This window comes from Phosphitispora fastidiosa, from assembly GCF_019008365.1.
Taxonomy (GTDB): domain Bacteria; phylum Bacillota; class Thermincolia; order Thermincolales; family UBA2595; genus Phosphitispora; species Phosphitispora fastidiosa.
This window is the reverse complement of sequence record NZ_JAHHUL010000017.1, coordinates 57,672-102,672: the sequence shown is the minus strand read 5'-3', so window position 1 is coordinate 102,672 and position 45,001 is coordinate 57,672. Positions and strand designations below refer to the sequence as shown.

General features: G+C 46.1%; 37 protein-coding genes and 1 pseudogene (1 of these 38 running past the window's edge). 31 read left to right on the top strand and 7 right to left on the bottom strand.

The features are described 5' to 3' along the window. Window positions 1–144 precede the first annotated feature (144 nt). From Ga0451573_RS14755 to Ga0451573_RS14655, 19 genes are all read left to right on the top strand, one after another. Entirely contained in the window at window positions 145–807 is a 663-nt protein-coding gene (locus Ga0451573_RS14755; RefSeq protein WP_231684899.1) for a tetratricopeptide repeat protein, read from the top strand. Window positions 808–825: 18 nt separating this feature from the next. Continuing rightward, window positions 826–1,767, top strand: a complete 942-nt coding sequence (locus Ga0451573_RS14750) for a 6-bladed beta-propeller (RefSeq protein WP_231684898.1) — start codon at window positions 826–828, stop codon at window positions 1,765–1,767. 441 nt (window positions 1,768–2,208) lie between these two features. Further along, window positions 2,209–3,405 carry a cytochrome c3 family protein gene (locus tag Ga0451573_RS14745; RefSeq protein WP_231684897.1) on the top strand — a complete coding sequence of 399 codons (1,197 nt, stop codon included), beginning with the start codon at window positions 2,209–2,211 and terminating at the stop codon, window positions 3,403–3,405. A 12-nt stretch (window positions 3,406–3,417) separates the two neighbouring features. Further along, window positions 3,418–4,428 (top strand): 6-bladed beta-propeller, encoded by a 1,011-nt coding sequence (locus Ga0451573_RS14740; protein WP_231684896.1) that lies wholly within the window; start codon window positions 3,418–3,420, stop codon window positions 4,426–4,428. A 51-nt stretch (window positions 4,429–4,479) separates the two neighbouring features. Further along, entirely contained in the window at window positions 4,480–6,900 is a 2,421-nt protein-coding gene (locus tag Ga0451573_RS14735; RefSeq protein WP_231684895.1) for a fibronectin type III domain-containing protein, read from the top strand. A 49-nt stretch (window positions 6,901–6,949) separates the two neighbouring features. Then, window positions 6,950–16,132 carry a cytochrome c3 family protein gene (locus Ga0451573_RS19875; RefSeq protein WP_269438308.1) on the top strand — a complete coding sequence of 3,061 codons (9,183 nt, stop codon included), beginning with the start codon at window positions 6,950–6,952 and terminating at the stop codon, window positions 16,130–16,132. A gap of 92 nt (window positions 16,133–16,224) precedes the next feature. Further along, the gene (locus Ga0451573_RS14715; RefSeq protein WP_231684894.1) at window positions 16,225–17,523 is read left to right on the top strand and encodes a cytochrome c biogenesis ResB family protein; all 1,299 of its coding nucleotides are present in this window, start codon (window positions 16,225–16,227) and stop codon (window positions 17,521–17,523) included. Continuing rightward, entirely contained in the window at window positions 17,523–18,371 is an 849-nt protein-coding gene (locus tag Ga0451573_RS14710) for a cytochrome c biogenesis protein (RefSeq protein WP_231684893.1), read from the top strand. The genes Ga0451573_RS14715 and Ga0451573_RS14710 overlap by 1 nt, the downstream gene beginning before the upstream one ends. Window positions 18,372–18,390: 19 nt before the next feature. Next, window positions 18,391–19,338 carry an NHL repeat-containing protein gene (locus Ga0451573_RS20095; RefSeq protein WP_231684892.1) on the top strand — a complete coding sequence of 316 codons (948 nt, stop codon included), beginning with the start codon at window positions 18,391–18,393 and terminating at the stop codon, window positions 19,336–19,338. Between the two features lie 85 nt (window positions 19,339–19,423). Then, window positions 19,424–20,893: a B12-binding domain-containing radical SAM protein gene (locus tag Ga0451573_RS14700; protein WP_231684891.1), complete on the top strand. Its 1,470-nt coding sequence runs from the start codon at window positions 19,424–19,426 to the stop codon at window positions 20,891–20,893. Window positions 20,894–21,242: 349 nt separating this feature from the next. After that, entirely contained in the window at window positions 21,243–21,917 is a 675-nt protein-coding gene (locus Ga0451573_RS14695) for a sigma-70 family RNA polymerase sigma factor (protein WP_231684890.1), read from the top strand. Window positions 21,918–22,026: 109 nt separating this feature from the next. Next, entirely contained in the window at window positions 22,027–22,395 is a 369-nt protein-coding gene (locus tag Ga0451573_RS14690) for a hypothetical protein (protein WP_231684889.1), read from the top strand. Beyond that, window positions 22,385–23,131, top strand: a complete 747-nt coding sequence (locus tag Ga0451573_RS14685; RefSeq protein ID WP_231684888.1) for a heparan-alpha-glucosaminide N-acetyltransferase — start codon at window positions 22,385–22,387, stop codon at window positions 23,129–23,131. The genes Ga0451573_RS14690 and Ga0451573_RS14685 overlap by 11 nt, the downstream gene beginning before the upstream one ends. Before the next feature lie 31 nt (window positions 23,132–23,162). Then, window positions 23,163–24,305, top strand: a complete 1,143-nt coding sequence (locus Ga0451573_RS14680) for a THUMP domain-containing class I SAM-dependent RNA methyltransferase (RefSeq protein WP_231684887.1) — start codon at window positions 23,163–23,165, stop codon at window positions 24,303–24,305. A gap of 248 nt (window positions 24,306–24,553) precedes the next feature. Beyond that, the gene (locus tag Ga0451573_RS14675) at window positions 24,554–24,841 is read left to right on the top strand and encodes a hypothetical protein (RefSeq protein WP_231684886.1); all 288 of its coding nucleotides are present in this window, start codon (window positions 24,554–24,556) and stop codon (window positions 24,839–24,841) included. 160 nt (window positions 24,842–25,001) lie between these two features. Further along, window positions 25,002–25,205, top strand: a complete 204-nt coding sequence (locus Ga0451573_RS14670) for a hypothetical protein (RefSeq protein ID WP_231684885.1) — start codon at window positions 25,002–25,004, stop codon at window positions 25,203–25,205. A gap of 280 nt (window positions 25,206–25,485) precedes the next feature. Continuing rightward, window positions 25,486–26,337 (top strand): sce7726 family protein, encoded by an 852-nt coding sequence (locus tag Ga0451573_RS14665; RefSeq protein ID WP_231684884.1) that lies wholly within the window; start codon window positions 25,486–25,488, stop codon window positions 26,335–26,337. Between the two features lie 3 nt (window positions 26,338–26,340). Next, window positions 26,341–27,279, top strand: coding sequence for a sce7725 family protein (locus Ga0451573_RS14660; protein WP_231684883.1), 939 nt, complete (start codon window positions 26,341–26,343; stop codon window positions 27,277–27,279). Continuing rightward, on the top strand, window positions 27,279–28,373 hold the full coding sequence (locus Ga0451573_RS14655; RefSeq protein ID WP_231684905.1) for an RES family NAD+ phosphorylase: 1,095 nt from the start codon (window positions 27,279–27,281) through the stop codon (window positions 28,371–28,373). Before Ga0451573_RS14660 ends, Ga0451573_RS14655 begins: the two co-directional genes overlap by 1 nt. A gap of 253 nt (window positions 28,374–28,626) precedes the next feature. Here the strand turns inward: Ga0451573_RS14655 and Ga0451573_RS14650 are convergent, their stop codons facing one another. The 4 genes and pseudogenes from Ga0451573_RS14650 to Ga0451573_RS14640 all read right to left on the bottom strand — a co-directional run bounded on the left by Ga0451573_RS14650 (window position 28,627) and on the right by Ga0451573_RS14640 (window position 29,963). After that, window positions 28,627–28,905 (bottom strand): hypothetical protein, encoded by a 279-nt coding sequence (locus Ga0451573_RS14650; protein WP_231684882.1) that lies wholly within the window; start codon window positions 28,903–28,905, stop codon window positions 28,627–28,629. Next, a pseudogene (locus Ga0451573_RS14645) lies at window positions 28,880–29,506 on the bottom strand (UPF0182 family protein); the annotation flags it as partial. The pseudogene Ga0451573_RS14645 and the gene Ga0451573_RS14650, both read right to left, overlap by 26 nt. Continuing rightward, entirely contained in the window at window positions 29,479–29,604 is a 126-nt protein-coding gene (locus Ga0451573_RS20315; RefSeq protein ID WP_353740077.1) for a hypothetical protein, read from the bottom strand. The pseudogene Ga0451573_RS14645 and the gene Ga0451573_RS20315, both read right to left, overlap by 28 nt. A gap of 11 nt (window positions 29,605–29,615) precedes the next feature. Then, window positions 29,616–29,963 carry a UPF0182 family protein gene (locus Ga0451573_RS14640; protein ID WP_331459432.1) on the bottom strand — a complete coding sequence of 116 codons (348 nt, stop codon included), beginning with the start codon at window positions 29,961–29,963 and terminating at the stop codon, window positions 29,616–29,618. Window positions 29,964–30,249: 286 nt separating this feature from the next. Between Ga0451573_RS14640 and Ga0451573_RS14635 the strand changes: the two genes are divergently transcribed. Further along, window positions 30,250–31,569: an FAD-dependent oxidoreductase gene (locus tag Ga0451573_RS14635; RefSeq protein ID WP_231684880.1), complete on the top strand. Its 1,320-nt coding sequence runs from the start codon at window positions 30,250–30,252 to the stop codon at window positions 31,567–31,569. A gap of 87 nt (window positions 31,570–31,656) precedes the next feature. Here the strand turns inward: Ga0451573_RS14635 and Ga0451573_RS14630 are convergent, their stop codons facing one another. The 3 genes from Ga0451573_RS14630 to Ga0451573_RS14620 form a co-directional block, all read right to left on the bottom strand. Beyond that, window positions 31,657–31,986, bottom strand: coding sequence for a DUF6951 family protein (locus tag Ga0451573_RS14630; RefSeq protein ID WP_231684879.1), 330 nt, complete (start codon window positions 31,984–31,986; stop codon window positions 31,657–31,659). A 121-nt stretch (window positions 31,987–32,107) separates the two neighbouring features. After that, a complete protein-coding gene (locus tag Ga0451573_RS14625) occupies window positions 32,108–32,785 on the bottom strand; it encodes a corrinoid protein (protein ID WP_231684878.1) in 678 nt (225 codons plus the stop codon). Window positions 32,786–32,836: 51 nt separating this feature from the next. Further along, window positions 32,837–33,610, bottom strand: coding sequence for a helix-turn-helix domain-containing protein (locus Ga0451573_RS14620; protein ID WP_231684877.1), 774 nt, complete (start codon window positions 33,608–33,610; stop codon window positions 32,837–32,839). Between the two features lie 701 nt (window positions 33,611–34,311). Between Ga0451573_RS14620 and Ga0451573_RS14615 the strand changes: the two genes are divergently transcribed. The 11 genes from Ga0451573_RS14615 to Ga0451573_RS14565 all read left to right on the top strand — a co-directional run. Then, window positions 34,312–34,974: a cobalamin B12-binding domain-containing protein gene (locus Ga0451573_RS14615; protein WP_231683892.1), complete on the top strand. Its 663-nt coding sequence runs from the start codon at window positions 34,312–34,314 to the stop codon at window positions 34,972–34,974. A 35-nt stretch (window positions 34,975–35,009) separates the two neighbouring features. Continuing rightward, complete coding sequence (locus tag Ga0451573_RS14610; RefSeq protein WP_231684876.1) at window positions 35,010–36,962, top strand: ASKHA domain-containing protein; 1,953 nt, start codon at window positions 35,010–35,012, stop codon at window positions 36,960–36,962. A 53-nt stretch (window positions 36,963–37,015) separates the two neighbouring features. Further along, window positions 37,016–38,062 (top strand): uroporphyrinogen decarboxylase family protein, encoded by a 1,047-nt coding sequence (locus Ga0451573_RS14605; RefSeq protein ID WP_231684875.1) that lies wholly within the window; start codon window positions 37,016–37,018, stop codon window positions 38,060–38,062. Between the two features lie 154 nt (window positions 38,063–38,216). After that, complete coding sequence (locus Ga0451573_RS14600; protein WP_231684874.1) at window positions 38,217–39,188, top strand: tetrahydromethanopterin S-methyltransferase subunit H family protein; 972 nt, start codon at window positions 38,217–38,219, stop codon at window positions 39,186–39,188. A 53-nt stretch (window positions 39,189–39,241) separates the two neighbouring features. Then, window positions 39,242–40,291, top strand: a complete 1,050-nt coding sequence (locus Ga0451573_RS14595) for an MtaA/CmuA family methyltransferase (protein ID WP_231684873.1) — start codon at window positions 39,242–39,244, stop codon at window positions 40,289–40,291. Between the two features lie 135 nt (window positions 40,292–40,426). After that, entirely contained in the window at window positions 40,427–41,491 is a 1,065-nt protein-coding gene (locus Ga0451573_RS14590) for an ABC transporter substrate-binding protein (protein ID WP_231684872.1), read from the top strand. Window positions 41,492–41,536: 45 nt separating this feature from the next. After that, complete coding sequence (locus tag Ga0451573_RS14585) at window positions 41,537–42,373, top strand: ABC transporter permease (protein ID WP_231684871.1); 837 nt, start codon at window positions 41,537–41,539, stop codon at window positions 42,371–42,373. Continuing rightward, complete coding sequence (locus tag Ga0451573_RS14580) at window positions 42,364–43,092, top strand: ABC transporter ATP-binding protein (RefSeq protein WP_231684870.1); 729 nt, start codon at window positions 42,364–42,366, stop codon at window positions 43,090–43,092. Before Ga0451573_RS14585 ends, Ga0451573_RS14580 begins: the two co-directional genes overlap by 10 nt. A gap of 136 nt (window positions 43,093–43,228) precedes the next feature. Next, on the top strand, window positions 43,229–43,675 hold the full coding sequence (locus tag Ga0451573_RS14575) for a carboxymuconolactone decarboxylase family protein (RefSeq protein ID WP_231684869.1): 447 nt from the start codon (window positions 43,229–43,231) through the stop codon (window positions 43,673–43,675). Window positions 43,676–43,803: 128 nt separating this feature from the next. Further along, entirely contained in the window at window positions 43,804–44,538 is a 735-nt protein-coding gene (locus Ga0451573_RS14570) for a 4Fe-4S double cluster binding domain-containing protein (protein ID WP_231684868.1), read from the top strand. Between the two features lie 73 nt (window positions 44,539–44,611). Then, a protein-coding gene (locus tag Ga0451573_RS14565; protein WP_231684867.1) for a CobW family GTP-binding protein crosses the window boundary here: on the top strand, window positions 44,612–45,001 show its 5' portion. It continues 486 nt past the right edge of the window; only the first 390 of its 876 coding nucleotides appear in the window; its start codon is at window positions 44,612–44,614; its stop codon lies off the right edge, out of view.

The following is a 45,001-nucleotide window of genomic DNA, read 5'->3' as shown; positions in this document are numbered from 1 at the left end:
TTTCTTTTTACTTAAAAAAGTATTTTTTCGACACTTTCAGAAGGAAATAAAAGGCTTTATGTCGAAAAGATAACAGGGTATTAATGTTAAAAAATGAAGATATTACCTACAGTAGTATTACAAAAATTAGTAGGAGTACTACGTTTGTGTAGTAAAGATGGGGTGGTTGCGATGGCGGAAGGGGAAAAAGACATCGAATTTAAGAAGGCTGCCATAATATTTGTTATTGCCGCACTCATAATATTTGCCGCCGGAATTGGTATCGGCGAGGCCTTTATCTGGGACCGCTACGATACTTCAGACCCTGCAGCCAGGGATATTAAATATCTTGAGCAAGTCCTTGAGCAGGATCCTGATAGTGATCAACTGCTGGTGGAACTGGGCTGGCTTTATTACCGGACAGGCGACTACCAGAAAGCCAATCAGGCGCTGGCAAGGGCTATTTCTGTTAATAAACTGAACCCTGCGGCACATTTTAACCTGGGACTGGTTTACCGAGAAACGGGGCTCTTGGAGAAGGCGGTACAGGAGTTTCAGAGAACACTGGAGCTTGATCCTGATTCCAAGTATGCCTATTTTGAACTTGGGAAGGTTTATTTCACCCAGGAGAAATGGGATCAGGCAGCCGGGCAGTTTAGATATGCGGCCGAGAAAGACCCGGCCGGGGCCGATAACTATTACTGGCTGGGACAGGCATATGAGAGAATGGGCCAAAATGAGGAAGCCAGGGCCGCCTATCTGAGGGTTCTCGAAATGATACCGGACCATCCGGAAGCCGCAAAGGCTGATCAGCGTCTCAAAAAGTAAAGCGGAGGATAGTATGATATGCTGCTGAAGATGAAAAAGTGGTTCCGGAAGTATTGCCTGTGGCTGGCTTTGCTTGGATTACCGGCTTTGGCGGGCATAGGATTTCTAATTAATTCGGTGGAAGAGCCGGAGTTCATAAAATATACCCAAATAAAACCGTATAATGTAATCACAGGTCCTCCGGGGCAGCGGCTGAAACGCCCTACCGCTTTAGCGGTAGGACTGCGCGGGGAAGTATATATTGCGGATTCGGGCAATCACAGAATTACGGTAATTGAAGAAGATGGCCGGTATGCCCTTAACTTTGGCGGGCCGGGGAGCGGCATTGCAGAACTGCAGGAGCCGGTAAGTATTGATATTGCGCCCAATGGTAATGTCTATGTTGCTGACAGAAGCAGAAAAGAAGTTATCGTATACAATTCCGGAGGAGGGTATCTTTTCACCATTTCCGGTGATGAGGGAAAGCGGTTTCTGCCCCTGAGCGTAAACATTGACAGTAAATCCAATGCCTATGTGTTTGATGCCGGTTCTCAAAAATTCAAAATTTACAATTCTGGGGGCAAAAAGACCAGTGATTATACGGCTAAACAGCTGAAAAGCTTTGCCGGAATTTCGGCAGCAGATATTGATTTCGAAAATAAATCGATTTATGGTGTAGCTTCAGAAACCCCGGGTTTCCTGAGGTTTAGCGAGAATTCCGCTAAAACCCTCAGACATGGGGTTCTGGTTAATCCACGGGGGATTGCTTACAACAGGTCACGGAAAATTGTGTATATAAGTGACAGCTCAAATGATAAATTGTATTCGTTTACCGTTAACGGTGATTATCTGGGTGAGTTCGGCGGGTCAGGTGACGGGTTTGGCGAATTCAGTTACCCTGCCGGACTGGCTTACGATGAACGCGGGAAACTGTATGTTGCCGACAGGGATAATAACAGAGTAGTTATTTACTCTTATTAGTTTTTGTTCACTTCCATTTCTGGAAATAACCAAACCAAATATGGTGAGGCATTGTACCGATTTTCCGTACTGCTACAGGAGAAATCTAACCTTGTTTCTGGCGAAGCCACAGACTAAACCGCCAATTCGGCTCTACCCGCAAGGGGCACGCCGGAATCCGTAAGCCGCTAAAGCGGCAACGGCTCCGCTGCTGCCTCAGTGGCGGCTCCGCCTTCTACCCGCAAGGGGTACGCCGCATCCGTAAACCGCTTAAGCGGTAACGGCTGCGCAGCGTGGCTTCGGTCTGTGGCTTCGCTTAGCGGAACTGCGGTAATATTTCTCACTGCGCCAGTACAGGAAAATCTTGTACAATACCTCACCAAATTCTAAGGTCATTTCCAGATTTAAAGGTAGAACAAAAACTAAAGAACAAAAAACTTTTTTTTAGTTGGAGGTGGGAACATGAAAATACTTATAAAATTACTTGCGGCTGCGGTAATTTTGGGGCTTTTTTCAGTTCCCGTTTCTGCCGGCGTAAAGATTGACGGTGTAATTATTGACCCCGGAGAGGGCGCAACCAGCGCCGCTACCGTATACTACCAGGGCAGCCCCCCATTCAATATTTATCGCAGTCTTGACGGAACCCAGTGGAGTACGTGCGCTGCCGGCAATTCTGAAAGTTCTTATACAGATAACGGCCTGGATAATTACTACAACTATTATTTTAAGGTTACCGACAGTACCGGGAGCTATGCCATCACTGCAGCTTATCCGCCAAACAATAATGTGCATGGTTCATTTAGGCTTAATTCCAGTCTGTGTGCGGCTTGTCATGTTACTCACAGCGCCAGCGGGGGTTATCTCCTGGTTCAGCCAACCAGTGTTGCCTTGTGCACTACCTGTCACGATGGTACCCAGAGCAAATACGATGTCCGGAACGGCAAGGTAAGGCTGGATGACACATATGCCGATACCTCAGGCGGTCCCTTTGGGCCTTTGGCATCTTCCGGTCAGCCGGTCGAGATAGTCGTTTATGAAGCTTACAGTTCCCTGAGCACTGAGCCTATTTCCTTACTGCCTACTTCCATTCACAATCTGGGAACAATTATTTCCGGCGCTCCCGGGGGTGTCAGTGACCGTGACATAGGTCTTGGATGTGTTGATTGTCATGACCCACATGGTAACACCAGTAACTTCAGAAACCTGAAGACAGTAATCGAAGTTACCTATGATGTTTCTGTGAACCTTGATTTCCAGGCCTATGCCAGGACCGACCCGGACCTGACCGGCGGTTACGGTGAGGACATTTACTATAATACAGGCAGTATTTATTTCTGCTCAGCCTGTCACAGTGATTATGCCCAGGCATCGGGCAGTGGCGCTATTGGGGCTACAACTACCCAGATTGCGGGGCTGACCGTTTCGGCGCAGTCAATGAACAAGTTTATGCATGCCGTAAATACACCCCTTATTTTTCGCGGTGAATACTATTCTTCGGCGCTGCCCCTGGAATCAGGAACAGGTGTAAATGTGGTTGTTTGTCTTACCTGCCACCAGGCTCATGGTACGTTCAAGACAGGAGAAAACAAGATAACCGGTTCAACAGCTCTGCTTCGTATGGATCGCCAGGGTGTTTGTGAAGAGTGTCATAAGAAGTAAAACGGGGGTGTTATGATGGAATTATCACAGCTAGGTGCCAGGTTGATACCAAAAAGGGTAAAACAAAAAGACCTTATTATTGCTATTCTTGTCCTGATTATCATTGCCCTGCTGTTTTTTGGCTGGCATTATCTGAAGACGAAACGCAATCCTATCGCTCCGGCTGTTTCTCTTCCAGGAACCAGATATGAGTACCTTTTTTCTATTTACGACTCACAGCGGTTACAACGGCCTCTTGCTGTGGCCGTCAGCTCGTGGGGCGAAATAGTGGCAGCTGATAGTGTAAATCATAGGATTGCTGTTTTTGATAGGAATGGAAATTATGTCAAAGCTCTGGGCGGCCCGGGTTCCGGAGCCGGACAGTTCAATTATCCCACGGGTGTGGCTGTCAGCGGCAGGAAGATTTATGTTGCCGACTTTTATAACCAAAGGGTCCAGGTAATTGATTTTGAAGGGAAACAGCTGGGAGTAATCCCGTCAGCCCGGGAAAGACAGCAAACCGGTGCTGTAGTGATGCCGGTTGCGGTTGCCGCAGACAGCCGGGGTAATATATATGTTTCTGATGTGAGCCAACAGCGAATTCTGGTTTTTGACGACAGTGGAAAATTCGTCAGGGAGTTTGGCAAGGCCGGAGCAGCCCATGGGGAATTGTCCTATGTAAACGGCATAGCTGTTGATGATGATGCAGATGGCAGTATCTACTTGTCCAATTCAAATAATGGCAGGATTGATGTTTATTCAATGGAGGGTAAATTTACCAAAACCCTGGTGGACGCCAATATTCTGACCAATCCCAAGGGCATAGCTTTTGACAGTGAAAACAACCGTATCTATACAGCAGACACCTTTGCCCATAGGGTTTACGGTATCATGGAAGATGGCAAGGTCTTTGAAGAGATTGGGAACAGAGGCATGGCCGGCGGGAGTTTTAATTTCCCCACCGGTGTAACTATTGACAGTGATGGCAGACTCTATGTTGCTGACCGTGAAAACAACCGTATTGAAGTATACGGCAGAAATTAGAAATATAAATGCGCTGAAGCAGGAATGAAATGCGCCGGAAGGGGGGAAGGCATGAACCACAGGCTGCGAAAATATTATCTTGCAATTGCCCTGATAGCAGCAGTAGCTGTAGCGGGTATAGTGTGTCATACTCCCCCGGCACAGTCTCAGCTGGGAACCTATTTCTATGATCAGTTTAACCTGGGTGGTTATGACTGGACCCCGGTAAGGGGGAGTTGGACTGTTGCCAACGGTGAATATACAGAAATTATTGACCCGTCTTCTGATGAGGCGTGGTCGGTTGCCGGTTCTTCCAGTTGGTTTGATTATGCTGTTGAGGCCAAGGTATATTCAACTGATTCTGATGGCACCATTTCCCTTGCGGGACGCTGGGCCAATGAGAATAACTACTATGCTATGGAGTACAGCGATACAGGTACTGAAGCTTCTGCAAAACTTATGCTTTATAAGAAAGTCAACGGCCTCAGAGTTGACCTGGCGGAATGGAGACGGGTTAATGGCGCTGTTTATAATTATGACATCCCATTTATCGGGGAGGATGCTGCCGAAGTCAGCCAGAACCCCTATCCGGTAGTCCTGAAGCTCAAGTTTGCGGGGGCAAATATCGATGCCTATGTAAACGATATACGTATCGGATATACCTCGGATTCATCTTTGTATTACGGCAAAATTGCCCTTGGTGAATATAACCGGAAAGCCTATTTTGATGAAATCTATGTCTGGGATGTGACCCCGCCAAGGCTGATTACAAATGCGGTCCAGGAGGTTGTCGGGAATGCGGCGGCAGTTTCCTTTTCCACTGATGAATATAGTTCTTATGCGGTCAACTACAAGGTATATACTTCCCCGACATGGGACTTCAGCAAGGTAAGCACAGTCAGAGCCTTAAGCCACAGTGTTGATCTGACAGGGCTGACCACAGACACTACTTATTTTTATATGATAACTGTTAAAGATGCTGCGGGTAACGAAAAATCAAGTGAGATTGGCGAGTTTACTACACCTGTGGACCTCGATTCTACTCCTCCGGTTATTTCGAATGTTGTTTACAGTGATGTGACGGCCAATTCGGCGGTGATATCATGGTCCACTGATGATCCGGCTAATTCCACCGTGGAATACGGTATTAGCCCAGGTTCCTATAAATGGGCAATTTCCTATGACGACAAGGTAACCAGTCATAGTATCAGTCTGAAAAAACTATCCGGTCAGACCACGTACTATGTCCGGGTAAAGTCCAGGGACCTGTCCAACAACATGGCTGTTTCCGGTGAGCACAGTTTCAAGACCCTTAAAGATCTCAAACCAAGGATAACCAAGGTGGCAACAGGTTCCAGCCCCAGTGTCAATGTTGCTGTGTACTGGGAACAGGTTCCGGTTGCCGTAAGGTATCATGTTTATGTATCAACAAGTAACCAGTGGGGGGCAGTACCGGACTATACGGTGGCAGAGACAGGCGCCGGCAGATATTCATATATGAAGCCCGGACTGACTTCTTATCTCAATTACTTTATTAAAGTAGTTGCTGAAGACGGTGTTGATGCTGCTTATACCGTTGCCAGGGCCTTTCCGCCTGATGTCAACCCTCACGGCTACTATTGGGACAACCCTGACCTGTGCCAGAACTGCCACGCTACCCACAGCGCTCTGGGGCCGCGGCTGATAACTGAAGTAAATACCGATAGGCTGTGCGTTACGTGCCATGACGGGACCCAGAGCAAATATGATGTCTTGCGGGGGAAATACAGGGGACCGGAAAGCCTTGATGTGTCTGAAGATCCCAGCAGGTCAACCTGGTATGAATCCATTGGCGGGCCCTATGGCTCTTTTGAAACCCAGACGGTTATAGACGAGGCTTATGTACCGACCTCAAGACATGATCTGAACATTTACCATTATGCGGCAACAGGAAACAATATCGAGGTTTTTGATACTGCAGAGTCGCGCCTGTCATGCGCCTCGTGCCATGACCCCCATGGTTCGGAGAATTACCGCAGCCTGCGGGAAAATATGCGGGTCAGCAATGACCCCTCAGAACCGCTGATTAAAACAGAGGCCTATGCGGTAACTTATGCCGTCTATGAAAAAACCACTTATGTCAGTGGAGCTGTCGAGTTTTGCGGGGCATGCCACAGTGACTTTAACCAGGGAGCCGGTTCCAGCAGAACTGCTCTTACAGCAACACAGCAGCCCGGGATGAAATTATCGACTTCTTCAATGCATATGTTCATGCACCCGGTTAATATTGAAGCAAAGTACGTGACCGATGCCGATGTGGCTATCCCGGCCTCTGTGTATTTACCTTACGAGAACGGGAAAATCATTTGCCAGACCTGTCACTTTTCCCATGGTACCACCATGGAAGGGACTCATATCCGCCGTGACGGCTTCCCTTCAACGGTTCTGAAAAGGTTTAATGAAGACGACGGTTGTGAGGACTGCCATGACAAAACCAGGTATCCTGATGAGTAGCAGGGTGAGCAGCACGGCGATGTCATGGTGAGTAACAGGATGATGTTATATGAGTAGTGGGATGATGAAGATGATGCTGAAGCTGAAAGAAGCAATAAAATATTACAAAAAGCTGCTGGGTCTGATACTAATATTGGCCGGGCTGTTACTCATGCCTGCAATTGCTCTCAGCTGGCCTACCAACCATCTTGACAGCTCCCAAACAGGGAACAAGCCTTACTGTATTTCCTGCCACGGTTATGAGACAGGATACCTTGCCATAGAAAAAATCAATGGGATTACGCCACGGACCTCAAGTGTTACTGTCAACCGTGACAGCAGCTTTACCGTAGATTTTAAGACCGTTGGTCTGGGGTATGGCCGTTTTACGGTTGCCGGCGCTATCCAGGTGCCGGATACATCCAAATGGCTGGTGGATAAGAAGGACCTGTCAGCTGATGTTCCTTGGTTTGTTGCCACACAGGACACCTCCTGGAATGCGCCCATCAACAGCCCTTACGTATGGGCAACGGCTTTTCCCGATACCGGCAACCCCAATGCCCAAAAGGGTGTTACCCTTGATGACGGGACGGTCGCCGGGGCTTTTACCGACAGGAACCAGACCGCACATGATGAGCAGTTCACTGCCAAGGTAACGGTAGACGGTTCTGTCCCCTATGGGAGCTATAACATCAAGCTGTGGGGTATCGGTACGTCCAGCAACGGGATGTGGGGTTATAATGAAAAGACGGTGACGGTAAATGTCTATGATGACAACACCAGCCCTGTCCTGCCAGGTTCGGAAAACCTCTCAACATCAGGCATTACCGGTTCTGCTATAACCATAAGCTGGAATGCCGCCACTGACAGCCAGGCCGGTGACAGCGGTATGAACGGGTACGAGATCTATCGCTCTGAGGATTCGGGCGCCACTTTCAGGTATATTGGGTATTCCTATATAAACAGCTACAGTGATGCCGAACTGAATGCGGCAGTAAACTATGAGTATAAAATCAATGCTGTTGATAATGCCGGAAACAGTACGTTTTACACAACGACGGCGGCAGCTGAAACCCTGAGCTCCAGGACGGATGCGAAGACACCGGCCACACCCACAGGACTTAGTGCATTCCTGAATACAAATCCCGAAGACCCCAATGGGAAAATCGTTAAACTCACCTGGAATGCCAATACCGAGGGGGATATCCAGGGCTATAGGGTTTACCGGGCAACTGCAGCGGCGGGACCTTATGCTCTTTTGAGTGAAGCCCTGATAACCGAGTTGGAAAAGTATACTATAGATGCAACCAACAGTATTGAGGCATGGTCTTTTTATTACACTGACACTGAAATCCGTTACGGAACCACCTATTTCTACAAGGTCAGTGCAGTGGATATTGCCGGGAAGGAATCTACCCTGACCATATATACCTCGGCAACGCCGGCAGTGGACATCGGCGATCCGGACAACCCCAATGGTCCCCATGGCAATTATAAGAATAAAGAGGGCATGTGCCAGAACTGTCATTCCATGCATTCCGCCAGAGGTCAGGAATTGATTTACTACAGCACTATTACTGACTCCTGCTACACTTGTCATGACGGGTCCCAGAGCAAATATAACACCAAGGCTTCCTTTGATCCGGTATATAACCCGTCTCACCACAAAATTCCTGAGGGGCGCTATTCCTGTGATGCCTGTCATAACCCGCATTACAGCCCTGAATTCGAACCTGAGGTGGATAATACGGTTTATGCGCCGCGTTTGCTGGCAACGATATCAAAGGAAGATGGCGAAATAAAAAGAGGCGGTAATGAATTCTGCTGGGCTTGTCATGGGGTTAATTCAGACCTGCCCAACCCCTTTGGGAGGGATCATCAAACCGCATTTATGGAGTCGAAACATAATTCAGAGCTTCCCAGTTCCCAGGTAACACATATTACCTGCAGGAACTGCCATGTTCCGCACGGGTCCAAGGATTATCCCCTGATGATTTCCTCCAATTCGGCTAATTTATGTATTTCCTGTCACGAGGATAATGGATTTACCCAGACCCAGCCAAGGCTGGATAATCCTGATTATCCTGATGTACCGGATACTGTAATCAGCGGGGTATACCTGAACAACCAGTCAAATGATTATCTGGGTACAGTCCATGAAAAAAACTTTTATGGGCGCAATACCTGTACCATGTGCCATGAACCTCACGGCAACCTCAACAACAGGTATATGCTGCGTGAGCGGTATAATGATTTCTTCAGTATTACGGAAACGGTTTATGGTATTGACTATGGGCCGGTAGATTGGATCACTGACTGGTCCCAGGAAGATGATACCATATGCTTCCGCTGCCATGACAGCCGGTATTATGTCGCTTTTAACGGTGATAATGAACCCATTGAACCGGTAATAGGCAGCAGATTTGGGGCAGGTAATGCCAAAAACTATCACAGCCATGCTGCTGAACTAAAGGTCAGCTGCCGGGCTTGCCATGACCCCCACAGTGGTGAGAGTAAGTTTCAGGATACAAGTAACGCGGATGATACATATGACTGGAACCTGAACAACAGCCACTATATCAATTTTGACTGGGCTATACAGGTAGATGTTGCTACCTACAGCAGCAACAAAGACAGACTCGCCTTCATTACCAGTTACGGTTCTGCCGGTGAGGAGGTCGGTTTTTCCTGTGCCATATCCTGCCACCAGTATGACCACTGGATAACAGGAGATACGTATAAATCCTATGTTCGTACCAAGGATATGCCGCCACTGAAATGTGCTGCCTGCCATGATTATGATGATTTTGACACTAATTCAAGGCATCCGGTTCTTGAAGCCGGTCCGGAGTCGGGTTACAAGGTGAATTGTGAGCAGTGCCACTTTGAAGACCATACTATGCATACCCTGAAAAACCCCTATGGCTTAAAGAGTACCATAGTATCCCTTGATGACTGGACCGGTGAGCCTGAGGAGACCTCATTGCCGCTGGTAATCAACCCCAATACAGGGGAAGAAGTGCCTGCATATAAGGAGTTCTGCTGGCAGTGTCATGGCGCTGACACTGAACTGCCCGGCATACCTGTTACCAGAAAGATTGTGTCTGATCAAAGGACATATTTCATCAATAAGCCTCATTCACTGCTGGAGAGGGAGGGGACTGACAACCCCTATGGCCCTGACATGGATATCGCGTGTCTGAAGTGCCATGAAAACCATGCCTCCTCAAATGTCAGGCTGCTCAGAAATAACATTGACGGGGTGGCTATTGATGCCGCAGCAGATATCGGTAAAATCAATGCCTGTATGGCGTGTCATGACGGTTCCCCGGCAGAAGCGGACATTTCTGCCAAGTATAATGCAGCTACTTCAGGAGGCCACTTTATTAAGGCAAATCCTAACAAGAAGCTGCTGTGTACCGAATGCCATGAAGCCCACGGTACTACAAGCAAGAAATACCTTTTGGATACTGATAATAAATACAATACGGGAATAACCTTTCCACAGGATTATATTGACCCGGGGGCATCCCGTGAGTTCTGTCTGGCATGCCACCCGCCCGGTGAGGAGGGGCAAACGGCCAGAGTTTATAATACTGTTTATACACTTAAGGTCGGGGAAGTGCTGATTGCCCCGCTGCCGTACCCGGAACGGATAACAGACCACCAGGCGGAAGGCAGGGAATGCATTATCTGTCATGACCCGCATAAGCCCTGGCCGGCCACCGGTGGGGAGGACGGGTGTTATGACTGCCACAGCAGGCCCAATGGTGAGGCTACTGATATTAAATCACTGGCCGGTCTGGTATCGCAGCCGGGCTCTGGCAAGGTCTCACATCACAATATTACAGACGGGACCACTGCAGACAACACATGTATGCAGAGATGCCACCTGGCACACCCCCATGATGCCAGGTCAGATCACCTGAAGCTGCCTGAAAAGCTGCTCTGCCTGAACTGTCATGACCACGATTCGGTTTCTACGGATAAATCGCCATATACCATTGACAGCCACCTGTTTGACGGCAAGCCTCATGATTATGAGTACCTTATCAGGACTTATCCTGCTGATAACAGTGACCTCCTGGGGAACTGCGACAAGTGCCATGTGCCCCACGGGTCTGATTACAAGCCTCTGTTAAGGCTGCCCAAGGATGACCTGTGTGTCAGCTGTCACAATGGGGTTACCACCAACAGTATGGGGGATCCTATTGAGGATATCAAGACACTGTATGAAAAAACGGGACATAAGTACACCGGTTCCCTGACGGCAAAGATGTACTGTGATGAGTGTCATGTACCGCACGGCTCAACCAATGACTTTTACCTGAGGGATGATAACAACTATGCCCCTCAGCAGACCTTAACATATGTGGGTGAAACGGTCTACCAGGTGGAATTTCCCCAAAATATGAAGAGCATTACCTTCAGTTATGAACCGCGTAAGTTTTGTACCACCTGCCACCGTGAATATGTCGGTGATTCTGTAGATTCCTGGGTTTACTATACCAGTGAGACGACTCCCGGCGGTCAGGTAAATATTCCGAGTATACCTTTGATAGGTGATAACGGTGTCACCATTAATGAACATAAGGCCGGTGAGACCAAGAGCTGTACCGATTGCCACAACCCTCATGACCCGGAACCGGTGGGCAGTGACAAGGATTGCTTCATCTGCCACGGAGATAATGGCTATGCATATAACATTGAAGAACTGACAGGGCTTGAGATTTCAGGAGAGCAGACCTGGCCTGAAGGAAAAACTGCCAAAACTTCATTCCACCCCATTACTGACCCGAATACCCAGTATGACGAGGGTGGTGACACCGGCAATGACTGTATGGTGATGTGCCATACAGAACACGTTCACAATCCCAGGGCCAATGTCCTCAAGGATAAGCGTTCCACTGCCGGTGATGTGACTGCACCGGAAATGCCGACTGATTTTGAGGCGGCAGGATCCAGCTCAATTCAGGTTGACCTGAGCTGGACGGCCTCAGCCAGTCCTGATGTCTTTGGCTATTATATTTACCGGAAAGCCGGGACAGGTGACTGGTCCAGATACGGAGTTGTTAACAGCAGGGTCTATGCCCCTGCAAAGGTTTGGTTTTATGATGGCGGCCTTAAGCCAAATACGACATACTCATATAAGGTTTCCGCTCATGACCGCACCGGGAATGAGTCAGGCCAGACCACTGAGCAGACGGTTTCTCCTGTGATCTCTGACGACAAACAGGTGCCGTCTATTCCGACCAACCTGAAAGTTAGTGTGCCCGGTGAGGGGACAACCAGGCTTACCCTGAGCTGGACCGCTTCTATTGACAACTGCAAGATTGTCCAGTACCGGGTGTACCGGGCAGACAGTCTTAGCGGGGAGTATACCCTGGTTGGCAGTACCGGGAACACTGCCTTTACAGACAGCGGCCTCAAACCTGAATCCCGATATTATTACCGTGTGTCTGCAGAAGATTTTAATGATAACCTGTCAGAATGGTGTGCCCCTGTAAGTGGGATCACACAAGCGGCTTATGCCGCTGTCGGGGCCGGCAATTACGTAGAAGCAGATACCAGCACCACCTGGATGAAACTTTATGACCAGACCAAGACAGCTATTACTTCCAGCTTCCCATTGGGAAAAACAGTGTATGTTCAGGTATATTGTGATGAAACAGGCCTTCCTGATGCGCCGGATACAGCGGTAGTCAGGATCAGGAACCACCTGAACACAATATTGGCGGAATATACTTCGTATAGCCACCCTGACGGTAAAGCAGACCTCTTTGAATGGCCTGTACTGATAAAGTCAGAATGGTACAGCGGGGTTTATGTCCTTGAAGTGGAATTGAGACACGGAGGGACAACATATGTCAATACCCATGAGGCAATAATTGCAGGGGCATCGGGTAAGGGCTTTAAGTTCTATCGAGACTCCGCCTACACGGAACAGGCATATGTATTTGCTCCCGGAGATACGGTTTATGTGAAGGCAACCTCTGATTCCATTGATGCCGCCTTTAGTTCGTTTAATGTCTGGGTAAAGGATTTCAAGGGAAATATCAAAGTGGGTCCTTTCAATCCGGCCGATGAGCAGTATAGTTTCGGAAGCCTCAGGTTTTCCTTTGTCCTGGACGACCAGTGGAACCTGAGGGATAACTGGTGGTATACAGTAGACATCTATGCTGAATATTTGCTGGGCAGAGCCAGGCCCAAGCTTACCAAAATAGCTGACTATGGGGCCATGTTCCTGGTCAGGAGTAAAGACGAAGCAGCGCCAGGCGCGCCTTCTTCCCTGACGGCAGCTAATGCAGCGGCGCCATATACCCATGAAAAAATGCAGCTTTCGTGGAATGCATCAACAGGTGAACCTATTTCCTATAGCGTTTTCCGTTGGTCAACCCGTGACAGCAGGTTCCTGATTGCCGGCTCAAACCTAGCTCCTCAAACAACATTTACCGATACCGGGTTGAAGCCGGAGACTGCTTATTCCTACCAGGTGAAAGCAGTTGACAGGTATGGCAACATATCGGCAGCCACAGATTCAAGTCCGGCATGGGTAACAACAGGAGCGGAACCGGCAGATGCCACCCGGCCCAATGCACCGACCAGTTTCCGGGCGCAGAGGGAAAGTTCCTCACAGGTAACCAGCTATTGGAAGAATATTTATGACACTACCGATGGGGTTGTGGGGTACGCCGTTTACCGCAGCCGCAACGGTTCTGACTGGCTGCGGGCCGGGGTAACCTATACTAAACAGTACACAGATACCGGCCTTAGGGGAAATACACTTTATTACTACTACGCGACTGCATTTGATAAGGCCGGAAACCACTCAGAGCCATCTACAGAATTTGCGGTAACCACACTGCGGTCCGGGGAGGATTCCAAGGAAGGCGCTCTCTGCATGTCCTGCCATGAGTCAGGTTCGTCGAACCCGATTTATGCGGTCACCCATACCATAGGTTCAGCCTATGTCTACAGCAAGCACAATGTGGATTATGCTGTTATGACCTTTAAGGATGGCAGTATCTATGAGGGGAACTGTACCAAGTGTCACGTGCCCCATGGTTCAGCATATGAACACCTGCTGAAGGGGTCTGATGACAATAACCTGTGCTATAGCTGCCATACAGCAGCTTCCAATACCGGCAAGTTTTCCGGGAGGGCATATTTTGACCCCTCTGCCCATGGGCAGACAACTGCGGCAGGGGCTAACTCCAACACACCCGGGTACTGGCCTGGGGGTGACGGAGTCCCTGCGCGGACAACTGCTGATGCGGGTAAGTGTTATAACTGCCATGCCCCGCACGGCAGGTTTGACCCGGAAACGGGGCAGTATATCAAGAGTTCGGCCTGGAGAGGAACGGGGGAGAATCTTAATGATCTCTGCTATACCTGCCATGAAGTTGATCCCTACGGCGAATATGGTGGAAAGACCGTGTATGAGGAAACCTCCCATGGTGATACCGGTGTAAATGCCAAAATGAAATTTGACGGGTATGGCCCCGGCGAGTGTACCAACTGTCATGAACCACACGGCAGCCAGTACCCCGGGATGCTGAGATTCCCGGTTAATGATGTCACCAAACCCAACCAGCTATGCCTGGAGTGTCATGATAGAGATGATATACTTGTTGATACCGGATTGTTTGACGGCTCTGCAGTTTATGTCAACTCATCCCATGGCTTAAAGGCCCAATGGTTTGAGGAACTGAATACAGCGGCGGGAGTAGTATATAACAAGACTTCCTTCCTTCCGGGGATATGCCTGAACTGCCATAACTCCCACGGCAGGGAGGATGCCGCCGGCGAAACAATTCCCAAAATGCTGGTAGTGGATGATGGGTCTAATAATGAAATCTGCAATAAATGCCATGAATACCCCACCATCTCTTCAGTGACCGTAGGATATCCGGGAATTGACAAGTTCAGCTCCGGAGTCCATAAAGATAAGGCCTTATGGCCGGGCGGTGAACACTATACTGAGGCAACACCGGCTGAAAGGCAGGGCAAGTGCATCAACTGCCATGACCCCCATGGAACGGCTGAAATTGATGCCTGGGGCCGGGTTACTAATATAACCGGGAATACCTTTGACTGGGAAGAGGACTTGTGCTACGAATGTCATGACGGGACAACCACAGGGGCAGATATGAAGTTCTGGCCCGAGCAGGGCATCGGCCACCTGCCGGGATATACCCTGGGTAAACACTCCTTTAATGAAGTTATGGATGATTCCCTGGTAACCCGGACCCGGCACGTGGAATGCCTGGACTGCCACAATGTGCATACAGTTCTGGATATTGCCGGAACTGACGCCCTTACTACCAGATTGTCATATGCCTTTAAGGGGGTGTCAGGGGTGGAACTGACCGGCATGCCGGCTGTCCCCAACCCGAACACAAATCCGGAATACTGGACAGACCCGGCCAAAAACCCGTACGTAGTTGCCGGCTATGGTTGGAACGAGATACCTGATGTCTCTGTTAAAGACTCAAGATTACAGGAATATATGGTGTGTTTCAAGTGCCATTCTGATTATACTGTTGCCAGCACCGGCGGAAGAAGGGTCATCGGTTATTTTAATGCTAATAATCCCTCGAACCATGGATTCTCAATAACAGTAAAAAACAGTTTTGCCAATGCCAGGATTGAAGCAAACGGGGCCACCACCCTGTCCGGTTCCGGTACCCCGGGTTGGGCATTTAATCCCAGTAACCCCGCCCACAGGCACAATATCACCTGTTCCGACTGCCATGGCAACAGCCAGCAGCTCGGCGGTCCGCGCGGGCCTCACGGTTCTAATTATGATTTTATGCTGCGGGCAGACCCCAGGAGTACCACTTTCTGTACTCAGTGTCATGCCCAGTCGGTCTATGGCAGTGACTCTTCCGCGGGGTCAGGGACAGGAACCGGGTCCAGTGGGTCACACAGCAGGAGTAACCATTATACTGCTAACCCAGTATCAGGTCAAAGCTTTACCCTGTCAGACGAAGCGGTTGATGCCTTTGGCGCCCTTTATGGCAACAACTGGTGCCGTTACTGCCACTTCGGAGGAATTACCCAGAGCAGCAACAGGTATATGTCGGTCCATGGCGCCAACGGAAAGTTTACCGACAACAGGGGGGATTACAGAACTTATAAGGGAATGAACGGATTCTTTATCTCTTATACTAGTCCAAGTACCTGTTATACCACAGGCAATACAACGACAGAACCTTTTGCCTGTGCACATACTACCGGTAAAGGTTACTAAGAAATCCAATAAGGTGACAGGTTATCAATTTCAAGCCTGTCACCTGTTTTTTAGCAGATATGAAAGGAAGCTGAGTCTTTTTGGCGGGAGAGATGAAAAACAGGGTAATTAAAATGCTGATTTCTTCCCGGACGTCCCTTGGCCTGATGTCCGGAATACTGTGCTATATTATTGCTGCTGTCTATCTTTCTCAGGTGACGGGTGACGGGCAGTCACTTTACGGGCACTGGTGGTTTGCTGCTGCCCTGTCCGGGCTGGCCCTGAGCATTGTAGTGTGTTCTTTAACAAGGGCAGTACGGCTGTACCGTGGCAGCGGAAAAGAGCAGGAGACCGGCTACGGCCGGCGCCTGCCCCAGACTAAGGAAACATTGACAAGCAGCGGGCCTGGAGAAATTGAAGCCAGGATGAGGCGGAAGGGTTTTAAACTGCACCCTGTTAGTGAACGCATACCGGGTGATGGTGAATGGCTGCAGGCAGTGAAAAATCCTTTTTCCCCATGGGGGTCGGTGGTGTTTCACCTAGGCCTGACCGTTATTCTGGCCGGCTTCGGAGTTTCATCGATATTTGGCATGAGCGGAGATGTTATGATCCCCGAAGGGGTTGCCGTACGCTTTCCGGATGACCTCAGCATCACTGCACAGGGGCCGTTTTATTCTGCTGCGGAGCCTTATCTGGTCGGCTTGCGTGAATTCACCGTCAGTAAAGTTGATGGTGAGATAAGTCAGGTAAGGGGTATCCTTGATTTTATGTTGGGTGACTACCGTAATCCTTATCCAACTGAGATCAACAAACCTGCCAGGCATGATGGACATTACTGGCGCATTAAGGATTACGGTTATTCGGCTCACCTGGTTATCAGGGATAAATCGGGGAACACAGTTATTGATGATTATGCCAATATAGGTAAGACCGGCGGCAGGCATCATGACGAGTTCCCCCTGCCTGATGGCTCAAAGTTCACTATTGATTTTCTGGAACCGGATCCCGCAGGTAGAGCCGGACAGGCCGATAGGCAAGCAGGGCCTGCCCGGGCGGCATTGCGGATTGTCTTTGCCCAGCCGGGTGAGGCTGGGGTTCTTGCAGCAGGGACAGTTCACCGGGGGGCAGAAGGAGATATTGGTGACTATCGGGTTAGCTTTCCAGAATACCGTTACTGGAGTCTTTTTGATGTTTCCAAAGATTCCGGGGAACCGCTGGTTTATCTCGGGGGACTGATGGCAGCTGCCGGTCTGGCCTGGCGCGGATGCTTTATCAGGAAAAGAGTCTGGCTGAGGTTTGCGGCTGAAAGCGGAGACACTTTGGTTTATTGGTCAGCCAGGGCGGATTACTTCAGCAGGCTGTTTGAAAATGAGGTCAGGGAACTGTTGGATAACAAAGGGGGAAGCGCATAATGTCACAGCCGGAGATGTATTTTTTTTGGATTACTGTATCCTGCTACGTTGCGGCATCTTTTTCTTACCTGTACCGGTTTTTATCGGGCAGCGCTAAGGCTGATAAGGTCGGGACATGGCTAGCTGCAACTGGCGCTGCGGTGAATTTCCTGGCGCTTACAGCCCGCACCGTTGCGACAGGGCATCTACCGGTGCGCACCCTTTATGAGCTGAATATTGTAGTGGCTTTCCTCGCAGTAGTTGTGTTTTTGCTGGCCCGCAGGTATTTCCCCTGGGTCAGCCTTCTTGGTATTATATCAGTTTCTTTTGCTTTTCTTGTGATGGGCTGGGGTTATGCCGATTCCACAGAGGCCTTACCCCTTACCCCTGCATATAAGAGCAGGTGGCTGGCAGTACATGTTTTGTTTGCCCTGACTTCCACCGGATGTTATGTGCTGGGTGCAGCGGCAGGAATTTTTTATCTCCTCAAGGGCAGGTTTGTTCCCGGCGCTGAACCCGAGAGATACCACATGCTCCCGGATAAAGAAACTCTGGAAGAGTCAGGCGTCAAATTCATCCTGCTCGGCTTTATCGCCGGAACAATCATGATTATCAGCGGCTCCATCTGGGCTAAATTGCTCTGGGGAAAGTACTGGGGATGGGATCCCGTGGAAACCTGGTCTCTGGTAAGCTGGCTGATATACGGAATATTCCTGCACCTTCGCTTCACCCGTGGCTGGAAGGGCAGTAAACTTGTGTGGCTCGGGCTGGGCTGCCTGGTGACCAATATCATCAGTTTCTGGGCCGTGGGACTGGTTACCCCCGACACATATCATACCCTGGACCAGATAACAAGACCAATAGAATAGCAGTAAGGGGCGGTTTTCGGTGGAACATGGTTTTCCAAAAAATGAATTTTACAAGAAAGCGGCAGCGGCCGGAATCCTGATTATTGTGATAACATTATTAGGCTGGTCTATGTATAGTGGTCCTAAAAGAACTGTCAACCTGAAACACAGGCAGCGGGGACCGGATGAGAAACCGGTCTATCTTGGCAGTATTGATTTAACCGGGCCATCAGGGCAAGGCCGGGAACCGGTTTGGGTATATGTTTATGATGACCTGATATATGTAAGTTACTTTGGCGAAGAACGGATTGAGGTGCTGACTCCGGAAGGCGAAAAGGTCAGGGACTTTCGCGCCAAGATAACCAAGGCTGATGGCAGGCCGGAGGGTATGGTGCAAACAGGAGACCGCCTGCTGGCAGCAGATTACCATAATGGCGGAGTCGGACTTTATGCTGAGAGTGGCAGACTGCTGGATGCATATTATGAGACCCCTGATAAACGGCGCATTAAGCCTGTCGGGGTAACCGCGCGGGACCGGGTATTCTATATTACCGATGTCAATATCAATGGATGGTTTACCGCGGGCGAAGACGGGGTTTTCCTTACAGAAATAAAGGGTGACACCGAAGAGGACGGGCTGCAGTTCCCCTATGGGATAGCCGTAACAGATGATGGCCGGGTTATTGTGACAGACCCGCCGGGAAACAGGATAAGAGTTTTCAATTGTGCCGGCTGGAATATGGGAGACCTGCCCACTAGTGAGGTTGGCATGAAGAATCCACAGGGACTGGCAATTGACGTCCTGGGGCGGATACATGTGGTGGATAACGGTACAGGCCGGGTGTTTGTATACGATAATGAAGGCAATTTTATGTTTACCTATGGTCAGGGGCTGCTGAACCCCACAACCATTGGGGCTGACAGCGCCGGCAGGATATTATATCTGGCTGATACCGGGAACGGAAGACTTTCTGTCTGGGGGTACTGAAAAGATGTGTTGGCTGGCAGGAGTTTTACGACAAAAAGTCTAATTATTTACTATAAGAGTTTTGGCTTATTTTCAGGAGGCATTTATGGCTAGAGTAATGCTGGTTACCCCTGATTACCACTGTGGTGTGGTCGAGTCTGCCGGCAGGTGGCCTCACCTGGGATTCGTCTATCTTGCCGGAGAATTGCGTAAGGCCGGCCATGAGGTAAGGATTTATGATGCCATGGCCAAGAACCATAGCTTCTCACAAATTATGGATAATATAAAAAAATACAATCCTGATGTAGTTGGGACGACCGCTTATACTGCCACTATGCCTGCTGCCGCAGATATACTGAGGGCGGTAAAGGAGTGGAAACCCGACAAGCTTACTGTGATTGGCGGTATTCACCCGACCTTCTGTTATGAGGAGGTCCTGCAGGAATATCCCTTTATTGATGTAATTGTCCGCTTTGAAGGGGAATTTACCCTGCCTGAGCTTATTTCAGCATGGGCAGCAGGGGGAGATTTTGCCTGCATTCCTGGGATTGCTTTTGTCAGAAATACTAAAGTTTTTTGTACTCCTGTCAGGGAATACATCGGTGACCTTGATACTCTGTCCCCGGCCTGGGACCTTTTGGAATGGGAAGACTACACCTTTTTTATCTATCCAGGCTCTCGTCTGGCTATTATTTCCACTTCAAGGGGATGTGTCCATGACTGTGCCTTTTGTTCCCAGCACAGGTTCTGGGACCGGACCTGGAGAGCAAGAAGGCCGGAGAGTGTGGTTGCTGAGATTGAGTATCTTGTCAGGGAATACGATGTGGAAGTATTTTTTATTTCAGATGAATACCCGACCAGAGACAGGCAGAGATGGGAGGAAATACTTGACCTTTTGATTGCCAAAAATCTGGGGGTCTCTTTTTTGCTGGAGACCCGGGTTGATGACATTGTTCGCGATGAGGATATTATTAATAAATATAGAAGTGCCGGTATTATCCATATTTATGTGGGTATCGAGGCAGCTGCCCAGGAAACTCTTGACCTCTTCAAAAAAGGAATTGCTGCCGATGACTCCAAAAGGGCTCTTGATATTATTCACAGTGCCGGGATTGTTTCGGAAACGTCATTTATCCTGGGGACCCCGGGAGAGACCCTGGAGTCAATAGCAAAAGCCCTGGAGAGCGCTTGCTTCTACAATCCTGATTTTGCTCATTTTCTGCTGCTGGCGCCATGGCCCTATGCGGATATGTACCCTGAACTGGCCCCCTTCGTCTTTGAAAAGGACTACTCCAAGTACAATCTGGTCGAACCGGTAATCAAGCCTGAAGCCATGACCGGTGATGAACTGTTTACTGCGGTTCTGAACTGTTACCGTAAATTTTATATGGCCAAAATACCCGAATGGGTGAACCTGAAAAACGATTTCAAAAGAAAATATGCCATCCAGTCAATGAAGGCTATAATGGAAAATTCTTTTCTCAAAGAGCATATACTGAAATTAGGAACAATGCCAAAGTCAGTGGAGAAGATTATCAAAGGTTTGTATTCCGATACCCCGAACAAAACGGGGTAAAAAATTTTTGAAGAAAATAGTGAAAAAAGGTTCAAACAAGAAGGGATTTTGAATAATATAGAGAAATATAATTTAAAGAATATTTAGAATAGATTTACAATTAACACATATCTTAAAAAATTAGTGTTGGGAGGTGCTAATTTAAGCGCCGGGAAAACGGCGAAATGTACGGGAACAGGCAGAAAAGATATGCTAAAGAATTGTGCCTGTTTATCAACCTGATTGACAATAAATTAGTTGCTGACTTGGGGGGACGGCAGGAACACTGTTACCGTAGAACATTGTTGCCGCAAAAAAACGTAACACTGTTACCGCAGGGACAATTTGATATTAATGAGAGGTGGTAAGAATGCAGTTCCTTGGAATTGATCTGTCTGACGAGGAACTGGTCTTATTAGCAAAGGCCGGTGATGACAGAGCCTTTGAGGCACTACTTCTCAGGTACGATGCCCTTATTAACAATATTACCAGGAAATTTTTTATTCAGGGCAATGAATCAGGAGATGTGCTCCAGATAGCAAGAATCGCGCTTTGGGAAGCAGCTCAACATTTTGACCCCGGCAGGGGGCTATTCAGGCCTTTTATGGGGATGGTGGTGAAAAGAAGGCTGCAGTCCGCGGTAAGGCATTCTTTTAGCTGTACGAACTTGCCTTGCTTTAGGAGTTGTTCACTGGATGCTATTATTGGTGATGAAAATGATGAGCAGCTCTATAACAGGATTGGAGTTGAAGAAGATCCATTAAGAAATTACGATGATTCTGTTTTTAAGTGCGAGTTTTCCAAATTTATACATAATGAGTTGTCGGAAACGGAGTACAGGATTGTTGTAGAAATGCTGAATCGCAAGAATTCCAAAGATATAGACAAAGATCGGAGAGGCAGGATCTCCATTTATCGCGATATAAGCAGAAAGCTTAACATTCCTGAAAAGGGTGTCGATAATGCCTGGCAGAGGGTGAAAAGGAAATATAAAAGCTGGTATGAAGACAATTTTGGGGGATTCCCGTTTGAACGGGAGGGTTAATTAAAAGGGGCCGTAAGCGGCCTCTTTTGTTTTTGTTTTCTGCAGAAAGCTTATCAAAAACAGCAAACCATGGTAAAATAGTAGGGATATCGGTAAAGGAGAATGCTAAATGGAGCTGTGCAGATTTTGGGTGGTCAGTCCTGCTGACGGGGAGACAGGAAAACCTGAACCCATCAAACTTATCTTTTTTGAAAATGGCGATATAGATATTATCAGCTTGTCTGATGACCCCGAGTACTGGGGGGCTTACAAACTCCCTTCAGGCAGCTACTATTATTCCGGCGCTGCCCTGAAAGTTCCTGAAGAAAACCTTGGCCGGATAATTCCTCTGGTTTCCCCGGCAGAGGATGACGCAGTTTACCGCAGCAGCCTGTTTTCATCAGGTTTGCTTAACCAGCAGGAATGGGAATTATTTTATAATAACAGGACTGCCTGGAATTCTTTGCGGATAGTGGCTGTAACTTTTGGTGAAGAATAATAATACCTCAGGCAGGGTCTGGGAATTAGACTTTCTGCGGGGCATCGCCCTGATCCTGATGGTGCTCTTCCACCTGCTTTACGACTTAAATGAGTTTTACGGATATCCTGTGCATTATAACACCGGGGTATATTTCTATATAGGCAAAACGGCGGGTATATTATTTATAATGATTTCAGCTATAAGTTCGGCATTCAGCAGAAATAATTTTAAAAGGGCCGTTATGTTCCTTGGGGTGGGCATGCTGATTACCCTGATAACACATCTGTATAACCCTGCTTATGGGATAAAGTACGGGATTTTACATTTGCTGGGGACAAGTGTGCTGATATATCCGCTTTTCAAAAACCTCGACAAATACATACTTGCAGTGGTCGGTACTGTAATTATAGCCCTGGGAATTTATTTCGATTCTACTGCTGTGGGAAATAATTATCTTTTTTTATTTAACCTTACTGACAGTCAATGGGTATCCGCGGATTACTATCCTATGTTTCCATGGCTGGGTGTATTTTTTTATGGAGTCTGTGTACAGAAGTTAATTTATCCAGATGCCGGAAAGAGCGCGGCAGGGGTCCGGATTTCATGTGTTAGGCCAACGTTGCTCTCTGCAATGCAAGCCAGGCTGGATTTTATTGCCTTCCTGGGGAGGCATACACTATCGGTTTATCTGGCACATCAGCCGCTGCTGATACTTCTTATTGGAATATGGCTAAAAGCTGCAGCACTGGTTTGATATTATTAGACTAATGATAGGAGATCGGCTTATGTCCAAAATCGAACTTATAGCGACCGCTACCTTTGGCTTAGAGGCAGTGGTTGCCCGCGAAGTCAGGAATCTGGGTTATCCGGAGGTCACTGTAGAAGATGGCCGGGTTACTTTTACTGCAGATGAAGCTGCTATCTGCAGGGCTAATCTTTGGCTTAGAAGCGCTGACAGGGTTCTGTTGAAAATGGGGTCTTTTGAGGCAGCTACTTTTGAAGAACTGTTTCAGCAGACTAAGGCTCTGCCATGGCCTGAGTGGCTGCCGGTGAATGCTAATTTCCCGGTTAACGGGAAATCAATAAAATCCAAACTGCACAGTGTTCCTGACTGCCAGGCAATTGTGAAAAAAGCGGTTGTCGAAAAGATGAAAGAAAAGTACCGCCGGGATTGGTTTGATGAGGACGGCCCCCGTTATTCCATAGAAGTGGCCCTTTTGAAGGATGTGGCCACACTGACTGTGGATACCAGCGGAGCAGGGCTTCACAAAAGGGGATACCGGAAGTTGAGTTCCGAGGCTCCGCTGAAGGAGACCCTGGCAGCAGGGATGATTAACCTGGCCAGGTGGTTTGACGACAGGATTTTTATGGACCCATTGTGCGGCTCGGGAACCCTTCCTGTCGAGGCAGCCCTGATAGGCTTAAATATTGCTCCGGGTAACCAAAGAAGTTTTGATGCTCAACTATGGCCGGCTGTTCCGGAGAAGTTATGGTACGAAGCCAGGACTGAAGCAGCCGATCTTGTTAAGAGGGACCGTAAACTGCGGATTATCGGGACTGATATTGATGAAAAGGTTTTGAGCCTGGCCAGGTATCATGCACAGGCTGCCGGTGTTGCTGAACATATCCACTTTCAGCGTCTTCCCGTTTCGGAGGTACGCACAAAATCCAAATATGGGTATATTGTATGCAACCCACCCTATGGGGAACGTCTGGGAGAGGCTAAAGAGGTGGAAGCGCTTTACCGGGAAATGGGCAGGGTTTTCGGTTCTTTGGATACCTGGTCCTATTATATCATTACCTCATACCCGCGTTTTGAACAGCTTTTTGGCCGGAAGGCAGATAAGAGGCGGAAGCTTTATAATGGCAGGATTGAGTGCCACTACTACCAGTATTTTGGGCCACGGCCGCCGCGCAGGGTGGAGTAGGTGTTGTACTGATTTTCCACACCCCGCCTATGAGTCTAAGCTGCCACTCCCGGCAACAAGGCAGCGTCCCCGAACTCGATGGCTCATTGGGCTTTTCTGATAAGATTGCCGCCTCTCGTTTTGGCGCGCCAAAACGAGAGGCGGGAGCGTAAGGAAAATCTTGTACAACACATTACCACATTCACCGGTTACCAAGGTCGAGGATTAAAAGAAAACTCTGAGCGAATTGATTATGGGAGTTGTTTTATGTGGAACAGTGGGTAACTCTGAAGTCTATATATGCAACCGAAAAGGAAGCCGACAAGGCTGCACTTGTGGTAAAGGTTACTGAATCCAGGCTGTCCAGCATACCGGGTGGGCCGCAGTATGATATAGAGACAGAACTGCTGCAGGTTGACAATGGATGGATAGTGCGCTGGCGTAAAGTGCCTGCTGCCGCCAGTCCGGGATGCTCCGGATGCGGCTCCTGCCAGCCGGTTTCCCGGCCTGTCCGGAAACCGGCTAAGGTAATTCAATTTAAGCCCAGACAGGAATAAATCCGGACTACTGGTACCTGGGATATGACAAAATGCTCATCAAATACAAAGACAGCCCTATCCTTGACACCGGTGGTGACTGGGGGGCTACTTCTTACGCACAAGTCAGGCAGCCGTTATATTTCCGACAGTGATGTAACCGAAGAAAATGCAGCTAAAAGTGACGGAACTTACTTATCATACCAGCTATGATACGGCTTACCACTTTAATCCAGATGCGATTCCAGACCGGATTACTGACCGCAACGGCAATTCCGCTACCCTGACCTATGGTGGGGAAGGCTGCTTCACGACCAATTCTAAAGGCAAAACTTGTACCTTGTACTACAACTTCAACCTCCTGGAAGCAGTCATCAAACCTTAGGGCGAAGAGCCGCATACTTTTATGACGACATGGGAAAATACCCTCATCTACAAAGAGACAGTAACTCAGTACCGCTATGACAGACGTCTAGATAGATTACGATAACTATCAAGCTTGGTAAGGTATGCAAGGTCTATTTAAGTTTCCAGTTTTAATTATTAGTATTCTTTTAAGTATAAAAGGAACGAAGCCTATATTACTGCAACATTTTGATGATTTTAAACTAGTTTTATATTATACTATATTATGAATGAGTGTTTAATTTTGGAGGTGAAAGAACATGAATGTAAGCAATTATCTAATTTTGAATCGTGTTTTTTCTCGTAACACCTTCAAAGAATTGATTGAGGAACATACAGTAGAGACGTATGCTATAGCAATTAAGCGATATATAAACGACCCCTACGATAAAAATAACCAACAGCTTATAAGTGAGATATATCAAGAGCTAAACAAAAAATACAGGAACGAATATTTTTACAAAAATACTCTCTTAAATAAATTATTACTTGGAATCCATAGTCCTAGAACCACAACTGCCTTGACAGAGGTTCCCGTATCTAAATCCAAAGCAGATTTTATCCTCATAAACGGTAAAGCTATTGTATATGAGATTAAAACTGAGTTAGATAATTTTGAACGCCTCGAAACACAGTTAAATGATTATTATAAAGCCTTTAACCATGTTGCTGTAGTTACCTGTGAGTCAAACTATCCAACTCTTGAAAAACTACTTTTAGATACATCTGTGGGGATATATGTCTTGACTTCTCGTAACAGTTTAAGTAATAAAAAGAGGGCTTTGGAGAACAACTCTTACTTGGACCTCAATATTGTCTTCAAAATTTTGCGTAAGCATGAATACGAAAATGTACTTTTAAGTTGTTATGGAAGCTTGCCGGACGTTTCACAATTCAAGTATTATAGTGCATGCAGAAAAATGTTTTGTCAGATTGATACTTCATTGGCTTATGAGTTGTTTTTGAAAGAATTGAAAAACAGGAATCGTATTGATGTCTCCTCATATGCTACTATTCCCTACGAATTAAAATTTTTGGTGTACTTTTCAAATTTTAAAAAATTGGACTATATAAAGTTAAAAAGGTTTTTAGAAAACAAGTTTGGGGGGTAAGCTATGTACTTTCCATATTTGAGGGGAAGACAGTTTGAACTAATTGCATTAAGAGAATTAGTAGACAATTGCCTATTAAGTGATAAAATTATACCAATAGTTGAGCCCGTCAAGGTATCTGCTACACTAATTAAAACGCTCAGAGTTTTTCAGGGTGCTAATAAAAATTTGGCATTGGTTCGCAACCCTCAAGTGGGTAATTTTGTATCAGAACTTAATAAAGATAAAAACGAACATATTAAAGAAGAACTTAAAGAGTTAATAAAGTTAGACAGCATTCTTAGTGTATATTTTTTAAATCCCCATTCTCAAAAAACTATTACAAAACTGTTGGAATGTGGCGGGAGTATTTCTGATATCATTACTGTTTGCAATGATGAAGATTCTATTCCTATTTTTGAGGATATTGTTTCTCTGGATATACCCAAATATAATATGATTCCTGATGAAAGTGTTTTTAGAAGACGCATTAGGCATAACCGTGTTATGATCGAGAATAAGTTTAAAAAACTGAGTAGAAATACTGATTATGCAGAAGTGGTGGATGAACCTTTTTCTAGTGACCACCTCTATTATATTGAAGACGGATATATGGGATTTTCAGATTATTCCATAATGGGTGAAGAATATTACGAAACTGGTTTTGCCCCTTATGCCGTGGCCATACACATTGTTTATTTTGATGAAAAATATAGCTTGAGAATAAAGCATTTTGTTTCAGATACAAACGATGATATAACGGACCCTGCCGGAAAATTTGCTGAGGCGGTTGAGAAGTTAGTACAGTGGAATGAAACAGAAAAACTTAATACATTTGGCATAAATATGTTGACCCACATGTATGAAAATGAAACATATCCAGGGTTAGGGACTGTTAAAAAGCTATCACTAATGCATCATATTGAACTTATGGGCAGATTTTTAGATGGGGAGATTAAGTGATGATATGCTGCAATAATTGTTTTTGTGATTCCGAACTCAAACCGATTATTGAAGGTCTTGGGAAAAAAGGGGACTGCCAAATATGCCATGGCTCTAACGTTTATATTTATGATACTGATGAACATGCTAAGCTAGTAGGATATTTTGATGAGTTTATTAGTATTTATACACCAGTTCAATCACTCCCAGCGGAATTCCCGAAAGCAGAAATAAGATTATTAAAAGATGAATTGCTCACTAACTGGAGTATTTTTAATAAGTTAGATGCGATTAATGTTTACAAAATTATAACTTGCATTTGCAGTGATAAATATCAAGAAATTCCCGAACTGTTTGATAGTCCCGTTGGAATAGCTGAACTTTACAATCGGGAATTTTTGAATGAACACTCGCTTCTTAAAACTAATAGTTGGGAAGGATTTGTTAATGCTTTAAAAAAAGAAAATAGATTTCATACCAAACATATTAACTTAGAAATTTTGGAGCGTTTTTGCTCTTTTATACGCAAATCATATAAGAAAGGAACTATTTTCTATCGAGGCAGAATTTCTTCCTCATCCAGGGGACTTCGCGCTGATGAAATGGGTGCCCCACTATATGAGAAGGTATCAGGTGGGCGGGCAAACGCACCAGGCATTAGGTGTTTATACTTAGCTAGTGACATTGATACAACTATTCATGAAGTACGCGCCGGGGCATTTGATTTTATAACTGTTGGTAAATTTCAATTGCAGGAGGATATTATTGTAGTAGATTTAAAACTAATTAATAAAATTAGTCCATTTACAGAAAATCTTGATTATTTAGAACATGCTATAAATAAGGAGCATTTGAATAAAATCAATGCTGAGATGGGGAAGGCCTTACGCAGAAGCGATAGTCCTTTGGATTATGTTCCTACCCAATATATAAGCGATTTTATTAAAAGTATTAAGCATAAAGGGCGAGCTGAATATGCCGGATTAGAGTACAATAGTACTATGAAACCAGATGGTTTTAATTTAGCTATATTTTATCCGGATTTATTTAGGTGCATTGATGTAGAGAATTATATGATAAAAGATTTGATTTACCGTAAAGAGGTTTTTAAGTGAACATTTTTTCTATGAATAAACTCTCTTATTCAATGTTTGGAACAATAAATCGTTTTTTCATCAATAATCCCTCTCGGATAATTGTTGGGGAGTAAGTCAGGCAAATAGACAAAAAGCGTAACCACAATAATAAAAGGGGTAGATGTGTTCCGGAGGGCGGAGTCTGTCGTCCGTCCGAGGAATAATCTACCCCTGTTTGTGTTACGATTTTTTTACAACTCAAAGTAATCCGGGGGTTGTCAAACTCAGGGTGTTACAAAGACTTCACATCTTGTTCCAGAGCTTCAAGTTGTTTTTTAAGCTGCTCTATCTGTTGCAGGACAGATTCTTTTAGTGTAACCTGATGTGGTTCGTCAGACCCGCCGGTAGCCTCCGGGGCGACGGAGTCATCAGGTTTACCGGTTTTCGGGGCGTTGCCGGGGGTTAACCCCTGTCTCCCTTCCTGAGCGAAGAATTCCGCTACTGCCCTGTCCAGGGATTTTGTTTCCACCATGACTATTTTTTTGTCAATGGCAAAAACTATTGCCTGCATCTGTGGAATTGATGCTCCCTGCTGTTCTGCCCTGGCTCCAGAGGGTCAGCTTGCTGGAGATATTGGTATCCTGATCAATCAGGCTGTCAATCATCAATGGACCCTGGCCCCCAACGTTTTTCGGGATGTGTTCGCCATCATTGCGGGCTGCCAGCCACGCCACCAGATTATTGCGGTGCTGTTCACTTCTGCTGGCCGGGGTGAAGGGGATCATCAGGGTAAATTGAGCTTCTTCCTCGTCAGGGAGCTTCATAACTGAATAATAAGGCTCAATACTACTGATACCCCCTTCATCCACTTTTTTAGCGATTTTCCAAATATCCTCACGACTGTAAAAGACAGATGGGTTATTTACGTGAAAATTTAGCATTATATTGGCCTGGATATTAAAATAATCTTCAGGATATCTAATGTGTTCCCTGAGATTGGCCGGCATTAGGTTTTGGTCCTTAAATACATTTGGAAAGATTCCGGACAGGGCTTTAAGGACGGGGTCTTTCTCATCTATGGCACAAAAGTCCACTGTTCCATCATAAGGGTCTACCACTGCTTTAACCGAATTCCTGATATAGTTCAGGTTTCCTGCCGGGACTGCATAGGGGAATTTTTCGGACCCTGGGGATAGTCAAATTCCTTTACCTCAGTATTGCCCAGTACATATCCGTAGGTGGCGTCATTAGTCAATTCACCGAAATAGATACGTGGTTCCTTTATTTCAATTCCTTCAACTTTGGAACTGGGGGGGATATCTTTTCAATCAGCCGGGCATAACCTGAAGCGTCAATTTCATTTGCCAAAGACATAAAGATGCAGCCTGTTCTTTGGCTTAATTTCCTCACGCTGGGCGCTAGTAAATACCCTGAAAGCAATAATGCCCTGAAAGCAATAATGCCCATAATAAATATTATCAGGAAGTAAATAATAAATGATGCTGCGCCAATCTGGAGTTTTGCCAGCAATGGGGTCATAAAAAGCTGACTGTAGCCCAGGTCCCTAAACCAGGCCAGTTTAACATAGAAGCCGGAAAGCACCCTTATTAGAAGGGCGGCAAATATAATTAATATTAGGAGCAGAGGGAATACATCTGTTTTTTCATGAAACAGCCTCCTTATGAGTTGAAAAAGCCTCCTGGGAAATGACTGAGGTATAGGATGGAGTATTTAATACTTCTGTGTCAGGGGGGAGAACCCTCGTAAATTTTTAAATTAAATTTTAGTTTAAAAATTCATTAAACTTTAGTTATGATGAAACAATTATTTACAAATGCTTTAATATGCAATAGAATGTACCCTATAGAGATATAAAATGTTTTCAGGCAAACTTACTATGAGAGGAGCGCTGGTAATGAAAATTTGTATTATTGGAGGCGGGGGCTCAGTGGCAGTGGCCACGCGGGTAATTACCGCCAGACAGCCTGGTAACTCTTTCGAGGTGTTTACCAAAAGGGATGTTGCCGGTTACCGGCCTTGTGAACTGACATATGTCCTGGGGAAACAAATAGCTGATTTTGAAACAATCGTGGGTTTTGACAAAAAGGCCATGGAGGAAAAGGATATCAGGTATCATTTCAAAACTGCTGTGACGGAAATAAACCGGGAAGAGAAGTACATATCAACTACTGACGGCAAATATGAATATGATAAAATTATCATTGCTGCGGGATCCACACCGGTACTGCCACCGGTTTCCGGTCTGGACGGCAAAGGGGTCTACATTCTGGGAACAGATATGGCCTATGCGCGGGAGCTTGAAAAGATTATTCCCCGGAATAGGTCAGCTATGATTATTGGCGCAGGGGCAATAGGGTTAGAAATGGCAGAAGTACTGGTGCGCCAGAATTACGAACGGGTAATTGTGGCTGATATTGCTGACAGACCACTTGCCAGGTCTCTGGACACGGAAATAGCCGCTATGGTTTCTGAAAAGATGCAGGCAATGGGAATCCAATTTTTATTTGGAGAACGGATTGTTAAGGTTGGAGATGCCGGTGCAAAGAAACGGGTATATCTAAGCAACAGCCAGTATGATGTTGATTTTGTCGTTGTTTCTGCGGGTTTCCGGCCCAATTCAGAACTGGCCCGGGACTGCGGATTGGAAATCGGACCTACCGGGGGCATTAAGGTAAATAGCTATATGCAGACCTCGGACCCGGACATTTATGCCATAGGGGATGTTTCCGAGAGTTGGGATGTTATCAGCGGGCAGCCAGTGCTATCGATGAAGGCTGATAATGCAGTCAGGACCGGTAAAGTTGCTGCCAGACACCTTACCGGTGACAGCGCTGCTGAATACCTGGGAGCGGTGGGTGCCTTTATTATCTACCTTGGCGAGACATTTGTAGGAGGAGTCGGATATACTGAAGAAACTGCTGCCTCCCTTCAGGGCAAAAAGGTTAAGGCCATCTGGCATGAAGGCATGAGTCTTCCAAAATACATGGGGGGTCACCCTGTGAAGATTAAATTAGTTTATGATGTGGAAACAAATCTCCTGTTGGGAGCTCAGATGATTTCCAAAGCCAATATCGCAGCAGAGCTGGACAGACTTAGTGTCGCTATCAGTGAAAAGATTACCGCCAGGCGCCTGGCAGGGATTGAAACAATCTATACACCTGCATCGGGATGGCCGTACGGCCCTGTGGCACAGGCGCTTGATAAGTGCTATTAAGGCGAAGCAGCCGAAGCGTGACAGCAAAAAGGTACAGTATCCTGCATTCCTGCAGGCCTGTACCTTTTCTATTTAATAATTTTGAGTTTAATTACCGGTTTCAGTGGGTTCAAACTTCATGGTGACGTCTTTCGGGACCGCTCCCTTAAGTTCAACCTGAATGGCTTTGATAATAGCCATGGGAACAGGGCAGTCTGTATGTTTAAGCTTCTCGTGGGCAGTCCTGTAAATGACAGAATCACAAAATCGGTCAAAGACCCCTTTAGTCCAGTCAATGAGCCCCAGTTCTTCATTAAGGGACTGCAGCATACGGCACGCAGTAATAATATTTATATGAATTTTTTTCCGGTCAAGGGCTTGTACCTTTACAATCGCGGTGTAACCACAAGCGCCGGCATTAACACGCACCTTAGTCACAATTTAAATCCCCCCCACCACAAATAATCAAATAACCACATATAATCAGTAACCACATATAACCAAAATAAACCGGTCAGCCAAACCGATCATCCAACATCAGTTATTCAGAGTTTTCAGGTCATTTCCGGTTTTCTTCCTGGATAAACCTGACAGTATTAAGGAGCTGCTGGACAATAGTGAGGGCTTTCTGCGCGTCAGACGCATAACCATCAGCCCTCCACCTGATAGCATGCAGTTTTGAAACCGGAGAACCACCAATCATAACCTTCAAAGCAGGTTTCTTTTCTTTCAGCTTCTTTATAATACCCTTCATTTCGTACATGGTAGTTGACATCATTGAAGACATACAGATAAGATCATAACTTTCATTTAACGCGGTATTCACAAAAACACTGGTAGGGACATCACGTCCCAGGTCGGTTACATTGTAGCCAGATATTTCAAACATCATTTTGACAAGGTTTTTGCCGATGTCATGGACATCTCCTTCAATTACGCCTATGAGTATGTTCCCTTTTGCATTCTGTAACCGGGAGGTCATATGGGGCTGGAATATTTCGAGCCCCGTATACAGAGTTTCAGCACACATCAGCATTTCAGGAATAAAGTACACTTGCTCCTCATACAGTCTGCCCACTTCCAGCATCCCGGGGATCAAACCTTCAAATACAGCTTTGTTGGCATCTAACCCATTTTCCAAATAGTCCCTGCACAGTTCAACTAGTTTGTCTGTTTCGAAGTTGATTACGGATTCTTTAAGAGATGACAATAGAGGGCCTTCTTTTGAATTTAACACGCCGTTCCCTCCTAATAAATTAAACTTTCGAAAATCTTAGAATTTATATTTTTATTGTAACTCTTTACGGTTAATTTTAAAGAACTCCAGAAAATTCAATACAAACTTCAGCTCACCGGGCTGCAGGTCTCTTACTGCATTAAGGATTGCCTGGACCTTCGGGTCATTTATGAGTGAAATGACCTCTGGGCTTAAGCTGGATAAATACTGTGAGGCATTATTTGTGTCAACCAGAAAATATGAAGTTTCTACGTCCAGACACTCGGCAATTTTGTCAAGAGTCTCCAAAGAAGGCATCGTTATGTTGTTTTCAATCTGGCTTACCAGACTTGGTGAGATGCTCGCCATACCAGCCAGTTGCGCCTGTGACATTTCATGTTTTTCTCTGAGGACCTTTATCTTATCACCTAGGTTTGTCCCATTAGAACTCCTGTCAACAAAATAACGAATAGTCACATTGAGAGCTGCTGAGAGTTTCTCGAGGTGGGCCAGTGTCGGCTTGATAGTATTGCTTTCAATGCTGCTGATATCCTCGACCGGAACCTCGCTGAGTTCTGCCAGGTCGTCGACACTTAAGCCCCGTCCCTTACGGATGTTTTTGAGTTTTTCCCCGGTAACGGTGTTTTCACGGGAGTCAGTCATCAGGTAAGATAGAGATATATTAAGGTGTGAACTGATTTTTTTCAACATAATAAGAGACGGTTTTTTGATATCTCTCTCAACTGCGCTTAAGAAGGATGGGGAAACATCAAGCTTCTTAGCCAGCTGAGTAAGTGTCATCCCGCGTTCGGTTCGGAAATCTCTAATTTTAGTACCTAATGACATGGTCACTCACCCTAATAATTAAATAAATGTTGAAGTTAATTTTACCACAAATGTACGGTTATGAAAAGGGATATTAAGCAGGAACGCAATTATGCAGGGGAAATTGTACAAAACAAGACAAATTATCGTATTTTTTAAAAAAAACAATTGCTATATTAAAAAAGGTTTAGTATAATTAATTTAACCTGATTAAATTTATATATTTTTAATGCTATTACGCCTATTGCACATGGTGATTCTGGCTGGATGGCTTATTTTTATCACCGACGTAACAGTATAGGTGCAATATTCATACACCGTATAAACCAATCGATATACACCTTTTACTTTTGTTCCCAGCTGCGGATAATGCTGAGAAGTCAGGGACAATCAACCTAAAGAAATCCGGTCAATTCTGGAGAAGCTAATAATAGCAATTTATTAAATATACAGAAAATTGAAAACGGGCTTAATTTTTACCATAACAGTAAGTATAGGTAAAAACAGGATACACCAAATAAACTTACACGCCGTTCCATTGACCCAATAAAAAACCGCTTTGGTCATGTATTCACATTCACCCATTATCTGAAGCCAGAGCGGTAATTATCATATTCAATAGGGGAGGTGATTAATTTAATATAGAGCCCCGTGAGGGTCCCTTATTGTTTTTTTTATTATATCTCATTAACTATTTAACATTTTAGAGGAGGTTTTTTGAAATGGCAGACAAGAAAGCAGAATTATGGGAAGCGTTAAAGCAGGGAGTTATTGATTACGATGAGGATGCAGTAAAAGAAGCGGCTCAGGCTGTAGTTGACGAAGGTCTCGACGCTTATGACGCAGTATTTGACGGTCTCGTGGAAGGTATGAACGAAGTTGGCAGGCTGTACGAAGAGCAGGAGTATTTCGTTCCTGAAATGCTGATGTGTGCAGATGCTCTGTATGCCGGCCTCGATATCCTGAAGCCCCATATCATACAAAAAGAAGGCGGTATTAAAGGCGCTGTAGTAATGGGAGTTGTCCAGGGCGACGTTCATGACATCGGTAAAAACATCGTTAAGATGATGTTTGACGTAGCCGGTTTCGATGTTCATGACCTCGGTCGTGACGTTCCTATGGACAAGTTTGTTGAAGAGCAGCTGAAAACCGATTCCGAACTGGTTCTTCTCTCAGCGATGATGACAACTACCATGGTTGGGATGAAAGACATTATCGCCAAGATTAAGGAAAAGAACCCCAATTGCAAAATCATGATTGGTGGAGCTCCTGTATCTGAGGATCTGGCTGACAAGTGGGGCGCTGACGGCTTTGCCAAGGATGCCAACAATGCCCTGAAAGATGCCCTGAACATGGTTAAGGCGCTGAAAGACCTGCAGCAGTAAATATAAATCACGTTTTCGAGGGAGGTAGTATTCGTATGGAGTATAATATAATATTTCAGCCCTCAGGTCGTCGCGGTAAGGTTGAGGAAGGCAAAACCCTTCTGACTGCTTCCCACGAACTGGGTGTTGATATTGAAGCACCGTGTGGCGCTCACAAGGTGTGTGGAAAGTGTAAAATCAAGCTTGAAACAGGTTATTTTGAAAAATTCAGTATTGATTCACAGGCTGATCACTTGTCACCTGTAACCGAAGAAGAGAAGAAAATTTTAAAGCCGGAAGACATCGCCAATAACTATCGTTTGGCATGTGCTACCGAAATCAAGGGTGATGTCCTGGTCTTTGTACCTGAGGAAAGCCGTAAGGCTGACCAGGTAGTTCTGGATACAGGGAAGGAAAGGGTTTTCAAGCTTGATCCTGCAGTTAAGAACTATTTCGTGAAAATGCCCGTTGCTACTCTGGATGACCACAGGGCAGACCTGAGCCGTCTTCAGGATGCATTGAAAGATCAGTATGGTTTGGAAAACCTGAGTATGGATTACTTCGTTCTCAGGGAACTCCCTAATGTTATGAGAGACGGAAACTGGGAAGTAACAGCCACCGTTCTCCATGACAGTGAAATCATTGATGTAAGACCTGGATTTGCTGAAAAGTGGTATGGTATTGGTATTGATGTCGGGACAACCACAGTAGCTGCTTACCTGTGTGACATGAGTACCGGTGAAATGCTGATCAAAGACGGTATGATGAACCCACAGGTGCGTTACGGTGAAGATGTTCTGTCCCGGATTACCTATGCCATGATGAATGATGATGGCCGTGACAAACTGAATGATGCAATTATTGAAGGGATTAACACGCTGGCTGAGCGGATGACTGAGAAAGTAGGCTTAAAGGCAGAAGATGTAACTGAGATTACGCTGGTATTCAACACTGCAATGCACCACTGTCTCTTAAACCTTGAGCCAAAGTATATGGGCCGTTCACCATTTGCTCCTGCTATTAGTGCACCCTTTGATGTAAAAGCCCGTGATCTGAATATTAAGATCGGTAAGGCTGCAAATGTTCATGTACTGCCTGTTGAGGCCGGTTTCGTAGGTCCTGATAACGTATCTGTGCTTATTGCAGAAGAACCGTACAAGCAAGATGATGAAATTCGTTTGATTATTGATATCGGAACCAATGGTGAGATTGACCTTGGTAATAAGAATAAGCTCGTTTCCACTTCCTGTGCTACAGGTCCTGCTCTTGAGGGTGCTCAAATCAAGTTTGGCATGAGAGCTGCCCCCGGAGCAATTGAACAGCTTCGTATTGACCCGGAAACCAAGGAGTGCTCCTATAAGGTTATCGGTGATGATAAGTTCTATGCCCGTGGTGAAAAATCTAATGCTAAGGGTATCTGCGGTTCAGGTATCATCGATATGGTTGCCGAAGTATTCAAGGCAGGTATTATCAACAAAACCGGACGTTTCAACATGAAGCTTGATACCGATAGAATCCGTAAGGATGAAAGCGGCAAACCCGAATATATCATGGTATTTGCAGAAGACAGCGGCATCGGTAAGGACATTACCGTAACCCAAGGTGATATCCGTGCTGTCCAGCTGGCCAAATCAGCCCTTTATGTTGGATGTAAAATGCTGATGAGGCGTCTTGGTATTAATAAAATCGACCGGGTAACCCTGGCCGGCGCCTTTGGAAGCTTTATTGACAAAGAATCCTCACTTGTTATCGGACTGTTCCCTGACTGTGATCTCGACAAAGTTGCCGCAGTTGGAAATGCTGCCGGTGACGGCGCTCAGGCTGCACTGCTTGACAAGAACAAGAGGATTGAAGCACGTGATGTTGCTGCAAGTGTTGAGTTTATTGAAACAGCAATGGAATCTGACTTCCAGGAGCGTTTTGCTGAGGCCATGGCATTCCCTCATGGCGTAGACGAATTCCCCAGCATCCAGCATATCCTGGATAAGATTCCCGGATATAAAAAGTAGAAATTCGGTACAGATTACCAACAAGAGATTTGCCATTGAACGGAGGTGCAGTAATGAAGCCGAAAGAGTGTGTGCTCGCGGCCTTTGAAAACAAAGTGCCGGCGAGAGTCCCTGCTATCATTTATGGTGGCGGCGTATGGACAATGAAGCATACCGGCAATACCTTTGACGGATTAATCGGCAAGCCAAAGGAAATGGCCGAAATGGTCGTTAAAGTAAATGAGGAAATCAAGTCTGACATGGTGTATGTAGGTTCTGGCTATAACAACGTGCAGCTTCAGGCTTTCGGCGGCACTATCAAATACCGCCCGGTAGGCGCACCTGACCTTGAAGAACCTTTAATTCAATCAGATGAAGCCCTGGCAAGATTCAAGGAGACCTACCCGGACATTCCCGGAGAATTAGCCAAAGATCCGGTTATCCAGACAATATGGGAAGCAGCCCAGTTGGTCCAGGAGAAAATCGGGAGTGATTTCCTGGTATCAGCTACCGCATGGGGCCCCTTCTCGCTGGCAGCACAGATGTATGGTGTTGAGTTGATGATGCAGGACATGTTCAAAAAAGCTGCCCTGGTTAACAGTGTTATTGAAATTGCAGCAGATATTGTCTACTACTTCTACGAGCCAATGATTAAAAACGGTTCGATTCAAGCAACCGCTGTTGCAGATGCTACCGCTTCGGGGGATCTGATTTCCCCGCGGATGTTCAAGAAGTTTGCTGTACCCTGGCTGAAGAGCTTCCATGATAGGGTTGCAGAGCTTAACTGCGGCCGGTTCCTCCACATTTGTGGTGATACTACCAAGAGCCTGGAAATGATGCCAGATACAGGGGCACAGTGTATAGCCCTTGACATGAAGGTTGACCTGGCGGAAGCCAAGGCTAAAATTGGTGATAAAATGTGTATCGGAGGCAACACTCCACCGGTATTTGTGCTGAATAACGGCACCAAGGAAGACTGTGTTAAATCAGCTAAAGAGTGTATCGACAAAGCCGGCGCTAACGGCGGATATGTACTTCTGCCGGGCTGTGACATCCCACCATCAGTTACAGTAGAGAACATTGACGCATATCTCAGCACAGGAAGAAACACTAGCTATTAATCGGAAATTGGTATTGCCGTGTATATTTAAGGAATAAACTCCACAAGTTAATATCAGGTATTACCCATTCTCCGTAAAAGGGGAGTAGACTTCACTCTCCGCTCCCCTTTTACATATTGTTTCCGAATGAATAAAAATTCCGATAAGGAGTGAAATGATGTTTAAATTAGAGAAACCGCAAAAGGAATGCCAGATTTTTGATTTCAAGGTTGGCGGCCAATATGGGCAAAACCCGCCTTTGCTGATTTCCTCAATGTTCCATAATGGTGACAAGGTACTTGAAAGCAGGAAAGAAGGCAAATGGGATAAGGCCAAAGCTGAAGAGTATGTTAAGAAGCAGGAAGAACTGGAAAAACTGACAGGTATTCCTGCAATTGTGGCTATGGTGGCCAACTCTGCTGAGGAAATGGCCCGGTATGTTGACTGGTTCACCAGTATCAGTGACCGTCCCTTCGCCATTGACATGTGGGTGGAAAAGCCGCGCCTTGAGGCCGCAGAATATGTAGCCAAAAAAGGCCTGCAGGACCGTTTGGTATATAACAGTATTACTCCCTGGGATAAAGACATTCCGGGACAGGTGGCCAAGCTTAAGGAACTGGGCATTAAGCACGTTATTGTTCAGGCTTACGATGTGGCTGATCCTTCCCCCAAGGGCAGGCTGACAAGCTTTAACAAGATCATGGAATCAATCCCTGACGGTACTTTTGAGTCCATACTTGTTGATACTTCTGTTATGAACCTGCCTGCAATTGCATTCTCAGGTGTAGCCAACAGGATTGTTAAGGAAGCAACCGGATGGCCTTGTGGTGTTGCCAGCTCAAATGGTACTTACATGTGGAAGGAAGCCCGTGAATTGTTCGGTAAAGACGGTTTTGCTGCAATGAATGCTGCCGGTCAGGGATGTTCAACTCTCTACTGGACCGACTTTATTTTCTATGGACCGATTGTTGCTGCTCCCAAGATGTTCCCGGCCGTTGTCTCAGGCGCAGTTATGGCAGCCGCTATGGCTCAACATGAGACAGGTCAGCTCCCGACCAATCCGAATCATCCGTTCTATAAGTTCTTTAATGACTTCGCTGAGAAGCTGAAGTCCGGTGGGGAACAGTCTATGCCTGTACATGACTAATCAGTCTGTTCGGGATTAGGAATCATTTACTTAAAACTGGAGGTATTTACTATATGAATTCAAGACAATTAGTACTTGACCAGCTTAACGGCAAAAGTGTTGAAAGACCTACCTGCTACAGCGGTATGGGTAACGTTACCACTGCAGGACTGGAGCAGTTTGGCTATAAGTTTTCCAAGGTGCACACAGATGCTAAGATGATGGCTGATACAGCCGCATCATCTTATAAGCTGTTTGGCTATGAGTGTGCTATCGTTCCTTATGACCTTTGTCTGGAGGCTGAAGCTATCGGCTGTGTAATGAACCCTTACGAGGAAGTGGATCAGCTTCTTTATCCAACCATTAAGGAAAAGGTTTGCCACTCAGAAGAGGAAATGACCACTTTCCCAATTCCTGCCGATGTTGAGAAAAGGGGCAGGGTTCCCATGGTTTGTGAAGCTATCAAGTTGCTGAAGGCAGATATTGGTAATGATGTAGCTATTGGTACCTATGTACTTGGTCCATTCACCCTTGCCGGTCAGCTAATGGATCTGAACGACCTGTTTAAACTGGCATTTAAAAAGCCTAAGATGGTTAACGAAATGCTGGACCGGGTTTCAGATGTAACAATAAAAATTGCTAAGGAACTGGTAGCAGCAGGCGCTGATTATATCAATGTTCGTGAGATGGGCGCTACCACTGACGTACTTAGCCCCAAGGTGTTCCGCAATGTAATCCAGCCTCACCTGATTAAGGTAAGGGAAGCTCTTAAGGATGTACCTCTTACAATCCACATTTGTGGTGGTACCAACAAGATTATGGACATTCTTCATGAGTGCAAATTTAACGCTATTTCCGTTGAAACCAAGAATGACCTGGCGGCAAGTCGTGAAGTAATTGGTTATGAGCCGCTGATTTTTGGCAACATCGATGCCTTCAATGTACTGGTTAACGGTTCACCGGAAGATGTTGAAAAAGCTACTTTGGCCGCTCTTGAAGCAAGCTGTGATGCAGTATGGCCGAGCTGTGATATCTGGCCGACCGCTCCTATTGAGAATCTCAAGGCAATGGTAGACACAGTTAAAAATCAAGGCGCAGCAAAGTGGGTTCGTAAAAACAGATAACCTCGCTTGGCGTTAACTTATATATAGTGGATTTAAGGCCGGTCTTTTCTTTGCAGGTTGGGACCGGCCCCCGAATCCACCCTTTACACTTTCGGGGGGTTCCATAATCCGCTTGTACAGGAGGAAAATACTTATATGAAAAAAGCCCTGACAATTACTGTACTACTGCTTTTGGCAATAGCTGCCATTTCGGGATGTTCTAATAACGGGAACAACGGTGGACAGGAGCAGGAAAAACTGGTTTACCTGACCCAGACAGCTCCACCCGCCATGCTGGAACAACTGAAGGCCGGGGAAATAGACGGTTTTATTGCCTGGGAGCCCTTTAACAGTACAGCAGTAAATGATGGTCTCGGAAAATACCTGTTTACTTCCCAGGAGGTTTGGGATGACCACCCATGTTGTGTTATTGCCGTGAATAAAGAATTTACTGATGAAAATACAACTGAGGCTTTAGTCTGGGCCCATGTTAAGGCTGTTAGATTTATTAATGATCCTGAGAACAGGGAGAAAGTGCTTCAGTATGCCGCTGAGTTCACCGGGAAAGGTGAAGCTGTGGTTAAGAAATCCCTGGAGAACATCACTTATGTTGAATATCCCGCCAAGGATAAGTTTGAGGAGTATTATAACAGCCTGGTTGAAGGAAAGCTGTTAAAGAACTCTGTTGAATCCATCGGATATGCTGACAGTGACGGATTTTTTGATGCATTTTTAAAAGAATCTGTTTACGATAAGGTTTCCGGTGAAATGGACAAAGATGCCGGCTGGAAACCTGCAAATGTACCGGCCGAGACAAAGGTTCGCCTGGGATACCTGGCGGCTGACCTCCACCAGTTACCCATGTTTGTGGCTGACAAGGAGGGTTACTACAGTCATGTAGGACTGGTGAACGGTGAGAACCTGGAAAGCAAGGTATTCCCCAATGGCGTTGCCGTAATGGAGGCGTTTAAGGCCAAGGATGTTGATATTGCGTATCTTGGCGGCGCTCCGGCGACTTTGAAGAGGATTAATGACAATATAGAAATTGAAATAGTGGCAGGGGCCAATAATGAGGGTTCCGGTCTGGTAGTGAAAGATGAGATTAAATCTGTTGCCGATCTGGCTGGAAAGACGATTGCCGTTCCGGGAGTTGGCACAGTACAGTATACACTTCTGGATAAGGCCCTCAGGGCAGAAGGGCTGAGACCGGTAATTAAATAGGAGTCAGGATTTAGGAGTCAGAAGTTACAAAAAGGATGATGCGGAATGGGCCTGTTTGATTATTCGACTGCTGAGCATGCAGCTGGCCGGTCCGTGGGTTTAGGTTTATTCAGAACACTAGGTGATAAAGTCCTTAGACTACTGTCAGCAGCAACGATTATTATAGTATGGCAGCTTACGGCAAGCTTACAACTGCTGGAGCTGCCTTCTCCCATAACAACTCTGAGGGTATTTATTGACCTTATCATCAGCGGAGACCCTTTGTACAACAGGACACTGCCCGGGATTGTTTGGGCAAGCCTTCAGATAGTAATTAAAGCCTGTGCGGTCAGCATAGTTGTAGCCGTAAGTTTGGGTGTCTTAATGGGCGCTGTTCAGCCATTGAGAAAATACTTCGAAGCGATTCTGGAAATGTTAAGGCCTATCCCGCCTCTAGCCTGGATACCACTTGCATATGTAATGTTTGCCAATACCGGCAGTCCTACAGAGTATGTACAGATATTTGTTGTTTTTGTAGGGGCTTTTTTCCCGATTTTACTAAATACCATTCACGGTATAAGTATGATAAACAGGATACATCTGGAAGCAGCCAGGACTATGGGCGCTTCACCTAGGCAAGTTCTGCTGCAGGTGATGCTGCCTGCCTCGCTTCCTTCCATATTTAACGGAATCCGGGTCGGCTTTGGTGTTGGCTGGATGTCTATAGTAGCAGCTGAATTTGTTGGGGGTAAGCTGGGGATAGGTTATTACATCTGGTCCTCCTACTCAGTTGGGGGCAGGACGGCTGAGATAATCAGCGGGATGGCAGCTATCGGTATTGTGGGAAGCCTGATCAATAAGGCTATTCTCTTAACAGAAAAGAGGCTGGTACCATGGCGCTGATTTTGAGAGAGGTTACCCAGCAGTTTGGGGGAACACCTATTTTTGAGAACCTAAGTCTCGATGTGGAGGAGGGGTGTTTTTGCTGTATTGTCGGCCCCAGCGGCTGTGGCAAAAGTACTCTGCTCAAGGTTATTGCAGGTCTACACAATACGACGGCAGGCAAGGTGACGCTGAATAACAGTCCGGTGTCCCTTGATGACGGTGAAGTAGGTTTTGTATTTCAGGAGGACGCATTGTTTCCCTGGTATACAGTTGAAGACAACATGAGATTTGGCCTGCGCGCCAGGAAAATAGATAAGCACCAGTGGGATGACATTATCAGGAAAAACCTGGATAAAGTTGGCCTTGCCGAGTATCGCAGTTATTACCCTAAGCAGCTATCGGGAGGTATGAAGCAGCGGATTGCTATTGCCAGGGTCATGGCATACAACCCAAAACTCCTGTTAATGGATGAGCCCTTTGCCTCCTTGGATTCCTTTAACCGGAATATGCTGCAGGCAGAATTGATAGATTTGTGGGAAAAGGAAAAGAAGACTATTCTCTTTGTCACCCACAATATTGATGAAGCGGTCTTCTTGTCTGAAAGGCTGATAATTATGGGGGCCAAGCCGGGACGGATTAAAAGGGTTCTGGATATTAACCTTCCCAGACCGCGTAACCGGACAGATACCGAGTTCTGCCGCAACAGGAGAAGGATTCTGGAGATGATAGAGAGCTAAATTAGGCTTTAGCGGGTTTCCCTGAATAAACAGGGGCCCTTAAAGGCATAAATATCATGGGAGGTGAAAGAAAAGTACTTATTTCTCCAGACAGAAGAAAGTTAATTTATCAATTAAGTGAAGGGAGCGAATGATTATGAGTGAAGAGAAAAAGTATACCCCTGAAGAAGCTAATAAGTATATGGTTGACAGTATGCTGTTCGTACCACGGATGTTTAAGGTTATCAACGAGGTGAACCCTAAAGCAGGTGTTACTTTTGCTGATTTCTACAACAGCATGTGGGCAGATGGCGCTTTAAGCCGTAAGGTTAAAGAACTTATTTTTATGGCCGGCGGTGTTGGTTACTGCTCACCAAGGTGTATTGTTCACGTTTACCCGGCAGTTAAGGCCGGCGCTACTGTTGAGGAAGTATTCGAAGCGGCAGCTATCGGTATGATGCTGGGTGGTTTTGTTCCCGCAGGCCCTGGAATTCCGTATGCCTTTGAATATGCTTACAAGTGTGTTCAGTTGGCTCAGAAAATACAGGCAGGCGAGCCCTGGGAATACCTGCCGGCTCCCAAGTGGGACCACGGCGTTTACTAGAAATTGCCTAAAGGAGGGGCTCGGCCCCTCCGCTATTATATAATCATGCGATTAGGGAAATCAAAATATTAATTAGCAATATAATCAATGTTTAAAGGAAATATACTAATGGGAGAGGGTGCCGGGATATGCTGAACTTTCCAATGCGCTTAAAGGAGAACCGGACCAAGACAATTAATTCAGGTGAATTGAAGGATAAAGTCATCACCTGGGGAGCTACGCTGGTGGGTTTTGGAGATGTCAGTGTGGGTTTGGCGCCTGAATTACAACATATACCAAATGCGATCGCGATTGCTGTAAGGCATCCTAAATACAGCGGCACATATAAGTGCGGCTCAATGACAGCCTATTCCAACCAGTATGAAGAGGTTGACAGAGTGCTGGACGCCGTTCAGAAGAAAGTGACCACTTTTCTTAAAAGCAGGGGTTGGCGGACACTTGCCATTCCTCCCGATACAGCTAAACCTGACGTCAGTTTCATCTCTAAGCTCTACCCGCTGTTTCCGCATAAAACTGCGGCTACCTGCTCAGGCTTGGGCTGGGTGGGCAAGAGCGGGCTGCTGGTAAATCATCTTTATGGTGCGCGGTTGAGTTGGGCAACCGTCCTCACAGATGCACCGGTTGAAGTATCTCCAAATCCTTACACGAAGAGTAAATGCGGGAATTGTTCCAGGTGTGTCAATGCATGTCCTGCCTCAGCCATCAAGAATATTGAGTGGCAGCGCGGAGAAAAGGCAGAACCGTTTATCGATATTGACGCCTGTGCTCATCATATGACATATACAGTAAGAGTATTCCAGAAATATATCTGCGGGCTTTGTGTGCTTGCATGTCCTTTAGGTGGGACCAAAAACGGAAAATAGGCATAAATTGTTATGCTTTCTATAGACAGAAATACCATTAAGCTGGTGAAAAGAAGGGGCAGGATTTACAGATATGAAAGTACAGTTAATATGTGGTTTTCTTGGCGCCGGTAAAACAACACTTTTAAAACAACTGATCAGGGAGCATGGCGCGGATACGGCTATACTTGTTAATGAGTTCGGGGAACTTGGGATAGATGGGGCCCTGATCTCTGAGGGCAATAACCTTAATGTTGTCGAAATGCCCAGCGGCTGTATCTGCTGCAGTCTCCGGGAAAGTTTGGTGGATGCCGTGAGAGAGATTATGGAGGATTTCAATCCCGGACAGCTTATCATTGAGCCTTCGGGAATTGCCTCACCTTCATCAATTCTCCTGGGCCTCAAAAATGCGGACTTTGCAGAGAAGTTAGCTTTTACCCCTGTGATTGGGGTAATTGACATGACCTTTTTTATTGAAGTTATC

Bases quoted from the DNA above. Each gene is read 5' to 3' on its own strand.
- Ga0451573_RS14750 (WP_231684898.1), top strand. From the start codon at position 826: ATGCTGCTGAAGATGAAAAAGTGGTTCCGGAAGTATTGCCTGTGGCTG.
- Ga0451573_RS14745 (WP_231684897.1), top strand. From the start codon at position 2,209: ATGAAAATACTTATAAAATTACTTGCGGCTGCGGTAATTTTGGGGCTT.
- Ga0451573_RS14740 (WP_231684896.1), top strand. From the start codon at position 3,418: ATGATGGAATTATCACAGCTAGGTGCCAGGTTGATACCAAAAAGGGTA.
- Ga0451573_RS14735 (WP_231684895.1), top strand. From the start codon at position 4,480: ATGAACCACAGGCTGCGAAAATATTATCTTGCAATTGCCCTGATAGCA.
- Ga0451573_RS19875 (WP_269438308.1), top strand. From the start codon at position 6,950: ATGAGTAGTGGGATGATGAAGATGATGCTGAAGCTGAAAGAAGCAATA.
- Ga0451573_RS14715 (WP_231684894.1), top strand. From the start codon at position 16,225: ATGAAAAACAGGGTAATTAAAATGCTGATTTCTTCCCGGACGTCCCTT.
- Ga0451573_RS14710 (WP_231684893.1), top strand. From the start codon at position 17,523: ATGTCACAGCCGGAGATGTATTTTTTTTGGATTACTGTATCCTGCTAC.
- Ga0451573_RS14700 (WP_231684891.1), top strand. From the start codon at position 19,424: ATGGCTAGAGTAATGCTGGTTACCCCTGATTACCACTGTGGTGTGGTC.
- Ga0451573_RS14695 (WP_231684890.1), top strand. From the start codon at position 21,243: ATGCAGTTCCTTGGAATTGATCTGTCTGACGAGGAACTGGTCTTATTA.
- Ga0451573_RS14690 (WP_231684889.1), top strand. From the start codon at position 22,027: ATGGAGCTGTGCAGATTTTGGGTGGTCAGTCCTGCTGACGGGGAGACA.
- Ga0451573_RS14680 (WP_231684887.1), top strand. From the start codon at position 23,163: ATGTCCAAAATCGAACTTATAGCGACCGCTACCTTTGGCTTAGAGGCA.
- Ga0451573_RS14665 (WP_231684884.1), top strand. From the start codon at position 25,486: ATGAATGTAAGCAATTATCTAATTTTGAATCGTGTTTTTTCTCGTAAC.
- Ga0451573_RS14660 (WP_231684883.1), top strand. From the start codon at position 26,341: ATGTACTTTCCATATTTGAGGGGAAGACAGTTTGAACTAATTGCATTA.
- Ga0451573_RS14655 (WP_231684905.1), top strand. From the start codon at position 27,279: ATGATATGCTGCAATAATTGTTTTTGTGATTCCGAACTCAAACCGATT.
- Ga0451573_RS14650 (WP_231684882.1), bottom strand. From the start codon at position 28,905: ATGCAGGCAATAGTTTTTGCCATTGACAAAAAAATAGTCATGGTGGAA.
- Ga0451573_RS14635 (WP_231684880.1), top strand. From the start codon at position 30,250: ATGAAAATTTGTATTATTGGAGGCGGGGGCTCAGTGGCAGTGGCCACG.
- Ga0451573_RS14620 (WP_231684877.1), bottom strand. From the start codon at position 33,610: ATGTCATTAGGTACTAAAATTAGAGATTTCCGAACCGAACGCGGGATG.
- Ga0451573_RS14615 (WP_231683892.1), top strand. From the start codon at position 34,312: ATGGCAGACAAGAAAGCAGAATTATGGGAAGCGTTAAAGCAGGGAGTT.
- Ga0451573_RS14610 (WP_231684876.1), top strand. From the start codon at position 35,010: ATGGAGTATAATATAATATTTCAGCCCTCAGGTCGTCGCGGTAAGGTT.
- Ga0451573_RS14605 (WP_231684875.1), top strand. From the start codon at position 37,016: ATGAAGCCGAAAGAGTGTGTGCTCGCGGCCTTTGAAAACAAAGTGCCG.
- Ga0451573_RS14600 (WP_231684874.1), top strand. From the start codon at position 38,217: ATGATGTTTAAATTAGAGAAACCGCAAAAGGAATGCCAGATTTTTGAT.
- Ga0451573_RS14595 (WP_231684873.1), top strand. From the start codon at position 39,242: ATGAATTCAAGACAATTAGTACTTGACCAGCTTAACGGCAAAAGTGTT.
- Ga0451573_RS14590 (WP_231684872.1), top strand. From the start codon at position 40,427: ATGAAAAAAGCCCTGACAATTACTGTACTACTGCTTTTGGCAATAGCT.
- Ga0451573_RS14585 (WP_231684871.1), top strand. From the start codon at position 41,537: ATGGGCCTGTTTGATTATTCGACTGCTGAGCATGCAGCTGGCCGGTCC.
- Ga0451573_RS14580 (WP_231684870.1), top strand. From the start codon at position 42,364: ATGGCGCTGATTTTGAGAGAGGTTACCCAGCAGTTTGGGGGAACACCT.
- Ga0451573_RS14575 (WP_231684869.1), top strand. From the start codon at position 43,229: ATGAGTGAAGAGAAAAAGTATACCCCTGAAGAAGCTAATAAGTATATG.
- Ga0451573_RS14570 (WP_231684868.1), top strand. From the start codon at position 43,804: ATGCTGAACTTTCCAATGCGCTTAAAGGAGAACCGGACCAAGACAATT.